The organism is Melissospora conviva, from assembly GCF_049523535.1.
Lineage (GTDB): Bacteria > Actinomycetota > Actinomycetes > Mycobacteriales > Micromonosporaceae > Melissospora > Melissospora conviva.
Window position 1 is genome coordinate 27,683 of sequence record NZ_JBLLDT010000011.1, and the last position, 57,671, is coordinate 85,353.

40 protein-coding genes and 1 pseudogene (2 of these 41 running past the window's edge) are annotated in these 57,671 nt (G+C 71.1%); 28 read left to right on the top strand and 13 right to left on the bottom strand.

What is annotated here, in order from left to right; translation table 11 throughout:
- The 7 genes from ACK8GG_RS20065 to ACK8GG_RS20095 form a co-directional block, all read left to right on the top strand.
- The coding region (locus tag ACK8GG_RS20065) for a condensation domain-containing protein (protein WP_440356993.1) at positions 1 to 1,697 on the top strand (1,697 nt) is incomplete at its 5' end.
- 39 nt (positions 1,698 to 1,736) lie between these two features.
- A complete protein-coding gene (locus ACK8GG_RS20070) occupies positions 1,737 to 2,708 on the top strand; it encodes a TauD/TfdA family dioxygenase (protein ID WP_440351082.1) in 972 nt (323 codons plus the stop codon).
- Positions 2,705 to 3,259: a DUF6817 domain-containing protein gene (locus tag ACK8GG_RS20075; RefSeq protein WP_440351081.1), complete on the top strand. Its 555-nt coding sequence runs from the start codon at positions 2,705 to 2,707 to the stop codon at positions 3,257 to 3,259. The genes ACK8GG_RS20070 and ACK8GG_RS20075 overlap by 4 nt, the downstream gene beginning before the upstream one ends.
- 2 nt (positions 3,260 to 3,261) lie before the next feature.
- The gene (locus tag ACK8GG_RS20080) at positions 3,262 to 6,957 is read left to right on the top strand and encodes an ATP-binding cassette domain-containing protein (protein ID WP_440356994.1); all 3,696 of its coding nucleotides are present in this window, start codon (positions 3,262 to 3,264) and stop codon (positions 6,955 to 6,957) included.
- Positions 6,954 to 12,641 (top strand): non-ribosomal peptide synthetase, encoded by a 5,688-nt coding sequence (locus ACK8GG_RS20085; RefSeq protein ID WP_440356995.1) that lies wholly within the window; start codon positions 6,954 to 6,956, stop codon positions 12,639 to 12,641. Before ACK8GG_RS20080 ends, ACK8GG_RS20085 begins: the two co-directional genes overlap by 4 nt.
- A gap of 28 nt (positions 12,642 to 12,669) precedes the next feature.
- Positions 12,670 to 19,827, top strand: a complete 7,158-nt coding sequence (locus tag ACK8GG_RS20090; RefSeq protein ID WP_440356996.1) for a hybrid non-ribosomal peptide synthetase/type I polyketide synthase — start codon at positions 12,670 to 12,672, stop codon at positions 19,825 to 19,827.
- 12 nt (positions 19,828 to 19,839) lie between these two features.
- Positions 19,840 to 20,610, top strand: a complete 771-nt coding sequence (locus ACK8GG_RS20095; protein WP_440351077.1) for a thioesterase II family protein — start codon at positions 19,840 to 19,842, stop codon at positions 20,608 to 20,610.
- Between the two features lie 74 nt (positions 20,611 to 20,684).
- Here ACK8GG_RS20095 and ACK8GG_RS20100 read toward each other — a convergent pair whose 3' ends face one another.
- Both ACK8GG_RS20100 and ACK8GG_RS20105 read right to left on the bottom strand, forming a co-directional pair.
- The gene (locus ACK8GG_RS20100) at positions 20,685 to 21,071 is read right to left on the bottom strand and encodes a helix-turn-helix domain-containing protein (RefSeq protein WP_440351116.1); all 387 of its coding nucleotides are present in this window, start codon (positions 21,069 to 21,071) and stop codon (positions 20,685 to 20,687) included.
- Positions 21,072 to 21,144: 73 nt separating this feature from the next.
- A pseudogene (locus ACK8GG_RS20105) lies at positions 21,145 to 21,462 on the bottom strand (DUF6597 domain-containing transcriptional factor); the annotation flags it as partial.
- A gap of 66 nt (positions 21,463 to 21,528) precedes the next feature.
- On the opposite strand from ACK8GG_RS20105, the gene ACK8GG_RS20110 reads away from it, so the two are divergent.
- From ACK8GG_RS20110 to ACK8GG_RS20120, 3 genes are all read left to right on the top strand, one after another.
- Positions 21,529 to 22,032, top strand: coding sequence for a VOC family protein (locus tag ACK8GG_RS20110; RefSeq protein WP_440356997.1), 504 nt, complete (start codon positions 21,529 to 21,531; stop codon positions 22,030 to 22,032).
- Positions 22,033 to 22,180: 148 nt separating this feature from the next.
- Positions 22,181 to 23,041 carry a prenyltransferase gene (locus ACK8GG_RS20115; RefSeq protein ID WP_440351074.1) on the top strand — a complete coding sequence of 287 codons (861 nt, stop codon included), beginning with the start codon at positions 22,181 to 22,183 and terminating at the stop codon, positions 23,039 to 23,041.
- A 2-nt stretch (positions 23,042 to 23,043) separates the two neighbouring features.
- On the top strand, positions 23,044 to 23,184 hold the full coding sequence (locus ACK8GG_RS20120) for a hypothetical protein (protein ID WP_440351073.1): 141 nt from the start codon (positions 23,044 to 23,046) through the stop codon (positions 23,182 to 23,184).
- A 56-nt stretch (positions 23,185 to 23,240) separates the two neighbouring features.
- Here ACK8GG_RS20120 and ACK8GG_RS20125 read toward each other — a convergent pair whose 3' ends face one another.
- On the bottom strand, positions 23,241 to 23,705 hold the full coding sequence (locus tag ACK8GG_RS20125; RefSeq protein WP_440356998.1) for a TOPRIM nucleotidyl transferase/hydrolase domain-containing protein: 465 nt from the start codon (positions 23,703 to 23,705) through the stop codon (positions 23,241 to 23,243).
- Between the two features lie 66 nt (positions 23,706 to 23,771).
- Positions 23,772 to 24,569 carry a siderophore-interacting protein gene (locus tag ACK8GG_RS20130; RefSeq protein ID WP_440356999.1) on the bottom strand — a complete coding sequence of 266 codons (798 nt, stop codon included), beginning with the start codon at positions 24,567 to 24,569 and terminating at the stop codon, positions 23,772 to 23,774.
- 199 nt (positions 24,570 to 24,768) lie between these two features.
- On the opposite strand from ACK8GG_RS20130, the gene ACK8GG_RS20135 reads away from it, so the two are divergent.
- The 6 genes from ACK8GG_RS20135 (at position 24,769) to ACK8GG_RS20160 (ending at position 32,342) form a co-directional block, all read left to right on the top strand.
- A complete protein-coding gene (locus ACK8GG_RS20135; protein ID WP_440357000.1) occupies positions 24,769 to 25,797 on the top strand; it encodes an iron-siderophore ABC transporter substrate-binding protein in 1,029 nt (342 codons plus the stop codon).
- On the top strand, positions 25,794 to 26,837 hold the full coding sequence (locus tag ACK8GG_RS20140; protein WP_440351069.1) for a FecCD family ABC transporter permease: 1,044 nt from the start codon (positions 25,794 to 25,796) through the stop codon (positions 26,835 to 26,837). Before ACK8GG_RS20135 ends, ACK8GG_RS20140 begins: the two co-directional genes overlap by 4 nt.
- A complete protein-coding gene (locus ACK8GG_RS20145; protein ID WP_440353246.1) occupies positions 26,834 to 27,868 on the top strand; it encodes a FecCD family ABC transporter permease in 1,035 nt (344 codons plus the stop codon). The genes ACK8GG_RS20140 and ACK8GG_RS20145 overlap by 4 nt, the downstream gene beginning before the upstream one ends.
- A complete protein-coding gene (locus ACK8GG_RS20150; RefSeq protein ID WP_440351067.1) occupies positions 27,865 to 28,704 on the top strand; it encodes an ABC transporter ATP-binding protein in 840 nt (279 codons plus the stop codon). Before ACK8GG_RS20145 ends, ACK8GG_RS20150 begins: the two co-directional genes overlap by 4 nt.
- A 108-nt stretch (positions 28,705 to 28,812) precedes the next feature.
- Positions 28,813 to 30,519, top strand: coding sequence for an ABC transporter ATP-binding protein (locus ACK8GG_RS20155; protein ID WP_440357001.1), 1,707 nt, complete (start codon positions 28,813 to 28,815; stop codon positions 30,517 to 30,519).
- On the top strand, positions 30,516 to 32,342 hold the full coding sequence (locus tag ACK8GG_RS20160; RefSeq protein ID WP_440357002.1) for an ABC transporter ATP-binding protein: 1,827 nt from the start codon (positions 30,516 to 30,518) through the stop codon (positions 32,340 to 32,342). Before ACK8GG_RS20155 ends, ACK8GG_RS20160 begins: the two co-directional genes overlap by 4 nt.
- Positions 32,343 to 32,419: 77 nt before the next feature.
- On the opposite strand, the gene ACK8GG_RS20165 is transcribed toward ACK8GG_RS20160, so the two are convergent.
- Complete coding sequence (locus ACK8GG_RS20165; protein WP_440357003.1) at positions 32,420 to 35,629, bottom strand: DUF4132 domain-containing protein; 3,210 nt, start codon at positions 35,627 to 35,629, stop codon at positions 32,420 to 32,422.
- Between the two features lie 236 nt (positions 35,630 to 35,865).
- On the opposite strand from ACK8GG_RS20165, the gene ACK8GG_RS20170 reads away from it, so the two are divergent.
- From ACK8GG_RS20170 to ACK8GG_RS20220, 11 genes are all read left to right on the top strand, one after another.
- Positions 35,866 to 36,183: a UbiA family prenyltransferase gene (locus tag ACK8GG_RS20170; protein WP_440353241.1), complete on the top strand. Its 318-nt coding sequence runs from the start codon at positions 35,866 to 35,868 to the stop codon at positions 36,181 to 36,183.
- Positions 36,184 to 36,425: 242 nt separating this feature from the next.
- Positions 36,426 to 37,628: a dipeptidase gene (locus ACK8GG_RS20175; protein ID WP_440353240.1), complete on the top strand. Its 1,203-nt coding sequence runs from the start codon at positions 36,426 to 36,428 to the stop codon at positions 37,626 to 37,628.
- The gene (locus tag ACK8GG_RS20180) at positions 37,625 to 39,250 is read left to right on the top strand and encodes an ABC transporter substrate-binding protein (RefSeq protein WP_440353239.1); all 1,626 of its coding nucleotides are present in this window, start codon (positions 37,625 to 37,627) and stop codon (positions 39,248 to 39,250) included. Before ACK8GG_RS20175 ends, ACK8GG_RS20180 begins: the two co-directional genes overlap by 4 nt.
- A 31-nt stretch (positions 39,251 to 39,281) precedes the next feature.
- Entirely contained in the window at positions 39,282 to 40,235 is a 954-nt protein-coding gene (locus ACK8GG_RS20185) for an ABC transporter permease (protein ID WP_440353238.1), read from the top strand.
- A 103-nt stretch (positions 40,236 to 40,338) separates the two neighbouring features.
- A complete protein-coding gene (locus tag ACK8GG_RS20190) occupies positions 40,339 to 41,220 on the top strand; it encodes an ABC transporter permease (protein ID WP_440353237.1) in 882 nt (293 codons plus the stop codon).
- 3 nt (positions 41,221 to 41,223) lie between these two features.
- Positions 41,224 to 42,405 carry a M24 family metallopeptidase gene (locus ACK8GG_RS20195; RefSeq protein ID WP_440353236.1) on the top strand — a complete coding sequence of 394 codons (1,182 nt, stop codon included), beginning with the start codon at positions 41,224 to 41,226 and terminating at the stop codon, positions 42,403 to 42,405.
- Positions 42,402 to 43,238, top strand: coding sequence for an alpha/beta fold hydrolase (locus ACK8GG_RS20200; protein WP_440357004.1), 837 nt, complete (start codon positions 42,402 to 42,404; stop codon positions 43,236 to 43,238). The genes ACK8GG_RS20195 and ACK8GG_RS20200 overlap by 4 nt, the downstream gene beginning before the upstream one ends.
- Positions 43,235 to 44,215 (top strand): ABC transporter ATP-binding protein, encoded by a 981-nt coding sequence (locus ACK8GG_RS20205; RefSeq protein WP_440357005.1) that lies wholly within the window; start codon positions 43,235 to 43,237, stop codon positions 44,213 to 44,215. The genes ACK8GG_RS20200 and ACK8GG_RS20205 overlap by 4 nt, the downstream gene beginning before the upstream one ends.
- Positions 44,202 to 45,191, top strand: coding sequence for an ABC transporter ATP-binding protein (locus ACK8GG_RS20210; RefSeq protein WP_440353233.1), 990 nt, complete (start codon positions 44,202 to 44,204; stop codon positions 45,189 to 45,191). Before ACK8GG_RS20205 ends, ACK8GG_RS20210 begins: the two co-directional genes overlap by 14 nt.
- A 35-nt stretch (positions 45,192 to 45,226) precedes the next feature.
- Entirely contained in the window at positions 45,227 to 46,429 is a 1,203-nt protein-coding gene (locus ACK8GG_RS20215; RefSeq protein WP_440357006.1) for a dipeptidase, read from the top strand.
- 88 nt (positions 46,430 to 46,517) lie between these two features.
- Positions 46,518 to 47,306: a GntR family transcriptional regulator gene (locus ACK8GG_RS20220; RefSeq protein ID WP_440353231.1), complete on the top strand. Its 789-nt coding sequence runs from the start codon at positions 46,518 to 46,520 to the stop codon at positions 47,304 to 47,306.
- Positions 47,307 to 47,504: 198 nt separating this feature from the next.
- Here ACK8GG_RS20220 and ACK8GG_RS20225 read toward each other — a convergent pair whose 3' ends face one another.
- A complete protein-coding gene (locus tag ACK8GG_RS20225) occupies positions 47,505 to 48,059 on the bottom strand; it encodes a Uma2 family endonuclease (protein WP_440353230.1) in 555 nt (184 codons plus the stop codon).
- Positions 48,060 to 48,254: 195 nt separating this feature from the next.
- Here ACK8GG_RS20225 and ACK8GG_RS20230 point away from each other — a divergent pair, with 195 nt between their 5' ends.
- Positions 48,255 to 50,912, top strand: a complete 2,658-nt coding sequence (locus ACK8GG_RS20230) for a DEAD/DEAH box helicase (RefSeq protein ID WP_440357008.1) — start codon at positions 48,255 to 48,257, stop codon at positions 50,910 to 50,912.
- Positions 50,913 to 50,984: 72 nt separating this feature from the next.
- Here ACK8GG_RS20230 and ACK8GG_RS20235 read toward each other — a convergent pair whose 3' ends face one another.
- Positions 50,985 to 52,340 carry an aminotransferase class V-fold PLP-dependent enzyme gene (locus tag ACK8GG_RS20235; RefSeq protein WP_440351058.1) on the bottom strand — a complete coding sequence of 452 codons (1,356 nt, stop codon included), beginning with the start codon at positions 52,338 to 52,340 and terminating at the stop codon, positions 50,985 to 50,987.
- Positions 52,341 to 52,485: 145 nt separating this feature from the next.
- Positions 52,486 to 53,196 carry an alanyl-tRNA editing protein gene (locus tag ACK8GG_RS20240; RefSeq protein WP_440351057.1) on the bottom strand — a complete coding sequence of 237 codons (711 nt, stop codon included), beginning with the start codon at positions 53,194 to 53,196 and terminating at the stop codon, positions 52,486 to 52,488.
- Positions 53,197 to 53,198: 2 nt separating this feature from the next.
- Positions 53,199 to 54,146, bottom strand: coding sequence for a PLP-dependent cysteine synthase family protein (locus tag ACK8GG_RS20245; protein ID WP_440351056.1), 948 nt, complete (start codon positions 54,144 to 54,146; stop codon positions 53,199 to 53,201).
- 29 nt (positions 54,147 to 54,175) lie between these two features.
- Positions 54,176 to 55,690, bottom strand: a complete 1,515-nt coding sequence (locus tag ACK8GG_RS20250; protein ID WP_440351055.1) for an EamA family transporter — start codon at positions 55,688 to 55,690, stop codon at positions 54,176 to 54,178.
- A 77-nt stretch (positions 55,691 to 55,767) separates the two neighbouring features.
- Positions 55,768 to 56,769 carry a serine O-acetyltransferase gene (locus ACK8GG_RS20255; protein ID WP_440351054.1) on the bottom strand — a complete coding sequence of 334 codons (1,002 nt, stop codon included), beginning with the start codon at positions 56,767 to 56,769 and terminating at the stop codon, positions 55,768 to 55,770.
- Positions 56,770 to 56,989: 220 nt separating this feature from the next.
- Positions 56,990 to 57,671, bottom strand: partial view of a response regulator gene (locus ACK8GG_RS20260; protein ID WP_440351053.1) — the 3' portion only. The gene runs 2 nt beyond the window's last position; the window shows 682 of its 684 coding nt (coding positions 3–684); its start codon straddles the right edge of the window (only 1 of its three bases is visible, at position 57,671); the stop codon is at positions 56,990 to 56,992.
- Positions 57,670 to 57,671: a 2-nt sliver of a sensor histidine kinase gene (locus ACK8GG_RS20265; protein ID WP_440351052.1), read on the bottom strand. It continues 2,566 nt past the right edge of the window; just 2 of its 2,568 coding nucleotides fall inside the window; its start codon lies beyond the right edge, outside the window; its stop codon straddles the right edge of the window (only 2 of its three bases are visible, at positions 57,670 to 57,671). Before ACK8GG_RS20265 ends, ACK8GG_RS20260 begins: the two co-directional genes overlap by 4 nt.

Sequence of the window (57,671 nt, forward strand, 5' to 3'; positions counted from 1 at the left end):
TGATCCGGGTGGTTGACCGGGCGCGTAAGGCGGGGGTGGTGATCACTCCGGCGCAGTTCATCGCGCATCCGACGATCGTGGGTCTCGCGTCCCGGGCCGCGGCGTCGGGTGTGGCCGATGGTGGGCCGCAGAGCCGGGTGGTCGAGGTGCTGACGGAGATCTGGCGGGATGTGCTGCGGTTGCCGTCGGTGGGTGTGCGGGACGATTTCTTTGCTCTGGGCGGGGATTCGCTGCACGTGATCCGGGTGGTTGACCGGGCGCGTAAGGCGGGGGTGGTGATCACTCCGGCGCAGTTCATCGCGCATCCGACGATCATGGGTCTCGCGTCCGTGGCCGCGGCGCCGGGCATCACCGCGACGGGAACGACGGGGGCGGAGAGCGGTGTGGTGCCGCCCGTGCCGTCGCACCTCGCCTTCGCCGAGCGGAACTTCGCCGACCCGCACCTCTACACGCACATCTTCATGTCCGAGGCGGGACGCCCGCTGGATCCGGCGCTGATGGAACGAGCGGTGGCGGCCGTGGTGACACACCACGACTCGCTCCGGATCAGCTTCCCGAGTGAGGGCGGCAGGCTGTCGGTCCGGGTCAACGCCCCGTACCGGCCCACCCCCTTCACCAACGTGGACCTGTCCGCCCTCGACCCGGCGGACCAGGAGATCGCCTTCCGGCGGCTGGACCGTTCCCTGCACCGCAAGCTGGACCTGGCGAACGGGCCGCTGCTCCAGGTCGCTCTCGTCCGGTTCGGGGCGGGGCGGCCGGACACGCTCGTCGTGATCGTTCATCACCAGCTGATGGACAACAGCTCCTGGGATGTCCTCATGGAGGACCTGCAGATCGCCTACCAGGCGCTGGAGGTCGGCCAGGAACCGCAGCTGCCGGAGCCGACGGCGACCTTCGCCGCCTGGGCCCGCAACCTGGACGCGCTCGCGCGCTCGCCGGAGCTGACCGAGGACATCGCCTACTGGACGACGCTGGCCAAGGAGCCCATCCCGTCCTGGCCGCTGGACCACGAGGACGGCGACGACTGCTTGTCGTCGGAGGAGATTGTCGTCGTCGGTCTCGGCAAGGCGGAGACGACGGCACTGCGCAAGGTGCTGCCACGTGAACACCGGCTCAGCCTCAACGACGGACTGCTCGCCGCGCTGCTCCAGGGCTTCACCGAATGGTCCGGCCAGTCGTCGATGCTGGTGGACCTGGTGGCACGGGGCCGGGAGATGGGTGGGGACGAGCTGGACCTGTCCCGGGCCATCGGCCGCTTCTCGATGACCTCGCCCCGGCTGGTGCACCGGCCGGAAACGCCGGGTCCGCGGGCGCTGCTGGAGTCGGTCCGCGAGCAGGTCGAGTCAGTGCCGCGGCGGGGCCTCGCCTACGGTCTGCTCCGCTACATCGGGGCGCACCCGGGCGTGGCGGACGCGCTCGCCCCGCTCGGCAAGCCGGCGATCCTGCTCAACAACTGGGGCGAGTTCGTGCACGACCCCGAGGAGTCGCCGCTGCTCGGGCCCCCCATCGACGATGTGTGGCCGATGCCGAAGCTGCAGCGCATGCATCAGCTTCAGGTCTTCGCCCGCTTCGAGGAGGGCGAGTTGCGGCTCTACCTGAAGCACAGCCGCAACCTGAACGACCGGGCGAGCATCGAGCGCCTCGCGGACTTGACGCTGGCCGCACTCCGGTCGTTCGTCCCGCCGGCCGGTGCCTGACTCCGCCCTCATCAGACGCACACACAGAAGGACCCCGACATGGAGCATGTGAAGGAATACTGCCTTTTCCCCGCCAAGGAGAGGGTGGCGTGCATCGAGGCGACGGTGCCCGGGCTCTCGCCCGCCGAATGGGCGGCGGAGCACCAGGACGTGATCAACGCCCGGCTCGACGCCTACGGGGCGGTCCTGCTCCGCGGCTTCGACGCCCCGGAAGCGACCGCGTTCTCTGCGTTCGTTCGAGTCTTCGGCGAGGAGATGGCCGAGTACACCTACCGCTCGACCCCACGCAGCAAGGTCGGCGACGTCTACACCTCCACCGAGTACCCCGCCAGCGAGGTCATCCCGCTGCACAACGAGATGGCCTACACCAGCGTGTGGCCGCGTCGTCTCTTCTTCTACTCGCACGTTCCGGCGCAGACCGGCGGGGAGACCCCGCTCGCCGACAGCCACGCCGTCTGGCAGCGCATCCCGGCCGAAATCCGGGAGCGTTTCGAACGCCACGGCGTGCGCTACGTCCGCAACTACCGCACCGGCCTGGGCGTCTCCTGGCAGGAGACGTTCTCCGGAATGGACCGCGCGGGTGTGGAGGAGTTCTGCCGCGAGCGTGGGATCACGTACGAGTGGCTTGACGGCGGCGACCTGCGGACCAGCGAGACCTGCCAGGCGGTCGCCGTGCACCCGGTGAACGGGCGGACGGTGTGGATGAACCAGGCCCACCTGTTCCACGTCTCCAACCTGCCCGAGGCGACCAGGGAGGCGCTGCTGGAGCTGATGGCGGAGGAGGACCTGCCGCGCAACGCGTACCTCGGCGACGGCAGCCCGATCACCGACGCCGATCTTGCTGCCATCCGCGAGGCGTACGACGCGGAGTCCCTGGCGTTCCCCTGGCAGCAGGGCGACCTGCTTGTCGTGGACAACATGGCGATGGCGCACGGACGGCTGAGCTTCACCGGTCCGCGCAAGACGCTGGTGGCGATGACCGGCTCGTACAGCAGTCGGGAGGCGGCGTGACCAGCCACGAGGAGAAGCTCGCCTTCCTGGCATCGCACGGCGTGGCCGAGCTCGCGCACTCCGACGCCGATCTGCTGGCGCACCTGCGCGGCGTGCACGACCTGCTGGCGGAGTGGGGATCGCGCTCGGCGCTCTGCGACGCGGGGCTGTTCCACTCGGTGTACGGCACCGAGATCTTCCCGACCGGCGCGATCCCGCACGAGATGCGGCCCGCCGTGCGGGAGCTGATCGGTGAGGAGGCGGAGGTCCTTGCGTACCTGTTCGGGACGGTCACCCGTAACGCCCTCTTCGACGCCGCCTTCGACGGTCCGCCGTTCCTGCTGGAGGACCGCTCCGGTGGCTGCGTCGCAGTCACCGCCGGCCAGTACGCCGACCTCGCCGCGCTGACCGTGGCGAACTGGCTGGAGCAGCGGCCCCGGTTCGCGGAGGCGACCCGCTTCAGCCGCGCCCGCGAATTCGACGCCATGCGCCGGTACCTGCCGGATTCCGTCCGCGCCGCGTTGGAACAGGCCTACGGTTTCGCCCCGCTCGCACCCGCCGGAAACGAGTGACCGTGACCAACATCGACGCGCCGGTACCCCCCAGCGCCGAGCAGGACGCCCCAATTCTCTCCCGGATCTTCATCCAGTGGCCGTCGGTCCTGGTGAAGACGGCGCTGCACCGTCCGCTGAGGCTCTCCGACAGCCTGGCGCCGCCCCGCTACGACCACCTGGAACGGGTCGCGCCGGCGTTCGCCGACGCCTGGTCCGCGCGGCGTGGCCGTCCGGACGGGCTGCGCCGCGCCCTCTACCAGACGTATCGCAGGCGGTTCTGGTGGGCAGGGCTGATCTTCCTCGCCTACCAGGCCTGCGCCACCCTCGGGCCGCTGCTGGTGCGGGAGCTGATCGCCTGGTTCGAAGGCGACGGGCGCGGACCGGTCGTGGAGGGTCTGCTGATCGCCGCGGGGCTGGCCGGGTTCTACGTGCTGGACTCGCTCAGCCACAAGCACCAGTGGTCCGAGGTGTGGAAGACCGCGCACTCGATCACCGGGCTGCTGCGCACCGAGATCCTGGGCAAGTACCTGCGGATGGACCGGGGCGCGCGGCTGGCCCATCCCACGGGTGAGGTCATCACCCTGGCATCCTCCGACGCGCGCCGGGTCGGGCGGGTCGCGTTCACCCACATGTCCTGGGCGGTCCCGCTGGGCATCGCCGGATCCTGTGTGGTCCTCTGGGTGCTGCTGGGCTGGGCGGCGATCGCCGGCATCGTCATCCTCGTCGCCGGGCTCTGGCTCTCCAACCTGGCCAACGAACGGGTCTTCGCGCTGGTGCCTGCGATCCGGGACGCGAACGGGACCCGGATCGGTCTGGTCAGCGCGTACCTGGGAGCCATGAGGACGCTGCGCACCCACGGCTGGGAGGATGTCGCGGAGCTGGCGGTCGGGCGTGAGCGCGCGGTGCTCGACAAGCTGCTGGTCCGCCGGCAGCAGCGGCTCGCCACGCTCTACCTGGTCAACGCCGCGACCCCGGTGCTGATGGTGACCGCGACCCTGGTCGTGTACGCGGCGCTCGGCAACGAACTGCGGGCGGCCGACGTGTTCGCGGCGATCGCGGTGCTCACCGTGCTCCGCTCCCAGCTTCCCGAACTGGTGCGCTACCTGGACATGCGCAACGAGTGGCGCGTCGCCCTCGGCAAGGTGACCACGTTCCTGGAGGCGCCGGAGGCAGTGGCGCCGCAGACCGTCGGGAGCGCCCCGGCCGGAACGGTGGAGCTCGACGGGGCGTCATTCGGCTGGCCCGGCGCGGACGAGGCTGCCGCGCCCGCCCTGGCCGACGTCGACCTGCGGGTCGCCCCCGGGGAACTGGTCTGCGTGCTGGGCCGCGTCGGCAGCGGCAAGTCCGCGCTGCTGGCCGCGCTTGCCGGGACGATGCCGGGAACCGGCGGCAGCGCCCAGGTGTCCGGCAGCGTGGTCTACCTGCCGCAGAAGCCCTGGATCATGCAGGGCAGTGTCGCGGAGAACATCCGCTGCTTCTCCCCGGAGAACCCGGACCGGTACGCGGCGGTGGTCCGCGCCACCGCGCTGGAGGCGGACCTGGCGGCGATGCCCGCCCGGGACGCCACGGTCATCGGTGAGCGGGGGGCGAACCTCTCCGGCGGGCAACGGCAGCGCATCGCGCTGGCGCGGGCCGCGTACGAGGACGCCGACGTCTACCTCCTGGACGACCCGACCAGCGCGGTCGACGACGCGGTCGCCGGCACCATCCTGGAGAGGCTGCTGGACGGTGTGCTGGCCGGCCGTACCAGGATTGTGGCGACCCATCGCCTCGACGTGGCTCGCCGCGCCGACCGGGTCGTCGTGCTCGACGGCGGCCGGGTGGTCGCCGCGGGACCGCTCGCCGAGGTCGCCGCCCGGATGCCGGAGCTGCTGCCGGCCGTGACCGCCGGGGAGAGCGTGCGCTCCGCCCCGGACGCCGCGGCCGCCGACGAGCCTGCCGAGGAGATCGTCGAGGAACCGGCCGAGCAGGTCCGGCAGGGCCGGGTCGGCACCGCCACCTACCGCCGCTATCTCCAGGTCCTGACGCCGGGTGTGCTGGTCGTCGCGCTGCTGGGGCTGGCCGTCGGTGGGCAGGCCGTCCTGGGTGGCTCGTCGTTCTGGCTCGGCTGGTGGACCGAGAACGCGGGGCAGGACACCCTCTTCTACGCGAGTGTCTTCGCCGCCATCGGCCTGCTCGCGCTGGTGCTGGACCGCGGGCTGTTCAGTTTCGCCTTCGCCCGGGGCGTGGCGGCCGGCCGGTACCTGCACGCGGGGATGCTGCGCAGGGTTGTGCGGGCTCCGCTGCCGTTCTTCGACCGCAACCCCTCGGGACGTGTCCTGGCCCGGTTCTCCGGCGACATGGAGACCATCGACCTGGAGCTGCCCGAGACCACGATGGACGCCCTGCGGGTCGCGGTCGGCGTGGTGGTGCCGCTGGCCGCGCTCGCCCTCACCAGCCCGCTGATCCTGCTGGCGGCCCCGCTGCTGCTGGTGGTCTTCCTCCGCTGGCAACGACTCACCCGCGCCAGCACGGTGGAGGCGTCGCGGCTGTCGAAGCAGGCGAACGAACCCATGCTCGCGCTGCTCGGCGAAGCGGTCGAGGGCGTCACCTCGATCGAGGGACGGGACACCCGGGTACGCGGCTACCGGTCCGTGTTCGGCAACCGGGTCCGCGTCGCGCACCACGCGGACTACACCGTCAACTCGCTGTCCCGGCACTTCAACCTGCGGCTGGACATGCTCGGCGCCGTCGTCCTGCTGGCGTACGGGGTGCTGATCGTCGCGGTCGGCGGGATCGGCGCCGGCCTGGCCGGTGTCGGGATCACCTTTGTGTACGCGCTGATGGAAGCGCTGGCCATGAGCCTGATGGCGGTGCAGATGATGGACCTGTCGCTGGCGAGCTTCGAGCGCGTCGACGACTACACCCGGCTGCCGGCCGAGCGCACCGACGGCAGCCCGGCCCCGGACGGCTGGCCCACGGCCGGAGCTGTCCGGTTCGAGGACGTCACCCTGCGCTACACCGAGGGTGCCCCGCCGGCCCTGGACGGCGTGTCGTTCGAGGTTCCCGCCGGAAGCAAGGTCGGCGTTGTCGGCCGGACCGGAAGCGGCAAGTCCAGCCTGTTCACGGCGCTGCTGCGGCTGGTCGAGCCGGAGCGGGGGCGTGTCGTCGTGGACGGGGTGGACACCTCCACTCTGCGGCTGGGCGACCTGCGGGCGGCGGTCGAGGTGGTGCCGCAGGACCCGGTGCTGCTGCCCGGCACCCTGCGGGACAACCTGGACCCCAGCGGCGCGTACCCCGATGCCGCGATCATCGCCGCCCTGACCAAGGTCGGCCTCGCCGACCGGCTGCTCGACGCGGACGGTCAGGGCCTGGATGTGGCCCTGGCCGCCGACGACGGTCAGCTCAGCGCGGGGGAGCGGCAGCTGCTCTGCCTGGCCCGGGCACTGCTGCGCGGTGCGAAGCTGGTCCTCATCGACGAGGCCACCTCCCACCTCGATGCCGAGACCGACGCCCGGATCCAGCGTCTGCTCGCGGTGGACTTCGCCGCGGCCACCGTCCTGACCATCGCGCACCGCCGCGAGACCCTGGCGAGCGCCGACCGGGTGGTGACGCTGGAGGGTGGCCGGCTGGCCGGGGTGACCGAGCCGGACCGGGCGGAAGCGACGGCCGCCGCGGCGGCGGAGCCGCCCCGGCGGCACGGCGGACATGCCGATCTTGAGGAGATGGTGCCGTGACCGGGCATCACGCCGCAGTGCCGCAGGCACCCGCCCCCGCCGCCCAACCGGACCAGCCGGTGCTTTCTCTGGACCTGCTCACCGGCCGGGCCCGGCCGGTGAGCGGCCGACGGCACGCCGAGCAGGTGCCCCTCGCCGTCGACGCGGAGACCGCGCGCAGACTGGCCGAGGTGAGCCAGGAGCACGGCGTGGCGCCCTTCACCGTGCTGCTGGCGGTGGGAAAGCTGCTGCTGGGCCGGTACGTCGGCGCACGGGACGTCACGGTCGGTACGCCCGTGGCCGGCGCCCTGGCTGTGCTGCGCACGTCGTGGGCGGACGACGAGACGGCCGCCGAGCTGTTCGCCCGAGTCGGGGCCGCGCTCCGGACGGCGTCCGCGGACGCCGGCGTCCCGCTCGGCGGGGCGGACGAGGGGCCTGGCCCGCAGCCCGCTGCGGGCCAGGCCGCGCCGTGCCCGGTCGTGTTTGCCCAGGGAGTGGTTTCGGCGGCCGGTGACGCCTCACCCGACCTCACCGTGTGCTGGGACGAGTCGGCCGCAACGGGTCTGTCCGGGGTGCTCGGCTACGACCCGGACCTGTTCGACCTGGCGACGGCCCGCCGGTTCGCCGGCCACTACCTGAACCTGCTCGGCCATGCCCTCGCTGAACCCGGAACGCGGGTCGCCGCGCTCGTGCACACCTGCGCCGAGGAGCGCGCTCTCCTCACGCAGTGGGGCACCGGCGAAAGCGTGGCCGGCGCGCCGGGCGTGCCCGAGGCGTTCCTGGCGCGGGCCGGCGCCTCACCGGAGGCGGTCGCACTCGAGTACGACGGTGACATCCTCACCTACGCGCAGCTGCGGGACCGGGCCGACGCCCTGGCGGCCGTGCTGCACGCCCAGGGGGTGACCCGGGGCAGCGTCGTCGGGTTGGCGATGGCGCCGTCGGCGCAGCTTGTCGTCGCGATGCTCGCGGTCCTCGCCGCCGGGGCCGCGTACCTCCCGCTGGACCCGGCACACCCTCGGACGCGGCGCGCGTTCATGCTGCGCGACAGTGGCGCCCGGCTGCTGATCGCCGACGGCGCGGTCGACTTCGCCGACGACCTGCCGGTGCTGAGGCTCGACCGGCCGGTGCCGCCGGCTGTGCGCGACGCCGCGGCGCCGGCGCACCCCGCGGAGCTGGCGTGCGTCCTGTACACCTCCGGGTCGACCGGACGCCCGAAGGGCGTCGGAATCACCCACGGCGGGATCATCCGGCTGGTCCACGACGCCGGCTATCTCCGGGTCGGACCGGGTGACGTGGTCGCCCAGGTGGCGAACGTGTCGTTCGACGCCGCCACCTTCGAGGTGTGGGGGGCGCTGCTCAGCGGTGCCCGGCTGGTCGGCATCGCCAAGGACGACGCCCTCACACCGGCCCGGCTGGGCGAACGGCTCGCTGACCACGGTGTCAGCACGATGTTCCTCACCACCGCGCTGTTCCACCGCTGTGTGGACGCCGACCCCACGATATTCGCCCCACTGCGCACCCTCTTCTTCGGCGGCGAGGCCGCCGACGCACGGCGCGTCGCGGCGCTGCGCACGGCCCTGCCCGGCCTGCGCCTGGTGAACGGGTACGGTCCGACCGAGGGCACCACCTTCGCCAGCACCTGGGACGTGACGGAGCTGCCCGAGGGCGCCGCCCGCACCCCGATCGGCCGGCCGATCGGCGGGACCCGGCTGCACGTCCTCGACGACCACGGCCGGCAGTCCGGCATCGGCGTGCCGGGCGAGCTGCACCTCGGCGGTCCCGGCCTGGCCCGCGGCTACCTCGGCCGGCCCGACCTGACCGCCGAGCGCTTCGTGCCGAGCCCATTCGAGCCGGGCGAACGTCTCTACCGGACCGGTGACGTGGTGCGCTGGCGGGAGGACGGTCAGCTCGAGTACCTGGGCCGCGCCGACCACCAACTCAAGATCCGCGGTGTCCGTATCGAGCCGGACGAGATCGCGAGCGTCCTCGCCACCTGCCCGGGGGTCCGGGCCGCCGCCGTGGACGTGCGCGGGGACGGCGACCGGCGGTACCTGGTCGCCTACGTCGTGTCCGCCGGCCAGGTGACGGCCGCCGAGATGCGTGCCCACCTGGCGGCCCAGCTCCCCGCCGCGATGGTGCCCGCCTTCTACGTGCCGCTGGAGACCCTCCCGGTCACCCCGAACGGCAAACTGGACCGGGCGGCGCTGCCCGAGCCCGCCGCGCACCACGGAGCGCGCGCAGCCGGCGGTCCGCCGCCCCGGGGACCGGTCGAGGAGCTGGTCGCAGAGGTCTGGCAGGAGCTGCTCGGCGTGCCGGTGGCCTCCGCTGCCGACGACTTCTTCGCACTCGGCGGGCACTCCCTGCTCGCGGCCCAGATGGTGAGGCGGGTCGCCGCGCGGGCCGGCGTCGATCTGGGCGTCCGGGTGGCCTTCGAGGCGCCCACGGTCGCCGCGTTCGCGGTACGGGTCGCCGCTGCCCGGCCCGCGGTGGCCCACCTGCCCATCCCGGCCGCCGGCGACGGGCCGCACCCGCTGTCGTACGGGCAGCAGCGACTCTGGTTCCTCGACCAGCTCGCCCCCGGGCGGGCGGTGTACACGGTGCAGCTGGTGCTCACCATCGACGGGCCGCTCGACGTCACCGTCCTCGACGCAGGACTGCAGGCCCTTGTCCGCCGCCACGCGGCGCTGCGGACCCGGCTGGTCACGCTGGACGGTGAGCCTCGGCAAATCGTCGACGACGCGCCGTCCTCCGTCCTCGTCGTGGACGACCTGCGCGGGTGCGCCGACCAGGACGAACGGGCCCACGCCCTGGTGCGCCAGGACGCCGACGAGCCCTTCGACCTTGCCGTCGGGCCCCTGGCCCGGTGGCGCCTGGTCCGGCTCACCGATCGGCGCTGTCTGCTGCTGGTGACGGTGCACCACGCGCTCTGCGACGGCGCCTCGGTCAACGTGCTGATCCGCGACCTCGGTCTGCTCTACGCGGCCGTGGCGACCGGCGCGCCTGCTCCGCCCCCGCTCACTGTCGGGTACGCGGACTACACCCGGTGGCAGCGCGAGCTGCTGGCCGGGGAGACCCGGGCGGCGCAGCTCGCCTACTGGGTGGACCGGCTCGCCGGCGCCCCCGCCGCACTCGACCTGGCGACCGGCCGTCCCCGCCCGCCCGTAACCCGCCACGTCGGGGAGATGTTCGGCATCCGGCTGCCCGCCGCGCTGGTCAGGAGGGTCGACGAGGTGGGCCGGCGGCACGGCGCCAGCCGGTTCATGGTTCTGCTCGCCGTCTTCCAGGTGCTGCTGGGCCGGTACGCGGACGTCCGCGACGTCAGCGTCGGCAGTCCGGTCGCCGGACGTACCCGCCCCGAGTTCGACGACGTGGTCGGCTTCTTCGTCAACACGGTCGTCCTGCGCGTCCGCTGGCGGGACACCGACACCTTCGGGGAGCTGCTGACCCGCGCCCGGGACGCGGTGCTCGGCGCGTACGAGCACCAGGACGTGCCGTTCGAGCAGGTCGTGGAGGCGGTACGGCCGTCCCGTGATGCCAGCCGCAGCCCGCTGTTCCAGGTCATGTTCTCGGCTCAGAGCGTTCCGGAGCGCACCGACGCGCTCCCCGGTCTGTCGGTCGCGGTGGCCGAGTCGACCGGCCGGGTCGCCAAGTTCGACCTCACCGTGGCCTGGGACGAGACGCCGACCGTCGAGGGCGACCTGCGGGGAACCGTCGAGTACGACGTCGACCTGTTCGACCGGGAGACCGTCGAGCGGCTGGCGCAGAGTTACCACACCCTGCTCGAGGCCGCGCTGGCCGCGCCGGGCGCCCCGGTGGCAACCCTGGATCTGCTCGCCGAACCCGAGCCGATCCCGCCCGCCGCCCCTCATCCGGGGATGCCGGCCGCCGCGACGCTGCACGGTCTGGTCGCCGCTGCGGCGGCCTCCTGGCCCGATCACCCCGCCGTCGTCCAGGGTGACCGGTCGGTCAGCCACGGGGAGCTGGCAGCTCGCGCCGCCGCCGTACAGGCCCACCTCACCGCCTGCGGGGTCCGCAGCGGCGACACCGTCGCCGTGCTGCTGGACCGCACGCCGGACTGGCCGGCGGCGCTGCTCGGTGTACTGCGCACAGGTGCCGCGTACGTTCCGCTGGCCCCGGCCACGCCGCAGGTGCGACTGGCGCACATCCTGGCCGAGTCGTCGGCCGTGGTGCTGCTCGGCTCCCGTGACAACGGGCCGTACGCCGCCGGCGTGCCGTTCGTCGCCATCGAGGACGCGCTCGCAGCCGCGCCGGCCGTCACCGCGCCGCCGGTGCACCCGTCGGCGCCGGCCTACGTGCTCTACACCTCGGGCACCACCGGGCAGCCCAAGGGTGTCAGCGTCAGCCATGCCAACCTGGTGCACACGCTGGAAGCGGTCGCCGGGCACTACGAGCTCACCCGCGACGACCGGGTGCTCCAGTTCGCCGCGCTCACCTTCGACGTGGCGGTGGAGGAGCTGTTCTCCACGTTGATCCGCGGCGGCACCGTGGTGCTGCCGCCCCGCGGCCCGGTCCCCGGCCTCGACGAACTGACCGCCCTGGCCCGCCGGGAGCGGCTCACCGTGCTCAATCTGCCGGCCTCGTACTGGCACGAATGGGTCGCCGCGCTGGACCATCACCCGCCGGCGTCCTGCCCGCAGCTGCGGCTGGTCGTGGTCGGCAGCGAGCGCGTCGACGCGAGGCGGCTCACCCGGTGGCGGACCGCCGCGCCGCAGGTGCGGTGGCTCAACGCCTACGGTCCCACGGAGACCACGATCACCGCCACCGTCCACGAACCGGCCGACGACGGGGAACGCGCCACCTCGACCGTCCCGATCGGACGACCGTTGCCCGGCGTACGGGCGTACGTCCTCGACGGCGCGCTGCGGCCGTTGCCCCGTGGTGTCGCCGGTGAACTCTGGCTCGGTGGCCCCGGTGTCGCGCACGGCTACGTCGGCGATCCGGCCGGCACCGCCACCGCCTTCCTGCCCGACCCCTGGGGTCCACCGGGTGCCCGCATGTACGGCACCCGGGACCGGGTACGTCTCGGCGCGGCCGGCGAGCTGGAGTTCCTCGGCCGCGACGACGACCAGGTGAAGTTGCGAGGTCACCGGATCGAGCTGGGAGACGTCGAGGCCGCCCTCGGCACCTTCCCGCCGGTCGGGGAGGCCGCGGCCGTGCTCCGCGAGGACGTGCCGGGACGTCCGGTTCTGGTCGGCTACGTGACGCCGGCGGGGGTCGACGTGACGCGGTTGCGCGCGCACCTCGCCGACCGGCTGCCCGGCTACATGGTGCCCTCGGCGATTGTCGTGCTCGACCGGTTGCCGCGCGGTGAGCGCGGCAAGGCCGACCGGGCCGCACTCCCGCCGCCGGTGGCGACCACCGCCGGTCACGCGGCGCCCAGCAGCGAGCTGGAGCGGATGGTGGCGGCGATTTGGCGGGAAGTGCTGATGGTCGAGCACGTCGGCACCGACGAGAACTTCTTCGAGATCGGGGGGCACTCGCTGCTCATGGTGCGGGTGCAGACGCGCCTGGGCGAGCAGCTGGGCCGCCCGGTGCCGGTGGTGGACCTGTTCCGCCATCCCACCGTGCGCGCGCTCGCCCGGCACCTGGCATCCGGGCAGCCCGCGCCCGCACCGACGACCGGGCAACTCCGCGCCGAGATACGCAGGACGATTCAGCGGGGACAGACGCCGCGACACGGCTGAACCGTCCCCGAGACACGGGAGCAGAATGATGACCGAGGGACGTTCGTTGCCCGACACCGCCATCGCCGTCGTCGGGATGGCCCTCCGGGTTCCCGGCGCCGACACGCTCGACGAGTTCTGGCGTAACCTGCGCGACGGGGTGGAGTCCGTCACCACCCTCAGCGACGCCGACCTGATCGCCGACGGTGTCACGCCGGAGGAGTTCAACCACCCCGGCTACGTGCGCTCCCTGGGGGTCGTCGCCGACCCGGCCGGCTTCGATGCCCGCTTCTTCGGCTTCTCGGCCCGCGAGGCCCAGATGCTCGACCCGCAGCACCGGATCTTCCTTGAGTGCGCCTTCCAGGCGCTGGAGCACGCCGGGCACCCGTTCGACGCGACCGGACCGGTGACCGGCGTGTACGCCGGTGTGGGGGAGAGCTCGTACCTGCTGCACAACCTGTTGCCCAACCTGGATCTGGTGGCCCGGGTCGGCGCCTTCCAGACCTCCATCGGCAACGACAAGGACTTCGTGCCGACCCGGGTCTCGTACAAGCTGAACCTGCACGGTCCCAGTGTCAGCGTGCAGACCGGCTGCTCCACGTCGCTGGTCGCGGTGCACATGGCGGCCCAGGCACTGCTTGCCGGGGAATGCGACGTCGCGCTCGCGGGCGGCGCCACCGTGATCGCCCGCCGCCGCGGATACCGCTACGAGGAGGGCGGCGTCCTCTCCGCCGACGGCCACTGCCGCGCGTTCGACGCCGGCGCGAGCGGCGCGGTCGCGGGCAGCGGCGCAGGTGTCGTCGCCCTCAAGCGACTCTCCGACGCGCTCGCCGACGGCGATGTCGTTCATGCGGTCATCCGGGGCTCGGCGATCAACAACGACGGCGCCCGCAAGGTCGGCTTCACCGCGCCGAGCGTGGACGGCCAGGCCGACGTGATCGCCGAGGCGCTCGCTGTCGCGGCTGTCGAACCCGGCACGATCGGCTACGTCGAAGCGCACGGCACCGGCACCCCGATGGGCGACCCGATCGAAGTGGCCGCGTTGAAGAGCGTCTTCCGCGGTGTCCCGGCCGGGCGGGTGGGGCTCGGCTCGGTCAAGACGAATGTCGGGCACCTCGACACGGCGGCCGGCGTGATCGGCCTGATCAAGACTGTGCTGGCGCTGTGTGCGCGGGAGATTCCGCCGTCGCTGAACTTCCGTACGCCCAACCCCGAGCTGGGGCTGGACGACAGCCCGTTCCACGTCGTCAGCGCCCGTACCCCGTGGTCCGGCCCGGTTCTTCGCGCCGGAGTCAGCTCGTTCGGTATCGGCGGAACCAATGCCCACGTGGTGCTGGAGGAGGCGCCCCCCGCCGTGCCGTCCGCCGGTGGCCGCCGCCGGCAGGTTCTGCCGCTGTCTGCGGCCACCCCCACCGCGCTCGACGCGGCTGCCGCCCGGCTCGCCGCGCACCTGCGGTCGCAGGTGGACGTGCCGCTGGCCGACGTGGCGTACACGCTGCAGAAGGGGCGCCTCACCCTGTCGTACCGCCGGGTGGTGGTCGGTGCCGACCCGGCCGAGGTCGCCGCGGCGCTGGAGACGGCGGTGACGCCGGCCGGACCCGAGAGCGGCAGCGAGCGGCAGGTGCTGTTCACCTTCCCCGGGCAGGGCGCGCAGCGCACCGGCATGGGGCACGCTCTGTACGCGACCGAGCCGGCCTTCCGCGCCGAGGTGGACCGGGCCGCGGAGCTGCTGGAGCCGCTGCTCGGCGAGGACCTGCGTCGTCTGTTGTACCCCGCCGATGACGAGCGGGCTGCCGCCGAGGAGAAGCTCCGTCACACCCGGTACGCACAGCCGGCGCTCTTCGTCGTCGAGTACGCGCTGGCGAAGCTCTGGGCGGCGTGGGGCGTGCGCCCGGCGGCGATGCTGGGCCACAGCATCGGCGAGCTGGTGGCCGCCTGCCTGGCCGGGGTGTTCCCCCTGCCCGATGCGCTGCGCCTGGTCGCGGCGCGGGGCCGGCTGATGCAGGCCGCCGTGCCCGGGGCGATGGTGGCGGTGCCGCTGCCCGAGGCCGAGCTGGTGCCGCTCCTCGGCGACGGCCTGGATCTCGCGGCCGTCAACGGGCCCCGGCAGTGCACCGTCGCCGGAGAGCCGGAGGCCGTGTCGGCGCTCGTGGAGCTGCTTGGTCGACGCGGAGTCACCTCGAACCGGCTGGTCACCTCACACGCGTTCCACTCCCGCGCCATGGACGCCGCAGCGGTCGCGTTCGAGGCGGAGGTGGCCCAGGTACCGCGGTCTGCCCCGCAGACACCCTGCGTGTCGAACGTGACCGGCACCTGGATCACCGACGAGGAGGCGACCGACCCCACGTACTGGGCCCGCCAGCTGCGGTCGCCCGTGCGTTTCGCCGAGGGCCTGGAGACGCTGCGGCCTCTCGACGCGGTGCTGCTGGAGATCGGTCCGGGGCAGGTGCTGACCCGTCTCGCCGGGGGACCGGCCGCCCGTGCCGTCGCCTCGCTGCCGTCGGCCCGCCGTGACGCCGACGCCGAGACCGAGCTGCTCACCGCCGTGGGAAGGCTCTGGGAGCTGGGGGCCCGGGTCGACTGGGCGGCACTGCACGGTGACGTCGCGCCGCAGCGGACGCCCCTGCCGACGTACCCGTTCGAGCGGGAACGCTGCTGGGTCGATCCGCCGCGCGGTGGCGTCCCGGCCCCGGCGGGCGCGGACGGGCTCGCCGTGCGCGGTTTCCGCAACGCCAGCGTCACCGGGCCGGCGGGCACGGCGGCCGGTGTCTGGCTGGTCGTCACCGCGGGCCTTCCGGACGAGCTGGCCGGCCAGCTACGGCGGGCCGGCGTCGCGCCGGTCACCGTCGACCTCGACCCGGCCACCGGCGTGCTCAGCCCGATGCCGGCGTCCCAGGAGCGGATCGCCGGTGTGCTGCTGGCCGCCGGTCCGGGCACCGCGCTGCCCACCCTCGCCGCCGTCGAGGCGGTTCTGACCGCACGTGGCGACACGTACGCCCGGATCGTGGTGGTCGCCGACGGCACGCTCGACGTCACCGGTGCGGAGGAGCTGGTGCCGGTGCGCGGCGGGCTCGTCGCGTGGGCGGAAGGCGGCACGCCGGGCACCCGGACCCTGATCGACGTGATCCCCGCGCAGGTCACCGCCGACCGTCTCGCCGCCGCGATCGCGGCGGAGATCCGTGCCGCGCGCCCCGAACCGGTCGTGGCGCTGCGTGGCCGGCACCGCTTCGTCCCGGACATCGCGCCCCCGCCGCCCGCCCTGCCGGAGCGGCACGCCGGTGCGCGGTACCTGCTCGCTGGGGAAACCGCGCTCGCCGCCGCGTTCCGGCGGGCGCTCGTCGCCGCCGGCGCCGGTGTCGACGATCTCGACGCCGGCCGGGACGGTGCCCCTGGCCCCGCGACCGCCCTGGTCGTGGTGGACGGCGGGGCCTCCGCCGATGCCGCCCTGGCCGCGATGGCCGCCGTGCGCCCCGGTGCGCCGGGTCCGGTCGCCGCCGTCGAGGTGCACGTACTCGGCGGCACGCCCGACACACCCCTCGCCGGCCGGCTCACCGCAGAGGTGGCCGCAGCCGGGCGCCGCTCCGTCGTGGACTGGTCCGCCTACCTGTGGCCGGCGGCCGGCCTGCCGACGGTCGAACGGACCGTGCCCCGGGTGGTGGCGGCCGTCCCGGGCTCCGGCTGCGTCCTGGTCACCACCCTCGACGAGGCCGAGGAGGGTGGGGCGGAGCCGTCCGGGCCCGAGGGCGCAGACCCCACGGAACGCACGGTGGCCGGGATCTTCGCCGACCTGCTCGGCGAGGTGGACGTCGCACCCACTACCGGCTTCTTCGAGCTGGGCGGGCATTCCCTGCTCGCCGCGCAGCTTGTCGCGCAGGTCGGCCGGGCCTGTGGGGTGAACATCCCGCTGCGTGCCTTCGTCGACGATCCGACGGTCCGGGGCCTCGCCGCCGCGGTCCGCGCCGCCCGGGCCGAGACCCGCGAGACCGGGCCGGAGGTGCTGCCCGCCGTCGTACCGGACCCCGCGTCGGCGCACCTGCCGTTCCCGCTGACCGACGTGCAGCAGGCGTACTGGATCGGCCGTACCGGGGTGTTCGAGCTGGGCAACGTCGGCATGCACGGGTACGAGGAGTTCGAAGTCCCCGAGCTGGACGTCCCGAGGCTGGAGCGGGCGCTGCGCCGTCTGATCCAGCGGCACGGCATGCTGCGTGCCGTCGTGCTGCCCCAGGGCGAGCAGCAGATTCTCGACGAGGTGCCGGACTACGTCGTGGTCACCGAGGACCTGCGGGGCCGGCCGGAGACCGAGGTGACGGCTGCCCTGGCGCGGACCCGGGCAGCGATGTCGCACCAGGTCTTCGTCCCGGACCGGTGGCCGCTGTTCGAGGTGCGCGCCACGCTCTTCGACGGCGGGCGGGGCCGGGTGCACTACAGCATCGACGGCCTGATCACCGACGCGTGGGCGTCGAACATCGTGATGCGGGAGCTGACCCGGCTCTACCACGAGCCGGAGGCGACGCTGCCCGAGCTCGAGCTGAGCTTCCGCGACTACGTGCTCGCCGCGAAGGCCGCCGAGTCGACCGACCGTTACCGGCGCGCTGCCGCGTACTGGCAGGAGCGGGTACCGACCCTGGCCCTCGCGCCGGAGTTGCCGCTGGCGGCCGAACCGCACACCATCGCCGCGCCGCGCTTCAGCCGCCTCACCGGGCAGCTGGCGGCGCACGAGTGGACCCGGGTCAAGGCTGCCGCGTCCCGTCGTGGTCTCACCCCCACCGCCCTCCTGCTGGCCGCGTACGGTGAGGTGGTGGCCACGTGGTCGAAGAGCCGGCGGTTCACTCTCAACCTGCCGATGGCCAACCGGTTGCCGCTGCACCCGCAGATCGACGAGATCCTCGGGGACTTCACCTCGGTGACGCTTCTGGAGATCGACGCCACGGAGGTGGTGCCCTTCGAAGCCCGTGCCCGGGCGGTCCGCGACCAGCTCCTTTCCGACCTCGACCACGGGATGTTCAGCGGTGTGCGGGTCACGCGGGAGCTGAAGCGGGTACGCGGTGACGCCGCCGCGGTGATGCCGGTGGTCTTCACCAGCCTCTTCCAGGGCGTCGGTGGGCATCCGCAGATCGGTGAGGTCGTTTACAGCATCTCCCAGACGCCGCAGATCTGGATCGACACCCAGGTGTACGAACTCGACGACGCGCTGGTGCTCGACATCGACGCTGTCGAGGGTCTCTTCTCCGACGAGATGGTCGCCGAGATGCACGAGGCGACGCTGACAGTGCTGCGGTGGCTCGCGGCCGACGAGGCGCACTGGTCCGATCCGGTGCCGTCGCTCGTGCCCGCCGCGGAGCTGGCCGCGCGTGTCACGTACAACCAGACCGGGGGGCCTCGGCCGGCAGGGTTGCTGCACGAGCCGTTCTTCGCCACGGCCACCCGGGTTCCGGAGCGCCCGGCGGTGATCACACCGACTCGTACGCTCAGCTACGACGAACTGGCGGGCCATGCGCGGGCGGTCGCCGGCCGGCTGGCCGGTCTGCGGCTGCGCCCGGACGAACTCGTCGCCGTGGTGATGGAGAAGGGCTGGGGGCAGTGTGCCGCCGTGCTCGGCGTGCTCGCCGCCGGGGCGGCCTACCTGCCGATCGACCCCGACCTGCCCGACGAGCGGGTCCGCCTGCTGCTGGCGCATGGGCAGGTCCGCGCGGTTCTCACCCAGGCGCACCTGGCGCACGCCGCAGCTGAGCGGTTCGGCGAGGTCGAGGTGGTGCGGGTGGACGAGTTGCCGGTCACGGCGGGCGCGCTGCCGGAGATCGCCACCACCCCCGCAGACCTCGCGTACGTCATCTTCACCTCCGGGTCGACCGGCCTGCCCAAGGGCGTGATGATCGACCACCGGGGGGCGCTCAACACCGTCGTCGACGTCAACGAGCGTTTCGGGGTCGGAGCGGACGACCGCGTCCTGGCGCTCTCCTCGCTGAGCTTCGACCTGTCCGTGTACGACGTGTTCGGCCCGCTCGCGGTCGGCGGTGCGGTGGTGATCCCGGAGGCGAAGTCGCAGCGCGACCCGGCCGCCTGGTACGACCTCGTCACCAAGGCCGACGTGACGATCTGGAATTCGGTGCCGGCGCTGATGGAGCTCTTCGTCGAGCACCTCGGCGTTCGCGAGGCCACCGGTTCACTGCGGCTGGTCCTGCTCAGCGGCGACTGGATCCCCGTGACCCTGCCGGACCGGATCCGTGAGGCGCTCGACGGGCCCGCGGTGATCAGCCTGGGCGGCGCGACCGAGGCGTCGATCTGGTCGATCATGTACCCCGTCGGGCAGGTGCCGTCGAGCTGGACGAGCATCCCCTACGGGCGGCCCATGCGGAACCAGACCTTCCACGTCCTCGACGACGCGCTGCGTCCCCGGCCGACCGGGGTGCCCGGCCAGCTCTACATCGGTGGCATCGGCGTGGCCCGCGGTTACCTGCGGGACGAGGCGCGGACGGCGGCGGGCTTCATTGTCCACCCGGAGACCGGGGAGCGGCTGTACCGCACCGGAGACCTCGGCCGGTTCCTGCCCAGCGGGGAGATCGAGTTCCTCGGCCGGGAGGACTTCCAGGTCAAGGTCCAGGGTTACCGCATCGAGCTGGGTGAGATCGAGGCCGCCCTCGTGGCGCACCCTGAGGTGCGCGGTGCGGTGGTCGTGGTGCAGGGCGAACCGCGCGGAGCCAAGCGGCTGATCGGGTTCGTCGTCCCGCGGGTACCGGGCGGTCTCCCGGCCGACCTGCGGGAGTTCGCCGCCGGCAAGCTGCCCGGCTACATGGTGCCGGGGGCCATCTACGAGATCGAGGAGCTGCCGCTGACGGCCAACGGGAAGGTCGACCGGCGTGCGCTGGTGGTGCCGGTCGACGCGCCGGAGTCGGAGGAGACGCCGTACACGCCGCCGCGCACCCCGCTGGAGGAGGCGGTCGCCGAGGTGTGGGCCGGCATCCTGGGAGTCGACCGGGTGGGCGCGTACGACAACTTCTTCGCCCTCGGCGGTGATTCGCTGCTGGCCATGCGGGCGGTGGTGCATCTGCGCAAGCGGCTCGACGTACAGGTGCCGATCCGGGTGCTCTTCGACAGCCCCACCCTGGAGGCCGTCGCGATCGCCATCGAGGACCAGCTCCTTCGCGAGTTGGAGGAGATGTCCGACGGTGAGGCGATGTCGCTGCTCTCCACCGACCCGACCCACTAGGAGCACGAGCCCGTGAACCCTACCGTGACACCCCGCGCCGCCGGCTGGCTCGCCGGCGGGCCGCGCCGTGCCGCCGCCCCCGCGGTCCGGTTGTTCTGTCTGCCGTATGCCGGGGGTGGATCCTCGGCGTACGGCGGCTGGCAGCAGCTGCTCGGCGCCGCCGTGGAGGTCTGCCCGGTCGAGCTGCCGGGCCGGCAGTCCCGTTGGCACGACCCGGCCTACTCCCGGGTGCGGCCCCTGGTCGAGTCCCTCGCGTCGGCGCTCGCCGCCGAGCTGGACGTGCCGTATGCCCTGTTCGGGCACAGCATGGGGTCGCTGGTCGCCTTCGAGCTGGCCCGTGAACTGAGGCGGCGCGGTGTGCCGCCGCCGCGGATCCTCTTCGCCGCCGGTGGGCCCGCGCCGGACCTGCGGCGACTGTCGCCGGACATCCACGACCGGCCGGACGCGGTTGTCGTCGACCGGCTGCGCCGGCTCGGCAATCTGGACGAGGAGATCGCGGCCGAGTCCGAACTGCTCGAGCTGTTGCTGCCCGCCATCCGCGCCGACTTCTCGGTCTGTGAGACCTACCGGTACGCCCCGGAGCCGCCGCTGGACTGCCCGATCGTCGCCTTCGCGGGCGACGAGGACCAGGAGGTGCCGGTCGAGCGGGTCGCGCCCTGGCGCGAGCACACGTCGGCGGCGTTCTCGTTGCAGGTCCTGCCGGGCGGGCACTTCTTTCCGATCTCTGCCAGGGACGCGATGCTGCGCACGATCCGCGCCACTCTCGGGGCGGCTGCCGGGTGACCATGGCATGACATCCGGAACGCGGCTTCCGATAGCCGCCGGAGCAGGTGCCCTCCGGCCCGTCCTGTCCTCCCTCACCCAGGGGCGAGGCCGAGGGCGTGCCGGCGGGACCGGCCCGGTGGCTCGCCGAGCATGTCACGGTAGCGGCGGGTGAAGTGCGCCTGGTCGGCGTAGCCGAGCTCCGCCGCCAGCCCCGCCAGTGACTCCGACGGGTTCCGCCGGAGCGTCTCGGCGGCGTGCTGCAGGCGGCGCCGTTCGATGAGCCACTTCGCGGTGACCCCGGTGCGTTCGGCGGCGCAGCGTGCGGTCGGCGACGCCGAGCCGCTCGGCGAGCGCGGCCGAGGTGACGATCGCGGGCTCGTGCTCCGCGACCTGGCAGGCGGCGTTGACCAGCCGTCCGGTCTCGTCGACCAGCTCCGCGTAGGGCAGCAGCCACCGTTCGAGCACCTCGACCACCTCACCGTCCGTGCCGGTGGTCATCAGCTCCCGGATCTCGCGCCACGGTCCGGCGGGCAGCGGCTCGGAGGAGTCGACGAGTTGCCGTGGGGGAGTGCGGGGGAGGGTGCGGGCGGCGGCGGGCTGGAGGAGGACGCCGACCACCCAGGACTTCCCGCACAGGTCACGGTTGCCGAGCTTGAGCGCCGGGCCGTGCAGGGCGGCCTCGGACGGCATGACCGCGATGTTGCAGCCGGGATACGTGAGCACCTGCTGGCGGCGGGTCTGCCCGCCGGGGATGTCCCACCGGCCGACCCAGACGTGGCGCGCGAGCTCGCCGAGCCGGTCGTCGACGGGGAGCCGCTGCAGGCGTACGTCGGGATCGCGGGGGTTGAGGTGGCCGCGGCACTCGGTCAAGGCCTTCCTCCTCGGCTGGCCGGGATGTTCAAGACACCCGGCCGGGACGCCGGGGAGGGTACGGTCATGACCACTTCATACGCCGCGGCCACCGGCCGTTTCACCACCGACGGGCGGCCGCACGGCCGGACCGCGCTGACCCCGTACATCGTCGTCGCGCCGGCCGCCGAAGCCATCGAATTCTATGCCGAGGTGTTCGGCGCGACCGTCGGTTCGGTCACGCGTTTCGACGATGTCGTGGCCCACGCCGAGCTGGACTTCGGCACCGGCTGGCTCACCCTCAGCGACCCGATCGCCGATTACGGCCTGATCGCCCCGGACCCGGCGGCCGGCGCGGTCTACTCGCTGGCGGTTTACGTGCCGCAGGTCGACGCCGTCGTGGAACGGGCGGTGGAGCGCGGAGCGACCTTGCGCGAGCCGGTGCAGGGCTTCGTCTCCGGCGACCGGTACGGCTCGATCCTGGACCCGTACGGGGTGCGCTGGTCGGTGATGACCTGGGTGGAGGACATCTCCGACGCCGAGAGCGCCCGGCGGGTCGCCGAGTGGGCGCAGACGCAGGCCGGTGGCTGAGGCGAAGACGTAACCGGAATCGAACAGGCTGTTTCAATTCATTGACCAGCGTCGCTGCGTGACCGCGGGGGGACCTCAGCAGACCGCACCGGAGAGCCGGGCCGTTTCGCGCCCGCGCCGGCCTGTCGAGGACCATGTCGAGCCGGGCGTGAGCCGCTGGAGGGCGCTGCTGCGGCTGGCCCGGCTGCAGTTCCTGCTCTACAACCTCCTGCCGGTGGGCCTCGCCGTCTCGGTCTCGGTCCACCAGGGCTACCCCCTCGACCTGACCTGGTACGCCGTCGCGCAGGTCTTCGCGTGGACCGTCCACGTCATGACCCACTACTGCAACGAGTACTTCGACCTGGAGGCCGACCGGGCGAACGTCTATTTCACTCCGTGGACGGGTGGCAGCCGGGCGCTGGTGGACGGCGCGGTCGCGCCAATCGTCTCGCTCGGCGCCGGGTTCGTGCTCTTCGGCGCGTCGATGTTCCTGGTGGCGGTCATGCCGTCCTGGCAGGCGCGGGTGCTCGCCACCGCGGCGGTGCTGTTGGCCTGGTTCTACACCGCGCCGCCGCTGCGGCTCAACTACCGCGGGGCGGGTGAGCTGACCGTCGCCGCGATCCTCAACGGCCTCTGGCCCGTCGTCGCCGTGGTGCTCCAGTCGGGCACCGTGCCGGTGCTGCTGCTGGTCGTGCTCGCCCCCACCGCGGTCCTGCAGGTTGCCCGGATGATGGTGATGAACCTCGGCGACCGCCGCTCCGACGAGCTGGTCGGCAAACGCACGCTGCCCGCCATCATCGGCTACCACCCGGCCGTACGCGTCGTCGTCGCCGCGCAGGTCGTCGCGTACGGTCTGCTCACGCTCCTGGCGGTGCTCGGCCGGCTGCCGTGGCCGGTCTGGGCCGCGATGGCGGCGACCGTGCCGCTCTCGGTGTGGCTCGCCCGGCAGTTGCTGGGCGGCGCGATGGCCGACCTCGATCCGAGGCGGATGACCCCGGTGGTCTTCTGGGCCTCCAACCACACTCCCTGATCGTGGCGGCGGCGATGCTGGGCGTGCTCCTGGACGCGGCCCGGCGAGGCGCCGACACCGGGGCGCTGGCGCTGCTCGGCGCGGTCCTCGCCGGCTACGGGGCGCTCTTCGCCCACCGTCTCTGGTTGGCGCGCCGCCGATGACGGTGTCGCCTGGTCACAGCGCGGTGAGCAGCGCGTCGAGCGGCCGGGGCAGGGCGTCACGGCCGGCCGACGCCTCGGCGAGCAGGCGGGCATGGCGCATGCTCCAGGTCCTCGACGCAGACGTGGAACCCGATCCGCTCCATGTCGGCACGGTCGCGGACCGAGCCGGGATGGAGGACGTCGAGCGCCCGACGGAAGATCTCCTCCTCGCGGAGGTCGCAGAGACCGGTGAGTCGCAGCCGGGGATGGTGGGGGCGCAGCCGGGTCAGGAAGTTGCCGATGGCGTGGGCCCCGCCGATCGGCACGATCACCACCTGCTCCGCCGTGAGGTCCCGGCCGCGGCACTCTGCGGCCGTTTCCAGGGCGATCTCGTCGCTGATGCCCTCGACGAGGACCACGGCCGCGGCGGACCCGACCTTCGACAGGGCGTGGGCGGTCGCCCGGATCGAGGCGGCGTTGCCGGCCGGCCGGGCGGCGGGTACCCGGGTAGTCGGTATGTCAGATTTCCCGGCCGGGACCATGGACGCCATCATCGGTGACGCGCCTGCGGCGGACAAGGACTTTCCCGCTGCTGCGACTCGGCTACCTCAGTGCGGGGCGAGCTTCCAGTAGCCGCCGAAGTAGACGCGCTCCTTGGCGATGCCGCGGTCGGTGCAGAGGTGCCGGCGGATGGTCGTGACCATCGAGGACTCGCCGGCGACGAAGGCGTACGGCGTGCCGGCCGGCAGCACCAACCCGTGCAGCGCCCGGATCAGCACGTCGCTCTCGCCCGCCGGGGTGTCGCCCCGGTGCACCCAGGTCAGGGTGGTGCCGGGTCCCGTGCGTACGTCGATCTCGTCCGCAGCCGTTCCCACCTCGATCAGCGCGATAGCGCGGGTGCCCGGCGGCAGCGCCTCGAGCGCGGAGGTGATCGCCGGCAGGGCGGTCTCGTCACCGACGAGCAGCTGCCAGTCGGTGTCGGCGGGCGGGGCGTACGAGGCGCGGTCGCTGAAGACGCCGATCCGGTCGCCGGGCGCGGCGGTGCGGGCCCAGGCGGAGGCGGGTCCGCCGTCGCCGTGCAGCACGAAGTCGATGTCGATCTCGCGCCGGGCGAGGTCGAGGCGGCGCACCGTGTAGTTGCGCACCACCGGACGCGACTGCTCCGGCATCGCCTGCATGGCCGGCCACCACTGCGCGGAGTCCGGCAGGTGCAGTTCGGCGCCGGGGGAGGGGGCGAGGAAGATCCGTACCATGTGGTCCGGGCCGTCGTAGCCGAAGCAGTCGAGGTCCGGCCCGCTCAGGGTGATGCGCCGCAGGTGCGGGGTGAGCATCCGGGTCGCGACGACTTCGGCGAGCATCGGTGGCTGGGTCCGCCGCGTCGTGGCCGGAAGGGTGCTGACGGTCATGATCTCGCTCCCTGCTGCGTTTGTCGCCCGCGCGATTCTCCCGGGACTTCTCGGTTAGGTTAGCCTGCCCTCAGCGGCGGCCGCAGCGGGACCGCGTGGTCGCCGGGTTGGCCGGCGATCACGATGGCGACGCCTCTCTTGAGCTGGAAAAGCCGTGTGTTAGCTTAGGCTTCCCTTACTAGTTACGGAGTCACGTTCAATGCGCTCACACCGCTTCCTGGCCGGGGCCGTTGCCCTCGCCGCCACGGTAGCGCTCGCCGCTTGCGGCGGGTCGTCCGAGACCGAGGAGACCGCCGCCGGCGACAGCTCCGCGTCGTTCCCGATCACCGTCGAGCACGCCTTCGGCACGACGACCATCGAGGAGAAGCCGGAGCGGGTCGCGACCGTCGCCTGGGCGAACCACGAGGTGCCGCTGGCCCTGGGTATCGTCCCCGTCGGGATGGCGAAGGCCAACTTCGGCGACGACGACGGCGACGGGGTTCTGCCCTGGGTCGACGCCAAGCTCAAGGAGCTCGGCGGCACCACCCCGGTCCTCTTCGACGAGAACGACGGCATCGACTTCGAGGCGGTCGCGGACACCAACCCGGACGTCATCCTCGCCGCGTACTCCGGTCTGACCCAGGAGGACTACGACACCCTCACCAAGATCGCTCCGGTCGTCGCGTTCCCGAAGGCAGCCTGGGCCACGGCGTGGCGCGACACCATCAAGCTGGAGAGCAAGGCGCTCGGCCTGGCCGCGCAGGGCGACGCGCTGATCGCCGACATCGAGAAGCAGATGGCCGACGCCACCGGCAAGTACCCGCAGCTGGCGGGGAAGTCGGCGATGTTCATGACGCACATCGACCCGACCGACCTGAGCAAGATCGGCTTCTACACCACCCACGACACCCGGGCGCAGTTCTTCACCGACCTCGGCATGACGGTCCCCGGCAGCATCGGCGAGCTCTCCGCCGGCACCGACAAGTTCGCCCTGACCCAGAGCGCCGAGCAGATCCAGGTCTTCGACGACGTGGACATCATCGTCGCCTACGGTGACGACCAGCTCCTCGCCGCCGCGCAGGCCGACCCGCTGCTGTCGAAGATCCCCGCGATCAAGCGCGGCTCGGTGGTCATGCTCTCCGGCGCCACGCCGCTGGGCACCGCCGCCAACCCGACGCCGCTGGCCATCTCGTACGTGCTGGACGACTACGTCGCGATGCTCGCCGAGGCTGCCGACAAGGTCTCATGACCCAGCTGGCCACACCGGTCGTGCCGGACGTCGCCGTGGTGCGACGTCCGGCACGCGTACGCCTGCTCTGGTTTCTCGTGGCGCTCGCGCTGCTGCTGGCGTTCATGACGGCGTCGGTCGCGTTCGGCTCCCGCACCGTCGGCTGGTCCGACATCCTCGCCGCGTTCGGCGGCGCCGACGAGACCATGGAACAGGCCGCGGTGACCAAACGGATCCCGCGGACCCTGCTCGCCGTCTGCGTCGGCGCGGCGCTCGGCCTGGCCGGGGCCGTCATGCAGGGCGTGACCCGCAACCCGCTCGGCGACCCGAGCATCCTGGGCGTGAGCATGGGCGCCTCGCTCGCCGTGGTCACCGCGATGGTCACCTTCGGCCTCTCCACGGCGACCGGCTACATCTGGGCCGCGATCCTCGGCGCCGCGATCGCGGCCGTCTTCGTGTACGCGGTCGGCTCGCTGGGCCGGGGCGGGGCCACCCCGCTCAAACTCGCCCTCGCCGGTGCGGCCACCTCCGCGGCGTTCACCTCGCTGATCAGCGCCCTCGTCCTCGGCCGCAACGACGTCGCCGGCGGCTTCCGGTCGTGGCAGATCGGCGGCGTCGGCGGAGCGACCTACGACAGCATCCGGCAGGTCCTGCCCTTCCTCGGCGTCGGCTTCGTGATCTGCCTGCTGTCGGCCCGGGCCCTGAACTCCCTCGCCCTCGGCGACGACCTCGCGGCGGGACTCGGCGAACGGGTCGCACTGGTGCGGGGCATCGCCGGGCTCGGCTCCGTGCTGCTCTGCGGCGCCGCCACCGCGGTCGCCGGCCCCATCGGCTTCGTCGGCCTGGTCGTCCCGCACGTCTGCCGCATGCTCGTCGGGCTCGACCACCGGTGGCTGCTGCCCTTCTCCGCGCTCCTCGGTGCGTCGCTGCTGACCGCCGCCGACGTCGTCGGCCGGGTGGTGGCCCGCCCCGCCGAGATCGACGTGGGCATCGTGACCGCCCTGATCGGCGCCCCCTTCTTCATCTACATCGTCCGGCGGCAGAAAGTGCGGCAGCTGTGAGCACCACGACCCTCGAGGCCGTCACCCGGGGCCGGGTCCGCCGTACCCGGCGCCGGCACGTCGTGCTCACCGTGCTCACCCTCGGCATCGTCGCCGCGTTCGCCGTGTCGTTGATGGCGGGGCGCACCTTCTACCCGCCGGCGGACGTGCTGGCGGTGATCGCCGGCGAGAACGTCCCCGGGGCCACCTTCACCGTGGGCACCCTGCGCCTGCCGCGGGCGGTTCTCGCCGCCCTGGCCGGGGCCTGCTTCGGGCTCGGCGGCGTGACCTTCCAGACGATGCTGCGCAACCCGCTCGCCAGCCCCGACATCATCGGCATCAGCTCCGGCGCGAGCGCCGCGGCGGCCTTCGCGATCGTCACCCTGCAACTCGACGAGGTCGGGGTCTCCGTCTTCGCGATCGTCGCCGGACTGGCGGTGGCGCTGGTGATCTACACCCTGTCGTTCAAGGACGGTGTCGCCGGCGCCCGGCTCGTCCTGATCGGCATCGGCATCGCGGCCATGCTCGACAGCTTGACCGCCTACGTGCTCAGCCAGGCCGCCGAATGGGACCTGCAGGCGGCGATGCGCTGGCTGACCGGCAGCCTCAACGGCGCCACCTGGCAGGAGACAGTCCCGGTGGCGGTCGCCATGACCGTGCTGGTGCCGCTGCTGCTGAGTCAGACCCGCAACCTCGCCATGATGCAGATGGGCGACGACACCGCCGCGGCGTTGGGGGTACGCGTCGAACGCACCCGGATCCTGGTCATCGTCGCCGCCGTCGGCCTGATCGCCTTCGCCACCGCCGCGACCGGGCCGATCGCCTTCGTCGCCTTCCTGGCCGGGCCGATCGCCGCCCGCATCGTGGGCCCGGCCGGCTCGCTGCTCGTGCCCGCCGCGCTCGTCGGGTCGCTGCTGGTGCTGGTCGCCGACTTCATCGGGCAGTTCGCCTTCGACACGCGCTACCCGGTCGGTGTCGTCACCGGCGTGCTCGGCGCCCCGTACCTGATCTACCTGCTCATCCGGACCAACCGCGCGGGAGGCTCACTGTGACCACCACCCATACCCTCGCGGTCGAGCACCTGACGCTCGGCTACGCCGACCGCGTCGTCATCGACTCGCTCGACCTCGCCGTGCCACCGGGCCGGATCACCGCGATCGTCGGCGCGAACGCGTGCGGCAAGTCCACCCTGCTGCGGTCGATGTCGCGGCTGCTGGCGCCCCGCGGCGGCCACGTCCTGCTCGACGGCAAGCAGGTGCACCGGCTGCCGGCCAAGCAGCTCGCCCGTACCCTCGGTTTGCTTCCCCAGTCGCCGACGGCGCCCGAGGGGATCACCGTCGCCGACCTCGTCGGCCGCGGGCGCAACCCGCACCAGCGGGTCTTCTCCCGCTGGAGCAGCGAGGACGACGCGGCGGTGGCGGCCGCCCTGGACGCCACCCAGACGGCGGAGCTCGCCGACCGGTCGGTCGACGAACTCTCCGGCGGTCAGCGGCAACGGGTCTGGATCGCGATGGCGCTGGCCCAGCAGACCGACCTGCTGCTGCTCGACGAACCGACGACCTTCCTCGACGTCAGTCACCAGGTCGAGGTCCTCGACCTGCTCACCGACCTCAATCTCACGCGCGGCACGACGATCGTCATGGTGCTGCACGACCTCAACCTCGCCGCCCGGTACGCCGACCACCTGGTCGCGCTCGCCGGCGGCCGGCTCTACGCGGCGGGGGAGCCCGCGCAGGTCCTGACGCAGGAGTGCGTCCGCACCGTCTTCGGCCTCGAAAGCCAGGTCATCACCGACCCGACCTCAGGAAAGCCGCTGATGCTGCCGATCGGCCGTCACCACGTCACCACCGGCGCGCAAACCGGCGTCGGCGTGAGCGTCGGTGGCTGACCGGATTCTCCGGCCGAATTAGGGCGGGCTAACCTGTCCGCTGACCGCTGGGAGGACACGGCTCGTGTACACACTCTTCTTCTTCGTTCCCCTCGGAACCTGACGCTCGTGGCATCCGAGGAGGTCACCGCGGGGTCGGTGCTGCGCCGTGCCCTGCGCCGTCACCGTGGCCGGGTGGCGGCCGGCACCGCGCTGCTCTGCACACACCAGGCCGCCGAGGCCCTCGTCCCGGTCGCCATCGGCGTGATCATCGACCGGGCGGTCGCCACCGGCGACGTCCGGGCGCTGCTGCTCTCCCTCGCCGGCCTCGCCGCCCTCTTCACCGTGCTGGCACTCGCCTACCGCACCGGTGCCCGGCTGACGTACGCCGCGGTCGAGCGGGAGGCGCACGCCGTACGGGTCGAGATCGCCGGCCGCGCCCTCGATCCGCGCGGGCACCGCTCCGGCATGCGCGACGGGGAACTGCTCTCCGTCACCGCCTCCGACGCCGAGCTTGCCGCGGCGGTCGTGCGGATCGCGGCGCTCTGCGCCGCGGCGGTCACCGCGCTGGTGGTCGCCGCCGTCGCGCTGCTCGTGGTGGACATCCCGCTCGGGCTCGGCGTACTGATCGGGGTGCCGCTGCTGGTCGTGGCCCTCAACCGGATGGCACCGCTGCTCACCCGGCGCAGCACCTCCCAGCAGGAAGCCCTCGCCGGCACGACCTCGCTCGCGGTCGACCTCGTCACCGGCCTGCGCGTGCTGCGCGGCATCGGCGCTCAGGCCAACGCGGCCCGCCGGTACGCCGGCGCCAGCCGCCACGCCCTCGACGTCACCCTGCGCGCGGCCACCACCAAGGGGCTGCACCTCGGGCTCACCACCGCGGTCAACGGGCTCTTCCTCGCGGTCGTCGCCGGTGTCGCCGGCTGGCTGGCGCTGGAGGGCCGCCTCACCGTCGGTGAACTCGTCGCCGTCGTCGGGCTCGCACAGTTCGTCGCCGAACCCGTGCAGACCCTGGGTTACGGCATCCAGCTCTTCGCCATGGCCCGCGCCTCCGCGCAGCGGGTCGCCCGGGTGCTCGGCGCCGCGCCGCTGGTCCGCCCGGGGGAGGCCGGCGCGCCCGCGCCGAGTGCCGCCCGGCTCACCCTCGACAATGTCGGTCACGCCGGACTCGACGGCGTCAACCTGCGCGTCGGCGCCGGCGAGGTGCTGGGGGTGCTCGCCTACGACCCGGCCGAGGCCGAGGCGCTGGTGGCGGTCCTGGCCGGCCGGGTGCCCCGGGAGGACTACCGGGGCACGCTGCACGTCGACGGTGTACCCGCCGAGGAGCTGCACATCGACGCCCTGCGTGGCGCGGTACTGGTCGAACCGCACGACGTGGCGCTCTTCGAAGGGACGCTGCGCAGCAACCTCGCCGCCGGTGGCGCCGGCGACGAGGCGGTCCTGCTCGGCGCGGTACGCGCAGCGGCCGCCCAGGACGTGCTCGCCGCGCACCCGCACGGCATCGACCGGGTGCTCACCGAACGCGGCGCGAATCTCTCCGGCGGGCAGCGGCAGCGCATCGGGCTGGCCCGGGCGTTCGCCGCGGATCCGCCGGTGCTGGTGCTGCACAACCCCACCACCGCGGTCGACGCGGTGACCGAGGCGCTGCTCGCCGACGGGCTGGCCGCGGTGCGCCGGGCGGGGGAGCGCGGCACCGTGGTGATCACCAACAGCCCGGCCCTGCTGCGGATCACGGACCGGGTGGCCGTGATCGACGGCGGACGGGTCGTCGCCGAGGGCCCCCACGAGCGGCTTCTCGCCGACGACGCCCGCTACCGGGAGGAGGTCCTGCGGTGACCGACCAGCCGAACCTGACCGACGTGCAGTCGCGGCAACTGCTGCCGATCGCCACCGGCCGGCAGACCTGGGCCGCGCTCCGCGCCGAATTCGCCGCGCTGCCCGGCCTCAGCACCGTCGCCGCCGTCCTGCTGGTCGCCGCGGCGGCGACCGGGCTCGTCGCCCCCTGGGTGCTCGGCCGGCTCGTCGACGACGTGATGGCCAGATCCGGCACCTCGGCGATCGTGACCTGGGCGGTCGTCATCGCCGGCGCCGCCGTACTGGCCGGTCTGCTCACCGCGGCCGGCGCGGCGGTCACCGCACGTCTCGGCGAGACCGTGCTGGCGCGCCTGCGGGAGCGGGTCCTCGACCGTGCCCTGCACCTGCCGTCGGCGACGCTGGAGCGGGCCGGCACCGGTGACCTGGTCGCGCGCGCCGGCGACGACGTGGCAGTGGTGACCAATGTGATCACCACCAGTGGGCCGACCTTCCTCGGCGCGATCCTCTCCATCGTGCTCACCGCGGTCGGGCTCTTCGCCCTCGACTGGCGGCTCGGCCTCGCCGGGCTCGTCGCGACCCCCGCCTACGCGCTGGCGCTGCGCTGGTACCTGAAGCGCTCCGTCTCCTACTACGCCCGCGAGCGGGTGGCGACCGGTGAGCGGACCCAGGCGATGGCCGGGGCGCTCCGTGGCGCGCCGGCCGTGCGCGCGTACCGGATGGAGGACGCCCAGGTGGCGGGGATCGCGCAGCGCTCCGTCGCGGCCCGGGACCTGTCGTTGGAGATCTTCAACCTGCACACCCGGTTCGGGATGCGGGTCAACCGCTCGGAGTTCGTGGGGCTCGCCGCGGTACTGGTCGCCGGTTTCCTGCTGGTCAGCGACGACCTGGTCACCGTCGGCGCGGCAACCACCGCGGCGCTCTACTTCCACCGCCTCTTCAACCCGATCGGCCTGCTGCTGCTCCAGTCGGACGCCGTGCTGCAGGCCGGGGCGAGCCTCGCCCGGCTCATCGGCATCACCACACTGCCGGACTCCACGTCCGAGGAGCCATCCGGGCCGGCCGGACCGGGCACGCCGCAACCCGCCGGGCTGGAGGTGGTCGTCGCCGAGCACCGGTACGACGACGGGCCGGTCGTGCTGCGGGACGTCACCCTCCGTCTCGCGCCCGGGGAGCGGGTCGCCCTCGTCGGCGCCAGCGGTGCGGGCAAGAGCACCCTCGCCGGCCTCGCCGCCGGCACCATCGCCCCCACCAGCGGTGCGGTGCGCCTGCGCGGGGTGCCCCTGACGGAGCTGGGCGAACACCGGGTCCGTCGCGAGATCGCCCTGATCAGCCAGGAGGTGCACGTCTTCGCCGGCACGCTCGCCGAGGACCTGCGCCTGGCGAACCCGGACGCCACCGACGCCGAGCTCACCGCCGCTCTCGACCTGGTCGGCGCGACCGACTGGCTCCGCACCCTGCCCGACGGGCTGGCGACCTGGGTGGGGGAGGGCGGACGGCAGCTCACCGCCGCGCAGGCGCAGCAGCTCGCCCTGGCGCGGCTCGTCCTCGCCGACCCGGCCGTCGCGGTCCTCGACGAGGCGACCGCGGAGGCCGGCAGCGCGGGCGCGCGCGACCTCGACCTCGCCGCCACCGCGGCGACCGCCGGGCGCACCACGCTGATCGTCGCCCACCGGCTCAGCCAGGCGGCGACCGCGGACCGCATCGTCGTCATGGAGCACGGGCAGATCGTCGAGCAGGGCACCCACGACCAGCTGCTGGCGGCCGGCGGCGGATACAGCCGCCTCTGGCGCTCCTGGAGCACGCCCGCGCTGGCGGGCACGGCAGGCCACCAGAGCGAGGGGTAGACCAGGGACGCATCACCCGGGGTACGCCGCTCTCCGGACTCCCGAACGTGGCCGCAGGGGGACAGGCCGGAGAATCGTCAGCGGATCAGGAAGCGCAGATCGCGCACAGTCTCGGAGATGGTGATCGGGCTGAGGTCGGCAAAGCCGGCCGTGTCCTCGGCGCGGGGACGACGGGACCAGGCCGGACCCTCCGGCGGCATGCTGGTCGTCCACACCTGCACGCCCGTCAGATGGACGTCCTGGTCCGGTTCCTGCCAGTGGTAGCCGGGGGAGTACCGGATCGCGACGGTCCGGTTCCCGGGCCAGTCCCGCAGCAGCGCGTCGTAGTCGTCGCTGAATCGCCAACCGCGGGCGGTCAGCGTGAAGAGCTTCCGGCTTGCGACGGACTTGTCGGCGAACGAGCCCGGGCTGGTCAGTGTCTCCTCGGCCTCGCGGCGGCCGATCAGCTCCCGGGTCAGCTGGGCGAACGGCTGAACGACGGCGTAGTGGTCGAAGAGGGCCGTCCATGCCGCCCGGTCATTGGCGAAGTGCCACGGGTGTGCCACTCCCACCGTCGCGGCGCCGTCGAGCGCGAAGGCCTTGTCGTCGATGTCGGCGAGGGTACGGTCCTCGGCCACGCGGAACGCCGTCACCGCCGCTCCCCGCTCGTCGAAGGCACCCCAGAGCAACCGACGCGTCAGCTGCCACGTCAACGGGTGCGCGACGAAGAGGCGTTCGAATTCCTCAGCGGTCCAGCGTCGCTCGACGACCATCGCCTCTTCGAGGGCCCGGAGGCGCTCCGCGACGATGTTCTTCACGTCCTTCTTCATCGCAGTGAACCGCCGATGGGCGGCGGGCGCCAGCGTGGCGTCGTCCGCAGCCGCCGGCCGGGGAAGCCGGGCGAGCCGCCCGCCGTCCTGGTCGATGACGTACGGCTGGAGCCGCTCGTCGAAGCCCACGGTGAACTTCCGGGTGCCGTAATCGAGCGTCGTGCGGCCGGTGGAATCGAGGCCGAGATCCGCAACGATCCGGTCAGCCAACTGTGCGGGATGCAGCCCACGGGCCACCGCGACGTCATCGAGCCGCGCCTGCGCGAACTGCCGAAGGCCCTTGGTCTTCGCCTGGCGCGTCAACCGGTGCAGATGCATCAGGGCGCCGTCGGATCCGATCGCGGCGAGCACCTCCATACCGGTACGCACCCGCATGCTTGCCTGCCCCCAGGAGGGGAAGAGCGAGGTCAGTGCCGGCACGACACTGTCGTCGCCGAGCAGCGCCAGCGCCACCATGGCGAACTTGTTCTTCGCCGGGTACTGCGCCGCCTGCCACTGTTCGAAGACCGTCCAGGCCAGCGCGGAGAGGGTGTGCGGTTCGCAGGCTGCGCGCACCTCGGCGATTCCGGGGTGGGGCGCCGTGATCTTCGAAACGGCGACGAGCGCGCACAACCGGCGTACCGCGTCCTGGGAGAGCACGTCACCGCCGGCGCGCAGACTCACCGCGGGGAGCGTCGCGATTACCAGCCAGTCCGGGAGTTCGGGAACCCGGATGGGCTGCCCGTCGGGCCGGTGCGGAGAGCCGGTGAGCACCGGCAGCGTCGCGCCCGCCGTGGCATCCGCGCCGGCCTGTTCGGCGCTCGCGACGATCGCCGCCAGATGGGCCCGCGCCGCCGGGTCGAGTTCCGGCAGCGCTTCCGCGACCGCCTCCGGATAGGCGAGCACATGATTGCGGAGCAGTTCCGAGACGGTGGTCGCGGCATCGCTGCGCGCGTGGTCGGCGGACTTCGCGAGCAGTACCCGTAGCGCGAGACGCCGGTCGCGCTTGGCCGCGTTCAGCAACACCGGGCGGACGTACCTGCGCTCGGCCCGGTCCACCAGGTGACCAAAGGCCTCCTCGGTCGGGATCGCGGCCAGCGCGGTGACGACACGCTTCTCGTCGTCGGCGGTGTCGATGCGCAGGTTGTGCTCCCAGAAGACCGGAGAATTCTTGTCCAGCAGCCCCGCCCAGCCCGCGCCGATTCCCGCACCGCCGCTGTCCAGGATCTCCTGCGCCCTCGCGCGTACCGTCTCCGGCAGCGAGGCGGCCGAGAGCAGCCGCGGATTGGTCAGCACCAGCGTGCCGAGCAGATCCCGGTACAACGCCGTCTCGTACGGATTGGCGGCTAGTTGCTCGTCGCCCCACTGTCGGTACACCGGCTCCGCGGCCTCCAGCTCACTGAGGATCCGCAGCGCCCGCACCGGATACCGCGACAGCGCCCCGGACTTGAGCAGTGCCCCCGGGCGTACGTTCGACAGACCGATGGTCTGCCGGCAGAGCAGCCGGAACGCCTCGTCGGTGGGAGTCAGCGACAGCATGCGGATGGCGTCGGGGCCCAGTTGCCCGCGGAACTCCCACTTGCCGTAGTTCAGGTCAAGGAGTTTGAGATAGAACGGCTCGGCCAGGACCGGCGCTGCGGCCAGTCCGACTCCGTCCAGGACGGTGCTCACCGCCTCGTCCGACTTGCCCCACAGCAGCATCGAGGTGATGTTGTCGCGCAGCAGCTCGAGGTGAGAAAGCGTGCCGGCAGCAAGAAGAAGCATCTGGCTGAGGTAGAGGTGATGATCCCGCGTCCCGTCTTCGCCCTCCGGAACGGCCATCCAGCCCGCAGCCGCGGCGCAATCCTCGTCGACCCACGCCAGCTGGGTCGGGACCAGGTACGACGTGACCATCCGGCCGAGCGGTGACGTGCGGTATCCGCCGAGGATTTCGCAGGCCCTCGCGTACTCGGCGTCGGTGGCGGTTGCCAGGCGGATTCGGAGCGTGCGAGCCACCGGGAAGAGACACGCGCGGTCGCTTCCGCGCCACAGGCTCTCGTAGGTGCGGTGCGGTGCGGGCGCGATCGACCAGAGAGAGCCGTCGACCAGGAGCCGGGCCAGCTCCCCGACGAGCCGGGCGGAGAACTCGATCCCGTGCCGGGACACCCACAGATTGGCGACGTCCGGCGGACCCTCGAGGCAGCCGCCGACGAGCAGGATGGCCACCGCGGCCCCGAGCGGGTTCGCGTCGTCGCCGGGATCGTCAGGTCCCTGCCAGCTGCGCAGGTAGCGTTCGCCCTCCGCCAGGAGCCCCGGATCGAACACCATGTCGCGTTCCGAGGCGCGCGCCAGGATCGCCGGCAGCAGGTCCGACCTCAGCCACTCACGAATCTTCTCGGCGGCTTCGGGCGCGGGAACGCGCTCGGGCGCGGGGTGCCCGCCCCGGCGAGGATGCAGAGCCTGGCGCCACGCATCGGGCAGCACCCAGGTGTCCTCGTCCGGCAGCACGAACTTGCCCATGAAATCTCCTGTGGTCGATCAACGGCGGCCAAAGGCTAGACCACGCGTACGACACGATCGCGGGATGCGCCGAGTCGGCGGCGGGCCTGCCCGGGTGGTTGGCCGCTGATCTCGCGGTGGCGGTACTTCGACCTGGAGGCCGACCGGGCCAACGTCTACTTCACCCCGTGGACCGGCGGCAGCCGGGCACTGGTGGACGGATCGGTCGCGCCGGTCGTGTCGCTGGGTGCGGGTTCGTGCTCTTGGGCATGTCGACGCTGCTGCTGGTCGTCCTCGCGCCCACCGCGCTTCTGCAGGTGGCCCGGATGATGGTGATGAACCTCCGCGACCGCCGCTCCGACGAGCTGGTCGACAAACGCACGCTGCCCGTCATCATCGGCTACCAGCCGGCCGTACGTGTCATCGTCGCCGGGCAGTTCGTCGCGTACGGCCTCCTCACGCTCCTGGCGGTGCTCGGCTGGCTGCGGTGGCTGACCGGGGCCGTGGCGGCCGGCGGACCGGACGACAGATCCGGCCTGCCCCGAGGTTGCCCGGGCCGGCGAGCGTCGCAATAGGGCGAGGGCTTCTGATGGAGCTTGTGTGACCTCGGTGGTTTTGCCTGATTGGACACCGCCCGCGGCCTATGCCCGCGGTTGCGGCCACCCCTGTCCCGACCTGCGGGAACGTTGGCCCTTTCCGGTAACGGTCAGGTCACGAGGTATTCCGTGACCTGCGCTTTTGTCGGTACCTTCCCAGCCACAGGTAAGAGGTCAGACCTCATGCCTCGTACTTCCTACTCCGACGAGGTGAGTGACGAGTGCAGGAACCCGCCCCCCGTTATGCCGGCTACCGATCCTTCGACTACTTGACGCCGCAGGTCGACTACAAGGTGTTCGAGCTCGCCCCGGAGCTCGGCCGGGTGCCCGAGCACGACCTCGGCCTCAGTGCCGAGCAGCGAGCCCGGGTGTCGCGGCTGCTGCACGAGCACATGGCCATCTCGCTGCACGAGCACCCGAAGATCCTGCCGGCCGACGTGACGCAGCTGCGCGACTACAACCGCACGGGCCGCAACTCCTTCGGCTTCGAGGGACTCGCCCGCTCCGGCCTGACCGCGGTCTTCGACAACTTCATGAACGGCACCGGCTGTGTGACCAGTGAGCACGCCTGGAAGTGGGACGACGTCATCTACGACATCGGCCTGCGCTTCGCCGACATCGCCAAGCAGGACCACGTGGTGCTGGCGACCACGTTGGACGAGATCTTCGAGGCCAAGCGGAACGGCCGGATCGCCCTGGTGGCCGGTCTGGAAGCGGCCACGATGATCGAGAACGAGCTGGACCGCATCGACATCCTCTACGGCTTCGGCGTGCGCCAGATGGGGATCGCCTACAGCCAGGCGAACATGCTCGGTTCCGGTCTCTCCGAGGACCGCGACGGCGGGTTGACCCACTTCGGCCGGCGTGCGGTCGACCGGATGAACAAGCTCGGCATCGCCATCGACATCTCGCACTCGGGTGACCGGACGTCGCTGGATGTGATTGAGGCGAGCCGGGTGCCGGTCTTCATCACCCATGCCGGCGCGCGGTCGGTCTGGGACACCCCGCGGATGAAGCCGGACGAGGTGATCCGGGCCTGCGCCGAGCGGGGTGGGGTGATCGGTATCGAGGCTGCTCCGCACACCACCCTCTCGGCGGAGCATCCGCACCATTCGATCGAGTCGGTGATGGACCACTTCACCTACTGCGTGGAGCTGGTCGGCATCGACCACGTGGCGTTCGGCCCGGACACCAACTTCGGTGACCACGTCGGGCTGCACGACAGCTTTACCCAGCACCTGGCGATCGGGAAGGTCCACGGCGCGGTCGACCATCCCCGGGTGCCCTACGTGAGCGGCATGGAAAACCCGGCGGAGTGCTTCAGCAACATCGTCGGGTGGCTGGTCACGCACGGTTACTCGGACGACGAGATCGCCAAGGTCATCGGCGGCAACATCATCAGGGTTCTTCAGGAGGTTTGGTGAAAGACACATTCAAGGGCCGGCTGCGGCTCGCCGTCGCGCTCGGTGTGACGGCAGTGCTGGGCCTGTCCGGCTGCGGTCTCAACGAGGAGAACGGTTCCTCGAGCAGCTCGTCGTCGGACACGGTGCTGCGCATCGGCACCACCACCGACGTGAGCAACTTCAACCCGCTCCAGTCGCTGAGCAAGACCGACTCGTGGATTCTCAACGCGATGTACCCGCACCTGCTGCGGATCGACGAGAACGCGGAGAAGGCGCCGGAGCTGGCCAAGGAGTACCGCTACGAGGACGACGGCAAGACCGCCGTCTTCGTACTGCGCGACGACTTCAAGTGGACCGACGGCAAGCCGGTGGTCGCCGAGGACGTCAAGTTCAGCGCCGAGACGATCATGAAGTACAAGCTCGGCAACGTGGCGGCGAAGCTGACCTGGGTCGAGTCGGTCGAGGCGCCGGACGCCACCACGGTCAAGTTCGCGCTCTCCCAGCCGTACGCGCCGTTCGCCGAGGGTGTCGGCTTCTGGATGCCGATCGTGCCGAAGCACGTCTTCGAGCAGGCCGGTGACCTCTCCAAGTTCGCCAACGACTCGAACTGGGTCGGCGCCGGACCGTTCGTCCTGGAGAGCGTGACCAAGGGTCAGCGCTACGTGATGAAGCGCAACGAGCACTACCCGCTCGCGCCGGAGGGCAAGGCGGCGGTCAGCCAGATCGAGTACCGCGTCTACCCGGACGTGAACACCATGATGCTGGCGCTGCGCAACGGTGACATCGATCTGATGGGCACCCCGGTGCCGGTCTCGGCGGCCAAGACCTTCGCCAACGACGACAAGATCGAGCTGAAGAAGGTCGGCGCGCTCGGTTTCGCGCACCTGACCTACAACATGAAGAACGAGTACCTGGCCGACCAGGAGGTCCGGCAGGCGCTGTCGATGGCGGTCGACACCAAGTCGATCATCGCGGCCGTGCTCCAGGGCGAGGGTCAGCAGATGGCCGGCCCGATCTCGCCGATCTTCGCCGAGTACGACAACACCGAGCTCCAGCCGTACGCGTTCGACCCGGCGGGCGCGAAGGCCAAGCTGACCGCGGCCGGCTACAAGGACGCGAACAACGACGGCTTCTTCGACGAGCTGAACTTCGGTGTGGCGTGCGACCAGTCCAACGCCAACATCACCCGCGTGGTGCAGCTCTTCCGCGAGAGCGCGGCCGAGGCCGGCATCAAGCTGGAGAACGAGTGCGTGGAGCGCAACACCTTCCTGACCCGCGTCAAGAACGGTGAGTACGACATCGACGCCACCCAGTGGGGCGTCTTCGACAACCCGATGGACCAGTTGCGCAGCACCTACCTGTCCAGCAACCCGGGTGGCATCAACTACAACCTGCTCGAGTCGGACGAGATGGACGCGCTCATCAACGACGCGGCCGCCACCACCGACCCGGAGGCGTTCAAGACCAAGATCAAGAACCTTGACAAGGTCGTGCACGAGCAGGCGTACCTGACCCCGCTGTACGTGGAGAACTTCCAGTTCGCCTACAACGCCGACAAGTTCACCGGCTTCGTCCCGTCGCCGTCGGACCTGCTCGGCATGGTCACCGCGTACTCGCTGGCCCAGGTCACCCCGGTCAAGTAACTCCCGATCAGAGGGAAAGGAGGGGTCCCCCGTGTTGCGTTTCGTAGTCAGCCGGGCGCTGAAGGCCGTCCTGACCGTATGGATTGCCATCACCTCGACGTTCTTCCTGCTGCGGCTCCTGCCGGGGGACCCCACGACCCTGATGGTCGAGGGGGACATGACCCCGGAGATGCAGGCGGCACTGCTCAAGACGTACGGCCTGGACCGTCCGCTGTGGGAGCAGTACGTGTCGTACCTGCGCGAGCTGGTCCAGGGCAACCTCGGCATCTCGTTCCGGCAGATCCAGCCGGTCACCGAGATCATTCTCGACCGGCTGCCCTGGACGCTGCTGCTGGCCGGCGCCGCGTTCGTCCTCACCGTCGCCGTCGGCATCCCGATCGGCGTGACCGCCGCGGTCAACCGCGGCAAGTGGCCCGACCGCGCGCTGCAGGGCTTCGGAATCAGCGCCAACGCGCTCTTCGTGCCCAGCGTCGCGATCCTGCTGCTGGTCTTCTTCGGCGCCCAGCTCGGGTGGTTCCCGATCGGCGGCGCCATCGATCCGGACAGCCGGGGCGTGGCCGCCTACCTGAGCCTGGCCCACCACCTGGTGCTGCCCGTGCTCTCCCTGGTCCTGGTGCAGCTCGGCCCGTACGCCCTGACCCTGCGCACCAACATGATCGAGGTGCTCGGGGAGGACTACATCCGCGCGGCGCAGGCCCGGGGCCTCTCGGCCCGGCGCCGTGTCTGGAAACACGGCCTGCGCAACGCGATCCTGCCGGCGCTGACCCTGATGGGTCTGCAGCTGGGCACGCTGGTCGGCGGCGCGGTGCTGACCGAGACGGTCTTCGCCTACCCCGGGGTCGGGCGGCTGATCTACGAGGCGGTCGGCCAGCAGGACTATCCGGTGATCCAGGGGGCTTTCATCATGCTCGCCGTCACCGTGGTGATCGCCAACGCGATGACCGACATGCTCTACGCGGTCCTCAACCCGAGGATCCGGCTGTGAACGCGCGGGAGGCGGTGGCCTTCCCGAACACACGACCCACCGCGGGCGCACCCGAGGCGCGTCGCCCGGACCCGTTCGCCGTCACCACAGAAGGGAGAGTGCCGTGAGCGCACCCCTGCCGGCCGTGCAGGAACCGGCGTCGGCTCCAGTCGCGGTCAAGCGGTCCTCCTGGTCCGGGTACCTGCGCCAGCCCGTCGCTGCGCTGTCGGTGCTGGTCCTGCTCGTGATGGTGTTGATGGCGGTCTTCGCGCCGCTGATCGCCGACGAGCCAAGCGGTGCCGGCCCGGACGTGCTGCAACCGCCGTCCGGCGCGCACTGGTTCGGCACCGACGACCTCGGCCAGGACGTCTTCGCCCAGGTTGTCTGGGGCACCCGGACCAGTCTGGTGATCGGCCTGGCGGCATCACTGCTCGCGATCGTGCTGGGCACCGCGATCGGCCTGGCCGCTGCCTATTTCCGGCCGATCGACGCGGTCGCCACCGTGATCACCGACGTGATGCTGGCCCTGCCCACGCTGCCCTTGATGATCATGCTGGCGGCGGTGGTGAACCCGAATGTCTGGACGTTGACCCTGATCATCGGATTCTTCGCCTGGCCGGAGGTCGCCCGGCTGATCCGGTCACAGGGGCTGGTCGTCAGCGCCATGCCCTACATCGACGGGGCCCGGGTGCTCGGCGCCACCGGCTGGCGGATCGTCACCCGGGAGATCCTGCCCGCGGTCGTCTCGCTGATGATCGTCAGCGTGCTGATCACCGCCTCCCGGGCGGTGATCTCCGAGGCCGGCCTGAGCTTCCTCGGCCTCGGCGATCCCGACGCCTGGTCCTGGGGGCGCATCCTGCTCAATGCCCAGCGCAGCGGCACGATCGCGCTCGCCTGGTGGCAGACGCTCTTCCCGTCCCTGGCGATCCTGTTCCTGGTGCTGGCGGCGACCCTCGCCGGGACGCGGATCAACGACATCCGCGACCCGCGCCGAAACGGAGGCTGACCCGTGCGACTGCCCGAAACCTTCTACCGCAGCGTCCGCAGCCGGCTCGGGGAGGCGCTCGACGCCCGCGGCCTGGACGGCTTCCTGGCCACCTCCCCGGCGGACGTCGCCTTCCTCAGTGGCTTCTTCTACATCGCCACCGAGCGTCCGGTCTATCTCTGGATGCCACGCGAGGGGGACCCGCTGCTGGTGATCCCCCGCCTCGACGAGGAGTACGCCGCCCAGCAGGGCGTGACCGTTCCGATGATCACCTACTTCGAGTACCCGGGCGTGGTCACCGCCGAGGAGACGCTGGCCACGGCGCTGTCGCGGCCCGGCGGTCCGGTCCGCCGTATCGGGGTGAGCGCCGGGGTGTCCGTCGGCGCGTTCACGGCGCTGTCGCGGGCCATCGCCGGGGCGACACTGGAGACCACCGACGCGGTGGCGAAGCTGCGACTGCGCAAGTTTCCCGAGGAGATCCCGTTCCACGAGGCCGCCGCGCGGATCTGCGACGAGATGCTCGGCGCCGGACGGGCGCTTATCGAGGAGGCCCTGGCCGGCGGGGGACCGCTGCCCCGCGAGGACGAGATCGCGCGGCACGTCATCGCCCACGGCACCGACCGGATGTACGCCGGGTACGACCTGGTCGTCTACACCACGAAGCTGGCCGGCGGCCTGGTCTACGCCGGTCCGAACTCGGCCCTGCCGCACGGTCTGCCGACCCGTCGGCGGCTCCAGCGGGGCGACACGCTGATCCTCTCCCTCGGCGCGGCCGTGGCCAGCCGGTTCGTGGAGAGCGAACGGACCTTCGTCATCGGCGAGCCCACCGCCGAGCAGGTGCGCTACTACGAGGCCGACCGGGAGGCGCAGGAGATCGGCACACAGGCGATGGTGGCCGGCCGTACCTGTGCCGAGGTCAACCGGATCTGCCTGGACGTGCTGCGCGGGCACGGGCTGGGTGACCACATCCGCCATCGCCAGGGGCACGGCATCGGGCTGCAGAACCACGAGGCGCCCTGGGTCGAGGACGCCGACGACACTGTGCTCGCGCCGGGGATGCTCCTCTCCAGCGAGCCCGGGGTCTACGTTCCCGGCCACGCCGGCTACCGCATCTCCGACACGGTCCTGGTGGAGGCGGCCGGCCCGCGCCGGCTCACCACATACCCGCGCGACCTGGCATCCAACATCATCGAGGGAGTCCGATGAAGATCAACGGAGCGGAACTGGTCGTCGAGGCGTTCGGCCCGGCCGACGCGCCCGCGATGATCGTCCACCACGGCGCGCCCGGTCTCGGCTCACGCGCCGAGCCGAAGCGCTCCTTCGGCCCGTTCGCCGACCGGATGCGGGTAATCGTCTTCGACGCCCGCGGCTCCGGCGAGTCCAGCGACGACGAGCCGTTCACCCACGAGCAGTGGGTGGCCGACGTGGACGCCATCCGGGAGCACTTCGGCTACGACAAGATCGTCATGGCCGGTGGTTCGTACGGCGGGTTCATCGCCCTGGAGTACGCCGTCGCCCACCCGGACCGGGTCTCCGCGCTGGTGCTGCGGGACACCGCGGCGGACACCGCGTTCGACCACCTGGCGGTGGAACGGGCCCGCGGCACCGACCGGGGCGTGATTCCGGAGTGGGTCATCGACCGCATCGGCACCGGCCGGTTCGAGAGCAACGACCAGCTGCGGGAGTACTGGCGGGCGATCCTGCCGCTCTACGACCACCAGCACGACGCGGCCAAGGACGAGGCGCGGCTGGCCGCCACCCGGTTCCACTACCGGACCCACAACGCGGCATTCGGGCAGAACATGCCCCGCTACGACCTCAAGCCCAAGCTGCCGGCGATCACCTGCCCGACCCTGGTCACCGTGGGCCGGCACGACTGGCGTACGCCGGTGGAGGCCTCGCAGGTCATCGCGGACCTCGTCCCCGACGCCGAGCTGGTGGTCTTCGAGAAGTCCGGCCACTCGCCGCAGCTGGAGGAGCCGGAGAAGTTCCAGCAGGTGGTGCGGGACTTCCTCGCCAGAGCCGGGGTGCTGCGATGACGCTGTTGGAGATCACCGATCTGCGGGTCGCCTTCCCCGGCCCGAACGGGGCGGTTCAAGCGGTCAACGGCGTGTCACTTCAGGTCCACTCCGGACAGACCCTGGCCATCCTCGGCGAGTCCGGTTCCGGCAAGAGCGTCACCGCGCAGGCGGTGACGGGCATACTCGACGTGCCGCCGGCCACGATCACCGGATCGGTCCAGCTGCGAGGGCGGGAGCTGCTCACCCTGCCGCGCAAACAGCGCGACCGGATCAGTGGCGAAGAGATCGGCATGGTCTTCCAGGACGCGATGGCCGCGCTCAACCCCGTCTTCACCGTCGGGCATCAGCTCATGGAGGTGCTGCGCGTACGCCGCGGCATGTCCAGGGCCGACGCCCGGCGCCGGGCGATCGAGCTGCTCGAACGGGTCCGGATCCCGGCGGCGAAAGACCGCATGCGGGACTACCCGCACCAGTTCTCCGGCGGCATGCGCCAGCGCATCATGATCGCGCTGGCCATCTCCCTGGAGCCGGACCTGCTGATCGCCGACGAGCCCACCACCGCCCTGGACGTGACCGTGCAGGCCCAGGTGATGGAGCTCCTCGCCGAAATCCAGCAGGAGAGCGGCATGGGCCTGCTGCTGATCACCCACGACCTCGGGGTGGTCGCCGAGGTCGCCGACGACGTGGCGGTCATGTACGCCGGCCGCATCGTCGAGCGCGGCACGGTCGAGCAGATCTTCGCCGGTCCGGCCCACCCCTACACCGAGGGCCTGCTCGCCTCGATGCCCCGGGTGGACCGGCGCGACGAGCGGCTCTACGCGATCCCCGGCGCCCCGCCCAACCCGGCCCGGCTCCCCGCCGGCTGTCCCTTCCACCTGCGTTGTCCCCGGGCCACCGACGAATGCCGGCTGACCCTGCCCCCGCTGCTGGCGCTACCGGCCGACCGGGCCAGCGCCTGCCACCACCACGAGGAGGTGCTCGGTGCCGCCCGGTGATGACGTGGTGCTGAGGGTCGAGAACCTGGTCAAGCACTTCCCGGTCAGAGGACGGGTCCCGTTCACCTCCGGCGGGGTGGTCAAGGCCGTCGACGGCGTCTCCTTCGACCTGCGCCGGGGCGAGACGCTCGGCGTGGTGGGGGAGTCCGGCTGCGGCAAAAGCACCCTGGCCCGCATGCTGGTCGGGCTGGAGAAGCCCACCTCCGGCGCGGTGCGCTTCGGCGACTCGGTGGTGCACCAGGCCAGGGGGCGGCAACTGCGGGCGCTGCGGCGGCGGATCCAGATCGTCCTCCAGGACCCGTACACCTCGCTCAACCCCCGCCGCACGATCCGGGAGATCCTGCTCCAGCCCTTCGAGATCCACCCCGATGTGCTGGACCGGCGCCGCCGCGACGAGCGGATCAGCGAACTGCTCGACCTGGTCGGCCTCGATCCCAGCCTGCACCTGGACCGCTATCCGCACCAGTTCTCCGGCGGGCAGCGCCAGCGCATCGGCATCGCCCGGGCGCTCGCGCTCAACCCCGACGTGATCGTCTGCGACGAGCCGGTCTCCGCCCTGGACGTCTCCGTCCAGGCGCAGGTGGTCAACCTGCTGGAACAGCTCCAAAACGAGTTCGGCATCGCGTACGTCTTCATCGCCCACGACCTGTCGGTGGTGCGACACATCTCCGACCGGGTGGCAGTGATGTACCTCGGCAAGCTCGTCGAGACCGGCCCCGAAGCCGCCCTCTACGAATCGCCGCGGCACCCCTACACCCGCGCGCTGCTCTCCGCCGTGCCGGTGCCCGACCCGGCCGACCGTCGGCAGCGTCAGCGGATCCTGCTGGCCGGGGACCCGCCCAGCCCGATCAACCCGCCGTCGGGATGCCGGTTCCGGACCCGTTGCTGGCAGGCGACCGATGCCTGCGCCACGACCGAACCACCGCTGGCCGCCGACGAGCACCCGGTTGCCTGTCACTTCCCGCTGGCTGCCTGACAGCCCGCGACCGTCCTCGCTAAGGAGAAGGTGTCTTGCTGCAAGAACCCGCGCCCCGGTACCAGGGCCACCGGTCGTACTCGTACCTGGAGCCGCACTCGGACTACCGGGAGTTCACGCTGGCGAAGGAGGTCGGCCGGGTACCGGAACACGACCTCGGACTGAGCGACGCCCAGCGTGAGCGGGTGACCCGGCTGCTCACCGAGCACACCGCGATCTCGCTGCACGAGCACCCGGTGATCCTGCCCGAGGACGTGCGGGAGTTGCGGGCGTACAACCGCACCGCACGGCAGCGCACCGGTTACGAGGGCCTGGCCCGCTCCGGCCTGACCGCGGTCTTCGACAACTTCATGGCCGGCGCCTCCTGCGTGACCAGCGAGAACGGCTGGAAGTGGAACGACCTCATCTACGCCCTCGGGATGCGGATGAGCGATCTCTACAAGCAGGACCACGTCTTCCTGGCCACCTCGGTGGCGGACATCCACGCCGCGAAGCGGGACGGCCGGCTGGCCCTCGTCGCCGGCCTGGAGTGCAGCAGCCCGATCGAGAACGAGCTGGACCGTATCGACATCCTCTACGGCTTCGGTGTCCGCCAGCTCGGTATTGCCTACAGCCAGGCCAACATGCTCGGCGGTGGCCTCTCCGAACGCAACGACGGCGGGTTGACCCACTTCGGCCGGCGTGCGGTCGACCGGATGAACAAGCTCGGCATCGCCATCGACATCTCGCACTCGGGTGACCGGACGTCGCTGGATGTGATTGAGGCGAGCCGGGTACCGGTCTTCATCACCCACGCCGGCGCCCGGTCGGTCTGGGACACCTCCCGGATGAAGCCGGACGAGGTGATCCGGGCCTGCGCCGAGCGGGGTGGGGTGATCGGTATCGAGGCTGCTCCGCACACCACCCTCTCGGCGGAGCATCCGCACCATTCGATCGAGTCGGTGATGGACCACTTCACCTACTGCGTGGACCTGGTCGGCATCGACCACGTCACCTTCGGACCGGACACCATGTTCGGTGACCACGTCGGGGTGCACAACACGTACGCCGGCAACTACGCCCACGACGCCGGCAACCGGCCGGAGCACCCGCGGGTGGAGTACGTGTCCGGAGTGGAGAATCCGGGCGAGGCCTTCGGCAACATCGTCGGCTGGCTGGTCAAGCACGACTACTCCGACGACGAGATCGCCAAGGTCGTCGGCGGGAACACGCTCCGCGTGCTGGAGCAGGTCTGGTAGTGCGCTTACACGCCGTCGTGGGAGGACGTGGACGAACTAGACTCTCGTACGCCGTCGACGGCGGCGGGCAGCGATGAGGTGAGGGCGGATGGCTCGGCGCGAAACCGCACTGCAGAGCGCACACGGGCGGCTGCGGGAGCTGATCGGCAGCGAGTTCCTGACGGGGGACAAGCTACCCAACGAACGGGATCTGGCCGACCGGTTGGAGGTCAGCCGGGCCACCGTGCGAGAGGTGCTGGGCCAACTCGCCGCCGAGGGAATGGTGACCCGTACCTGGGGGATCGGCACCTTCGTGCACGGCGGCGCCGAACGAGTGCCGGTCTCGCTCAGTGACGTCATGGCGCTGCGGGACCGGATCACCGCCTCGGGCCACCGGCCGACCCTTCAGGACGCGGCGGTCAGCCGGGCGAGCGCCCCGGCTGACTGCGCCGCGGTGCTCGGGTTGGAGCCGGACTCGCCGGTGTGGCGGGTCGACCGGCTCTTCGCCGTGGACGGGGTGCCGGCGGCCTGGATTCGTGACCACCTGCCGCTGCGTTTCGACGGCCGCGACCTCGACCCGTCCGGGTTGGTCAGCATCGACCTGGACATGTTCGAGTTCCTCGCCGACGCCACCGGCATGCCGGTCCGGCGGGCCGAGATCGAACTCGCCGCGGTGCCCGCCGACGAGGAGTCCACGGCCCGCCTCGACGTGTCGCTCGGGCACCCGCTGATCAGCGCGACCCAGATCGGTTACGGCCCGGGTGGCGCCGCGCTCTTCCACGGGCACGTCACGGTCCGCACCGACGTGCTGACCTTGCGGATCAGCCGGGGTGAGGAGCGTGCCGAGCCGGCCCCACGGGCAGGCGGTGTCCGCCCCCGGCGCTCGGCCGACTCCTGAGGGAGCGGGTCTGGTGGAGCCGGTGACCGGGCCGTGTTCTCCGGTGCCGCCGCCTGCCTTGGCCGGTACCGCGCGCCCCAATCCGACGCGCTGCTTCGAGATGTACTGCGATCCCCGGTCGGCCTCGACATCTGGAAAGCCGGAAGCAACAGCAGGCGCTGGGAGTGCGCGTCTGCTTGAAAGCCGCGTGCTCAAGATTCAGCCGAGGTCGTGCTCTGCCGGGTTGGTGTTGAGGACCCAGGCGAGGGGCATGGTCGCGCGGACGGTGTAATGATCGCCGTCCAGACGGTGCATGGTGACGGTCTGCGCCGGATCCTGGTCGACCACCCAGTACTGCGGGATGCCGGCGGCGGCGTACTCGTTGTGTTTGGTCACCGTGTCGATGCCCTCGGAACCTGGCGAGAGGATTTCGACGGCGAGGAGCACATCGGCGACCGGGAGCCAGACACCGTCCGCCTGGGCCTTGCTCCAAACGACCAGGTCGGGAATGCGTCCGCCGACGCCGCCGAGGCGACCAGGGATGCGTAGTCCGACCGCCTGGGCGATCCGGTCCGCCGGGACACCGCCCTGGGCGAGCCACACCATGAGCCGGGTCGCGATGATCGCATGGGCGTATCCCGGCGGCGGCATGATCGAGAGGACTCCCTCAGGGCTGATCTCGTACCGGTGGTGTTCGTCCGCGGCCATCATCGCGGTGAGGTCGTCGAGCGTCACGACGGGGGGCATGTGCCTGCCGACCGCATCCGAGCTCATGCGGGCATCGTACCGGCCGGTTGTGGGCGGGCGGTGCCTCGACAATCCGTCCCGACCGGGATTCTGACGCAGGCAGGAGTTGATCATTAGCCCCGGCGACCCGGCATCGGCTGTCACCTCCTGTGCGTCGCGAGGTGCTGACGGTGTGCGGGCTGCACTACGATGCCCACTCTGGGCCCCTCGATTGCGGTGAGTATGGACAAGACCGAGCGTGAAGAGGTTCGCCGCCTGACGGCGGACTTCACGCAGTGGAGTCGACGTGCCGAGGACGTACAGCGGTGGCGTCGGACGGTGCGGGAGGCGGCCGACGGCGACGAAGAGGCGCTGCGGGCGCGCAGCGTCGTGGTCAACCGGGCCGGGCAGGCCGCCTGGCAGGTGCTCCCACTGCGCGGCAGTGACGCCGGGGTGCTCCCGCGTCTGCGCGAACGTGCCGCGCTCCCCGCGCTGACGGCCGACGACAGTGCCTTCCTGCGCCTGCTCACCACGGAGGTGCCCCGCGCCGTCGCCGACGTCACGCCCGTACTCGGGCTGCGTCGTTTCTTCACCGGGTCGGCGAAGAAGCAGGCGGCGGCGGAGGCTGCGGGCGTCCTGCGCCGTCAGCATCAGGTCTTCCTCCGGTACGACGGTGTCCGCCGGCTGGAGCGGCTCGGCCCCGTCTCTGCGCCCGATGACTCCCCAGCGCTGGGCTTCCCGGTGTTGCTCGACCCCGCGCTGGGCTTCGGTCTGCTCGCTACGCGGAGCGGTGCGCCACCCGAGCTGCTCGACCGGTCGGCCATCGACGGGCTGCCCGAGGCACTGGACGCCATCGCCAAGGTCGTCGCCGGCGAAGCGCCGCAGCGAGCGGCGGCGCGGGCGGCGGGTGAGCAGGTGCGGTACGCCGAGGTCCGGCAGGCCTTGGAGCAGATGCCCGTGGCGGCGTTGAAGGCGGTCAGTCCGGACCCTCTTCGGCTCGGAGCGCTCGCCGAGGCGGGGATCGGCACGGTGCAGGAGGTGCTGAACCGGGGCGGGTCGCTGCAGGCGCTTCCGGGAGTCGGCGAGACCTCGGCGCGGCGGATGCTCGCCGCCGCGCAGACCCTCCTGCGGGAGACGTCCGAGGACACGGCCGTCCGGATCGACGTCGACCACCGGTCCCCGGAAGCGACCCAGCTGCTGCGCCGCCTCGCCGAATGGGACGGGAGCCGGCAGACCCAGGGTGCGGTGGCGGACCTCGAACGCGCCGCCGAACTCGCCCCGCTGCGCCCGGTGCTCGACCGGGACACCAGCCACCTGCTCGTGATCCCGACCAGAGGGCTCCCGGTCGCCGGGCTCACCGAGAGCATCCAGATCGTCAAACGGCGCGCGGAACTGCTCGGCATGTCGTCGACAGCCGGCCGGAAGGTAGTCGACGCCGACCCCTGGGCCGACTTCCTCGCCCGCCCCGCCGACTACTTCGCCATGCTCGCCGAGCTGGGGTTCGTCACCGAGGACGAGAACGCCGTGCACGGCGATCTCTCCGAGGAGATCGTGGCGGCCGTACGCGACCAGACTCTCAACGGCGAACACCTGACGGTGTCGCTGCGCGGCTACCAGAGCTTCGCGGCCCGGTTCGCCCTGGTGCAGCGCAAGGTCATCATCGGGGACGAGATGGGTCTCGGCAAGACCGTCGAAGCGCTCGCGGTCCTCGCACACCTGCACAGCGGCGGCAAGAGGCGTTTCCTGGTGGTCTGCCCGGCCGCGGTGGTGACCAACTGGGTCCGCGAGGTCGGCGGCAAGTCGCGGCTGCGCGCACTCCGGGTCCACGGACCCGACCGCGACCATGCCGCCGCCACCTGGCTGCGGGAGGGCGGTGTCGCCGTCACCACCTACGAGACGCTGGCGTGGTGGGAGACCGCGCTGCGGGAAGTCCGCGACCTGGCTTGCGTCGTCGTGGACGAGGCCCACTACATCAAGAACCCGGGAGCGCAGCGGACGAGGCGGACCAGCCGGTTGATCACCCGGGCGGAGCGGGCGATCCTGCTGACGGGCACACCGCTGGAGAACAGGGTCGGCGAGTTCCGCAACCTCGCCTCCTACGTACGCCCGGACCTCACCGTGGACGCCGACGCACTGTCGCCGCGGGCGTTCCGCCGGCGGATCGCGCCGGCGTACCTGCGCCGCAACCAGGAGGACGTGCTCACCGAACTGCCGGAGCTGATCGAGGTCGAGGAGTGGATCCCGCTCTCCCCGGCGGACCGTGCGGTGTACCGGGACGCGGTCGCGGGCGCGAACTTCATGCAGATGCGCCAGGTGGCGATGCTGGGGGGTGCGCAGTCCGCGAAGCTGCAACGCCTGATCGAGATCGTCCGTGAAGCGGAGGAGAACGAGCGGCGAGTCCTCGTCTTCTCCCACTTCAGGAAGGTGCTCGACCTGGTCGCCCGGTCGTTGCCGGGGCCGGTCTTCGGCCCGCTGACCGGCTCCGTCCCCGCCGGTCAGCGCCAGCAGATGGTCGACGAGTTCTCCGCCGCCGAGCACGGCGCCGCCCTCGTCGCCCAGATCGTCGCCGGCGGTGTCGGGCTCAACATCCAGTCCGCCTCCGTCGTCGTGATCTGCGAACCGCAGCTCAAGCCCACGACCGAGGCGCAGGCCATCGCCCGCGCGCACCGGATGGGGCAGGTGCAGTCGGTGCAGGTCCACCGGCTGCTCTCCGAGGAGAGCGTCGACCAGCGGATCACCGAACTGCTCGCGGCCAAGAAGCAGATCTTCGACGACTACGCCCGGATCAGCGACATGGCCGACTCGAGCCCGGAGGCACTGGACCTCTCCGAGGCGGAGCTCGTCCGGGACGTGGTGGCGGCCGAGCGCCGGCGCCTGTTCGACGACTCCAAGCAGGGGTAGCCGCAGCCGGGCATCCGCCGCACGGTCCAGGGGGGCGGATCCAACTCGCCTACCTTGATGTTGTTGCTGGTGTCAGCCTCTCTGACGCAGCGCCTGAAGCGTCGCGGGGGTCGGTTCGGGCTGTGGTCGCCAGATGCCTTCTCCGCCGGCGTACACAAGCTGAGGGCCGATGTCGCTGATGGTCTGAACGGCGTCCAGCAGGCGGTCCACTTGCTCCAGCGTCACGCCCAAGCCGAGACTTGCCCGGACAGCGGTGCCGGACGATGCATCGGGATGACGGTCGCGCAGTAGGTGCCGGGTGAGCGGGTGCGCACAGAACCACCCCTGCCGGACTCCGATGCCGTACTCAACGGAGAGCGCGCTGGCCAGCAGGCCGGAGTCGATACCGTCCAGGCTCATGGTGACGATGCCGACCCGCGAACTCGCCGGACCGAACAGGGACAGTTCACCAACGCCGGGGATCTCCGCCAGTCCGGTGCGCAGCCTGGTGAGCAGGGCGGACTCGTAGGCCATGATTGAGTCCCAAGCCGGGCGCAGCACCCTGCAGGCGGTCGCCAGCGCCACCGCCCCGATCACGTTCGGGGTGCCGGCCTCGTGGCGAGCCTCGCCGCTCACCCACTCGACGCGGTCCGCGTCGTCGGACACGTACGCGGTGGCTCCACCGCCGATCAGGTAGGGCTCCGCCGAGGCGAGCCAGTCGGCACGCCCTGCCAGTACGCCGACGCCGAACGGCGCGTACATCTTGTGGCCGCTGAAGGCGACGTAGTCGGCATCGAGTCCCGCCATGTCCAGCGGCCGGTGGGCGACGAGTTGAGCGGCGTCCACCGCAACTCGGGCTCCGTACCGATGCGCTGTTTCGACAATCTCCTGCAGTGGAAGAAGCTCGCCGGTCACGTTGGATGCCGCCGTCACACTGACCAGCACTTCGCCGCCGCGTCGCCGAGCCAGGGTGCGTTCGAGGTCGGCGAGAAGTTCGTCAATCCCGGGCGGAATGGGAAGATGTTCGACCGTCCGCCAGGGCAGCAGGTTCGCGTGGTGTTCGCCGGCGAACACGATCACGGTCGCGTCATCCGGCACCGACCGCGCCAGCAAGTTGAAGGCGTCCGTGGTGTTACGGGTGAAGATCACTGCATCATCGGGACGGGCGCCGACAAACTGCCGGACCGCCTGCCGGGCATCCTCGTACCGGGCTGTGCACATGTTGGACAGAGTGCCTGCCCCTCGATGCGCGCTGGCGTACCAAGGGAGAAAATCAACGATCTCCTCCGCCACTGCTGACAGGCAGGGCGCGGTCGCCGCGTGGTCGAAGTTGGCGAAGGAAACCATGGCGCCGTTCGCTAGGGGCACCATCACGTCGGAGCCGAGTACGGCCGGCAGGACGAAGGTCGGCGCGATCGCACGCCGGGCGTTGAACGGGGCGACGGTCACTGAAGGCTCCCTGTGGCAGAAATAGGTGAACTGTCGGTTCCGCCGACCTGCCGCGGCGCGCAGGAGCCCTTGCCCGCTCCTGCGGCGCCGCGATCGAATGTCGGTGTGAGCGCTTTGCCGTGCGCGGATGACGCTGATGGCGCTCTCAGGTCGCCGGTTCGGTGATGTTCACGACGGTGATGTAGAGCCGTTCCAAGGCGCTTCCCTGCCGCTTGCGGCGCAGCTTTATCCGGCCGATTTCTCCTGTGGAGCGCACGTGCGTACCACCGCAGGGAATCACCATGTCACCGCTGTGCCAGACCCGCGCCTCATGCTCACCCTCAACCGGGACGGTACGGATCTCCAGGTCCCTGGCGATGATGTCGTTGGCCCGCTCCTCCCACTCGGCCACCTCCTCGGTGGTGAGCCGTTCGGGCGTGTGGAAATCAAAACGGGCCGTCTCCCCGTCGATGCGGGCACCCTTGGTGTACAGATCGGGACGGGCGGTGGTGGCGAACCAGAAGCCGAGATGAGCGGCTGAGTGGTGCCGCATGTTGCGCAGCCGGCGTTCCCAGTCGATGGACACCTCGACCTCCGTGCCGACGGCGGGCGGTTCCGCGCCCGCGGCGAGCACGTGGCCCACCTCTCCATCGATCATGATGAGGTCGGGAAAGCTGGGATGGGCGAACGGCCGGCCCCCGACCTTCTGCGTGTCGACGACGCACGCCGAACCGATGCGTCCGGTGTCCCCCACCTGTCCGCCGCCCTCCGGGTAGAAGACCGTCTCGGAGAGGAACACCTTGTCGCCCCGAATGCCACTGACCGTGGCCGAACAGTCGCGGCGATAAGGGTCGTCAATGTATAGCTTTGTGGTCACTTTCAATCTCCGGCATTCGTGATGACGTGGTCGGGAGTAGCGTCATGTGGCGGTGTCAGGGATTCCAGATAATCCGATATTCCGTCGTAGGCGAAGGTGAGCGTGCAGGATTCGCGCGGCATTTCGCGCGCTACGCGACAGGCTGCTACAACGTTGGCCGCAGATGATATGCCGACTGCGATTCCCTCAGTCTGCAGCAGTTGCCGCATCATCCTCAAGCAGTCCTCGTAGGACACCTGAACCTCCTGGTCGATGAGGTTCAAATCGAGGATCGGTGGCACGAGTCCCACCGCGAGGCCCTGGATCCGGTGCGGTGCGAACCGTTCCTCCCGCAGCGAACATCCTTCCGGCACCACCGCGACAATCCGCATGTCGGGATGCTGAGACTTCAGAACCCGTCCCACTCCTGTCAGATGCCCTCCGGTGCCCACCCCGGCAACCATCGCGTGGAGAGCGCGGCCATTCAGTGCAGTGAGAATCTCTTGTGCAGTGGTGCGCTCGTGGATCGCAGGATTTGCCGGATTGGCCTGTTGATGCAGCATCACCCAGTCGGGATTCCTGAGCAGCATCCGCTGCGCCAGTTGCGAATGGGAGTTGTTGCCCAAGCGGTGGTCGGACAGCACTACTTCTGCACCGAATCCGCGCAACAGGCGCTGTTTGGCGGTGCTGTAGTTGTCGGGAATGACGAGTACCAGCCGGTAACCGAGGATTGCGGAGGCCATCGCAAGGCCGACTCCGGTGTTGCCCCCGGTGGACTCGATGATGGTCTGGCCGCTGCCCCGAAGCAGCTCTCCCTGCTGCTCCGCGTCGTGGATCATGCTCAACGCGATCCGTACCTTGTGGCTACCCCCCGGATTCAGCATCTCCAGCTTGATGAGGAGGTCGCGGTCAAGATCGGGCTCGATCCTGGAGAGCCGGACGAGGGGCGTGTTTCCGATCGTGTCGAGCACGGAATCCGCGATATCGGTGCGAGGTACTGTCATTGGGCCCCCTGGTTGGTGTGCCGCTGGTCGGCCGATCCGGCGATGGAGACATCCGGTGCGCGCTCCTCCGGTGAGCCAAAGGAGGCGTACTCGGTGTAGTGGCCCAGGTGTTCGTCAAAGTCGAAGAGCCGTGAGCCTCGCACTCGTTCATTGGTGACATCGACCACGAGGTGGCGTACCGGGTAGACCGGTCGGTCGTCAAATACTGCGTGCCGGTGGTCTTCCTCGCTGAAGTAGGCGCCGACGTCGGGGTGCGAGTGGTAGATGATTCGCACCGGGTCGTCGCCGTCGAAGGACTCTGCGAGGACACGCAGGTCGGGCAGACCGAAGGCGAATCCGGTCCGGGACGTGCGGCCGGACTCCACTGCCCGATCTCCAGAAAGTTGATCGATCACATTGGCGCAGCGAGTCACCCCCGTTGCTCTGATGAAACCGCAGGCCTCCGCGGGATACACATCCTGGACGTGCGCATAGACCGCCGCGAGCGCGTTCTCGCTGGGCTGACCGTCTGCGGTGAGCGTCGCTGACGACGTCGATGAACCAGCCGAGGCGGAGGGTGGGAGCGATGCGGGCTGGTTGCGGCGCTGTCCCCACTGGGTCATGCCGAAGGCGAGCAGGATCACGCCGGTCAGGGCCAGGTCCACGTGGCTGAAGGCAGTCCCCTCGATCATCACGGAGAAGAGTTGGGAGAAGATCGGAAACAGGACGAAGACGAACGACGCGGTGACCGTGTCCGTCCGCTGGACCAGCCAGAAGTAGACCGCGAACCCGATGACCGATGCGATCACGCCGAGATAGAGGGTCGCTCCGACGCTCCGCGCCGTAAATGCCTCAGGGCCCGGGCGTTCGATGATCAGTCCGAGGCCGGTGAGCACGACGCCGGCGAGGGTCATCGGGAGCGTGTTGAGCGTGAGCGAGTGGATCTCCCCGCCGTGCTTCTTGATCATTATGTACGCCAGCGCGTGCAACACGGCGGCGCAGAGTACCGCCAGTACGCCCCAGCCACTGGTCACTGCCACACCCTGGGAGTGCATGATCAATGCGCCCAGCGCGGTGAAGGCGACGAGCACGCTGACGAACTGTGTCGCCGAGATCCGGGTGCGCAGGATCGGCACGCTGAAGACGACCATGAGGACGGCCACCGATGAGAAGCAGATGGCAGTGAGGCCCGAGGAGATGTACTGCTCGCCAAAGTTGTACAGGTAGAAGGGAATGGCGAAGTAGCAGGCGAAGATGAAGCCAAAGAACCAGTTGAGCTTCCTCGGATAGGTCATTGGCTTGTTCAAGTATCGGCAGGCTGCGATGAACACCGGTGCGGCGATGACGAAACGCAGTCCTGACGCGGTCAGCGGGGGCATGTCGGTGACGGCCATCTTGATCGCGATCCAGGTGGACCCCCAGATCAGGCACACCATGACGAAGCAGAGCGCAAGTTTGACCGTGCGCCTGCTGGGACGATGGAACCGTGCCGTTATTGTCCGAGCGGTATCGGTTTCGAGCGCGGAGGACATTGTCGAAGAGTCTCCAGACGAAGTCGTGGGCAGCCGTCGGCGCAGCTGGGTCGACTCGGGCATGGCGCGAACGGCGCTCAGGCCGAGAGGGGAATCCGCTCGGACCGTGCCGATTTGCCGGTCGGTATGCTGAGGGTTACGGCAGAGCCGCCGTGGCGGATTCTGATGTGGGTGAAAGCGCGTATCCCGCGGGCCCGCGGTGACACCTGAACGGTCATGGACCTGGGGCTGCGTTGCAGGACGCAGAGATCGCCCGCGGGCAGTGGCAACTGGGAAGGGTCCAGCAGATCGACGGTGAGACCGGCGCGCTCGAAGTTGTCGCCATGCAGCCGAAATCGGAACCGGCCCAGTGCCTCCACGCCGTAGACCGCCATGGGCCGAGGACCCGTGACGGTCTGGTACTGGTTCAGTACGACGACTTGACTGCCGGCCGGCACATCCGTGCGTACGAGTGCATGGCTGCCGATGACAACGTCGTCGCCGATCGTGACGGGTCCGAGGACCCGGGCGAAGCCCGCAATCTCGACCCGATCGCCCAGGCGAGGATGCCGCGGGCCGGGCACGTTGTCGGCGACTTTCAGCGCGCCGAGCACGACGCCTTGGAGTATGTAGCAGTCGGAGCCGGTAACGACGGCCTCGCCGATGACCGTGCCGAGCCCATGATCGATGACGAAGCGGGGGCCGATGGAAGCGCAGGGGTGTATTTCCACGCCGGTCCGTACGCGGGCCACTTCGGACATGGAACGTGCCAGGATGAGCGACTCAAGGGGATCGGCGGTAGAAAGGCGCAGCACGGTGTGCGCGAGACGATAGGTCAGCACGCTCTCATAGCACAGGTAGGCCTGGAGTACGTACCGCCATGAGCCGCAGCTGGCGGGATCCCGGTCGGTCAGCGCGAACAGGTCTCCCACCGCCAAGTCGAGGGCCTGTGACCGTATCGCGGCCGGGGCGGTCCCGAGTCGGTGCAGTCCGCCCGCCCAGGGAGCGAGCAGTTTGTCGATGACGCGGGTCAGTTCACGCGCCGGCTCTGTGAGATCGCTGGATCCGTTACAGGCAGGTTCTGTTTCGTTGATGGACATTTCATTCCCCCGTGGTCCAGCCGGCCCCTGGCGTGCTCGATTCCCGGCTGCGGCGTACGCGAAGTCCGTCGAAGAAGGACAACGTCATATAGTCGACGCCGAATATATACCAGCGAATGGGTTTGCGAAGGCCCGTTGGCCGGGCGCCGTCACCGCGAGTCGTCAGCCGGCGACAGGGCCGCGACTGCGCTTGGCCCGCCCCGGCGTCTGCCATGTGATCTCAGGGCCGGAACCGGTAGCCCATGCCCGGTTCGGTGATCAGGTGGCGGGGCCGGGCGGGGTCGTCTTCGAGCTTGCGGCGCAATTGGGCCATGTACTGGCGCAGATAGTTGGTCTCGTGCTGGTACTCCGGCCCCCATACGTCGTGCAGGAGCTGCCGCTGGCTCACCAGCTTCCCGGGATGGCGCAGCAGCAGCTCCAGCATCGCCCACTGGGTGGGGGTGAGGCGCACCTGCGTACCGTCGTCGGCGGTGACGGTCCGGGCGGCCAGGTCCACGTTGTGCCGTCCGATCCGGGCGGTGGGGAGGCTGTCGGTGGGAGCGCCGCCGCGGCGGCGGGTGACTGCGCGGATGCGGGCCAGGAGTTCGTCGACGCCGAAGGGCTTGGTCACGTAGTCGTCGGCGCCGGCGTCCAGGGCGGCGACCTTCTCCGCACTGCCGGCCCGCCCGGAGAGCACGATGATCGGCACCCCGGTCCAGCCGCGCAACCCGCCGATGACCTCGGTGCCGTCCATGTCGGGCAGCCCGAGGTCGAGCACCACCAGGTCGGGCGGGTGGGAAGCGGCCGCCTTGAGCGCCCCGGCGCCGGTGCCGGCGACGTCCACCTCGTAGCCGCGGGCGCGCAGGTTGATCCGCAGGGCGCGGACGATCTGCGGTTCGTCGTCGACGACCAGGATGCGGGTC

Bases quoted from the DNA above. Each gene is read 5' to 3' on its own strand.
- ACK8GG_RS20070 (WP_440351082.1), top strand. From the start codon at position 1,737: ATGGAGCATGTGAAGGAATACTGCCTTTTCCCCGCCAAGGAGAGGGTG.
- ACK8GG_RS20090 (WP_440356996.1), top strand. From the start codon at position 12,670: ATGACCGAGGGACGTTCGTTGCCCGACACCGCCATCGCCGTCGTCGGG.
- ACK8GG_RS20110 (WP_440356997.1), top strand. From the start codon at position 21,529: ATGACCACTTCATACGCCGCGGCCACCGGCCGTTTCACCACCGACGGG.
- ACK8GG_RS20125 (WP_440356998.1), bottom strand. From the start codon at position 23,705: ATGGTCCCGGCCGGGAAATCTGACATACCGACTACCCGGGTACCCGCC.
- ACK8GG_RS20130 (WP_440356999.1), bottom strand. From the start codon at position 24,569: ATGACCGTCAGCACCCTTCCGGCCACGACGCGGCGGACCCAGCCACCG.
- ACK8GG_RS20135 (WP_440357000.1), top strand. From the start codon at position 24,769: ATGCGCTCACACCGCTTCCTGGCCGGGGCCGTTGCCCTCGCCGCCACG.
- ACK8GG_RS20140 (WP_440351069.1), top strand. From the start codon at position 25,794: ATGACCCAGCTGGCCACACCGGTCGTGCCGGACGTCGCCGTGGTGCGA.
- ACK8GG_RS20165 (WP_440357003.1), bottom strand. From the start codon at position 35,629: ATGGGCAAGTTCGTGCTGCCGGACGAGGACACCTGGGTGCTGCCCGAT.
- ACK8GG_RS20200 (WP_440357004.1), top strand. From the start codon at position 42,402: ATGAAGATCAACGGAGCGGAACTGGTCGTCGAGGCGTTCGGCCCGGCC.
- ACK8GG_RS20205 (WP_440357005.1), top strand. From the start codon at position 43,235: ATGACGCTGTTGGAGATCACCGATCTGCGGGTCGCCTTCCCCGGCCCG.
- ACK8GG_RS20220 (WP_440353231.1), top strand. From the start codon at position 46,518: ATGGCTCGGCGCGAAACCGCACTGCAGAGCGCACACGGGCGGCTGCGG.
- ACK8GG_RS20225 (WP_440353230.1), bottom strand. From the start codon at position 48,059: ATGAGCTCGGATGCGGTCGGCAGGCACATGCCCCCCGTCGTGACGCTC.
- ACK8GG_RS20230 (WP_440357008.1), top strand. From the start codon at position 48,255: ATGGACAAGACCGAGCGTGAAGAGGTTCGCCGCCTGACGGCGGACTTC.
- ACK8GG_RS20250 (WP_440351055.1), bottom strand. From the start codon at position 55,690: ATGTCCTCCGCGCTCGAAACCGATACCGCTCGGACAATAACGGCACGG.
- ACK8GG_RS20255 (WP_440351054.1), bottom strand. From the start codon at position 56,769: ATGTCCATCAACGAAACAGAACCTGCCTGTAACGGATCCAGCGATCTC.